The organism is Teichococcus aerofrigidensis (assembly GCF_054073225.1).
On sequence record NZ_JBSXMU010000001.1, the window covers coordinates 54,973 to 108,886 of the forward strand.

Below are 53,914 nucleotides of genomic sequence, written 5' to 3' on the forward strand. Positions count from 1 at the left end.
CCGCAGCAGTTCCTTGTCGCGTTCTGCTATCGGTGGCGTGCCCATGCAGCGCCCAATCCTTGTTTCTCGGCGGACCTCGACGGTGCCAAGGGGCAACGCGAATACCGTGGAACTCCACGGCCAGCAAGCGCCGCCCCACAGGGCGTGGAGCTCCACGGTAAATGCGCAGGGTCAATCGGCCACCGGCGCCGCCGCGTCGGCGTCACTGCGTCCAGGGAAGCCATTCCGGCGCGATCCGTAGTGAAGTTCCGCGCGATCCGTAGGGGAAGAGCCCCGTAACCGACTGATTCCGCGAGCGGAATCGGCTCCGAATCTTGAATAGATTCCAGGGGGACCGCGCGCCGCCGGTTCGGCATGCCTTAGTCGGCCAGCGACGAGGTGCGGCGGCAGGCCGAGAAACAGGGTTGACCGCTCTGGGTTCCGCGCACGTCGTTGGCTGCGCGGAGGCTCCCATCCGGCTTCCGCCAGGCGCGGGCAGGACGGCTGGCAGCCCGCCAGGGCTTCGCTGATGCGCCGTACGCCCGCCATCAACTGGCATCAAATGCCCCTCCCCCGACGGGGAGAGTTCACGGAACTGAAACAGACAGCTTCTTGGCGAGATGATACGACGTTTCCACAAATATCGAACCGACGTTCGATATGCGCGAAGCAGGAGTTCACGGCGATGTCGTCGAAGCCGACGTCCGGCGCCACAGCGGCCGGGACCACGAAGCCAAACCGGGCAGGGGCCTTGGTGCCGCGGGCGGGTAGGCTGCTCGCGCTGGCGGGGACCGCGGCGGCTTTCCTCGGGGTGGCCGCGCCCGCGCAGGCCGAGACCCGAGAGGTCACCCAGGTCACCGGCAGCTCCACGGTGGCCCCGTTCAGCCGGGCCGTCGCCGAGGCGGTCGGTAAGGCAGCGGGCGGGGAGCGGGTCCGGGTGGCCAGCACCGGCACGGTGCACGGCTTCGCCCAGTTCTGCCGCAGCAACGGCCTCGGCAACCCGGACGTGCAGGACGCCTCGCGCCGCATCAACGCGGGCGAGTTCGCCCTGTGCGTGCGGAACGGCGTCAACGAGATCATGGAGATCCCCATCGGCTACGACGGCATCGTCGTCGCCCACCGGAAGGGCCTCGCCTCGCCGAACTTCACGCTGGCTCAGCTCTGGCTCGGCGTTGCCAAGCAGGTGCCGCGGGACGGGCGGCTCGTGCCGAACCCCTACACCTCGTGGCGCCAGATCTCGCCGGAGCTGCCGGACTGGCCGATCCGCGTCATCGGCCCGCCGCCGACCTCGGGCACGCGCGACAGCTTCACCGAACTGGCGATGATCCCCGCGTGCCGCACGGCACCGGAGGTCCAGGCCATCGAGGAAGCCGCCGAGCGGACCCGGGTCTGCTCCACGGTGCGCGAGGACGGCCGCTGGACCGACGCCGGTGAGGACGATCATGCCATCGTGGCCAAAATCGCGAACGGCGCCGACGGCACCCTGGGCATCTTCGGGTTCAGCTTCCTGGAGGCCGCCCGCGACCGCATCGAGGGTTCGATGGTCGGCGGGGTCGACGACACGGTGGAGACCATCGCCTCTGGCCAGTACCCGCTCTCCCGCCCGCTGTTCCTGTACGTGAAGCGGCCGAACATCGACCGCGTGCCCGGCCTCAAGGAATTCCTCGCCGAGTACGCCTCTGATCACGCCCTGGGCCGGGAAGGCTACCTGGCCCGCATCGGGCTCGTGCCGTTACCGGCGGAGCGGCTCCGCGCCATCCAGGACGCGGTGCGCAACCGCGTCATCATGGACCGGCGCCCGGCGGGCTAAGGGCGATGCGCGGCCGTGACCCCCGAGACCTCGACCCCCCTGCCGCTGGTCGGCGCCCGTCGGCCGCCGGTGGCGGTGGCTGCGCCGGGCCGCGGCCCGCGGGGGACACGGCCGCGCCGTTCGACTATGGCGACAGCATGGAAGCCACCGAAGCCGCGTCCGTGTTCTCCGCCCTCGGCCAGGGTTCCCGCCTCGACCTGCTCCGCACCCTGCTGGACGCCGGGCCGGACGGGTTGCCAGCGGGCGTCCTGGCGGAGCGGCTCGGCATCGTCCCGTCCACGCTGTCCTTCCACCTCAGGGGCCTGGAGCAGGTCGGGCTGATCCGCTCCACGCGGCAGGGGCGCAGCCTCATCTACGCCGCCCAGATCGACCGGCTGCGGCACGTCGTCACCTTCCTGACCGAGACCTGCTGCGGTGGCCGCCCGGAACTGTGCGGCAGCCTGACTCCGGCACCGGCGGCAGCACCCCTGCGGGACGGCCCCATGGTCGCCGCCTTCAACGTGCTGTTCCTGTGCACCCGGAACTCGGCCCGCTCGGTCATGGCCGAGGCCATCCTGAACAAGCTCGGCGGCGGCCGCTTCCGCGCCTACTCGGCGGGCTCCGATCCGGCGGCGCGGCCAATGGCGGAAGTCCTGCGCAAGCTGGAGAGCCTCGGCCACGACGTCTCCGCGGTGCGCAGCAAGTCCTACCGCGAGTTCCAGGGGCCGGACGCGCCGAGGATGGATTTCGTCATCACCCTCTGCGACGAGCTCCAGGGCCAGCACTGCCCCGACTTCGGCGGGCAGGCCATCACGGCGTCATGGCCGCTGCCCGGCCCCGGCCGCTACGAGGCCGGGTCTCCGGACCGCCAGCTGATGGTCAACGAGCTCTACGCCAGCCTGCACCGTCGCCTCGGCATCCTCACCAATCTCAAGGTGGACGCGCTCGACCGGCTGTCCCTGCGCCACCGCGTGGACGACCTCGGCGAATCCCCTCTCACCGTCGCAAGGGAGCGCTGACATGCGCGTCGGAATCAACGGCATGGGCCGCATCGGCCGCCTGGCCCTGCGCGCCGCCATGGGTGGCGTCCTCCGCGAGGTGGACGACCCGCGCGCGGGCAACCGTTTGGACGTGGTCCACGTCAACGAGCTCAAGGGTGGCGTCGAGGCCACGGCGCACCTGCTGGAGTTCGACACCATCCACGGGCGGTGGCGCGAGCGGATCGCGGCGGACGGCGGCGACGCGCTGCGCCTTGGCGACCGGCGCGTCGGCTTCAGCGCCGCCACGGCACCGGGCGGCGTCGCCTGGGGCGACCTTGGCTGCGATGTCGTCCTGGAATGCACGGGCAAGTTCCTCAAGCAGGAGCAGCTCCAGGCGTACTTCGACCGCGGTGTGAAGCGCGTCATCGTGGCGGCGCCGGTGAAGGATCCGGCGGCGGCCGCCCTGAACATCGTGGTGGGCGTCAACGACCACGAGTACGACCCGGCGCGGCACCGCCTGCTGACGGCGGCCTCCTGCACGACGAACTGCCTGGCGCCGGTGGTGAAGGTGGTCCACGAGGCCATCGGCATCCGGCACGGCCAGATCACCACCATCCACGACCCGACTAACACCAACGTCGTGGTGGACGCCCCGCACAAGGACCTGCGGCGCGCCCGGTCGGCCATGCTGTCCCTGCAGCCGACCACCACCGGCAGCGCCACGGCGATCGCGCTCATCTACCCGGAACTCAAGGGGCGGCTGAACGGCCACGCCGTCCGGGCGCCGGTGCTGAACGCCTCGCTGACGGACGCCGTCTTCGAGCTGCGGCGCGAGACCACGGCGGAGGAGGTGAACGCCCTGTTCCGCGACGCCGCCGCCGGGCCGCTGGCGGGCATCCTCGGCTACGAGGAGCGCCCGCTGGTCTCCGCCGACTACGCCAACGACACCCGCAGCGCCATCGTCGACGCGCCCAGCACGCTGGTGACCGACGGCACCATGCTCAAGGTCTACGCCTGGTACGACAACGAGATGGGCTACGCCTGCCGGATGGTCGACCTCGCCTGCATCGTCGGGGAGCGCGGCGTCTGATGTCGGCCGTCCGCAACTACATCATCGTGACCGGCGCCTACTGGGGCTTCACGCTCACCGATGGGGCGTTGCGGATGCTGGTGCTGCTGCACTTCTACCAGCTCGGCTACACCCCCTTCACACTGGCCTTCCTGTTCCTGCTCTACGAGGCGGCGGGCATCTTCGCCAACCTCGGGGGCGGGTGGCTGGCCGCGAAGTTCGGCATCCCGCGGATGCTGGCCATTGGCCTGACGCTGCAGATCGGCGGCCTGCTGATGCTGTCGGCGCTCGACCCGGCCTGGAGCGCCGCGGCATCTGTGGCTTGGGTCGTTTGCGCCCAGGGCATCTCCGGCGTGGCCAAGGACCTGACCAAGACGGCCTCGAAGTCGGCCATCAAGGCGTCCTCGCAGCAGGGCGCCGGTCAGTTGTTCCGCTGGGTCGCCTGGTTCACCGGCTCCAAGAACGCCATGAAGGGCTTCGGCTTCTTCCTTGGGGGCTTCCTGCTCCAGGCCGCGGGCTTCCGTCCGGCGCTCTGGGCGCTGGTGGCGTTGCTGGTGGTGGCCCTGGTGGGCGTGCTGCTGTCGCTCCCCCGGGAGCTGGGCAGGGCCAAGGCGTCCAGGAGCTTCAGGGAACTCTTCGCCAAGAACCGCGGCGTCAACCTGCTCGCGGCTGCCCGCGTCTTCATGTTCGGCTCCCGCGACGTCTGGTTCGTCGTGGGCCTGCCGGTGTTCCTGTATGGCCAGGGCTGGAACTACGTCGGCGTCTCGACCTTCCTGGCCGCCTGGACGATCGGCTACGGCGGCGTGCAGGGCCTGGCGCCGCAGGTGGTCCGCCGCAGCCCGGACGGGCTATCCCGCGAGGTGCCGGAGGCGCGGCTCTGGGGGACGGCGCTCGCGGCCATCCCCGTCGTGCTCGGCATCGTGCTGGCGACGGGCGCGGTCGGGCGCCCCGACCTCGTGGTGGTCGCCGGATTGGCCATCTTCGGCTTCGCCTTCGCTGTGAATTCCTCACTGCACTCCTACCTGATCCTGGCTTACGCCGGGTCCGAGAAGGCCGCCGAGGACGTCGGCTTCTACTACGCTGCCAACGCGGCCGGACGGCTGGGCGGGATCCTGCTGTCGGGCGTGCTGACGCAGTACGCCGGTCTGGAAGGATGCCTCTGGGGGTCGGCCGCGATGCTCGCCGCCTGCGCCCTCCTGACCTTCCTGCTCCCCAAGAGCCTCGTGGCACGTCACGCCCCCGTCTGACGCCCCGCTCGCAAAGCACGTGACAATCCGGCGAAAGGAGCGCCGAATGCAGGGCTGCAGGTAGAACCCGTAAGTGGGTCGCCTGGGGGTGGAACGAATGGCTCCAGCGTGCCCCGCAGGCCGAAGGGCCGTCCTGGCCGCCGTGGCCCTGGCCGGGCCGCGCAGGGCCCGTGCGACCTCTCTGGCCCCGGTCCGCTTCGGCCTCACCCCAGTCTTCCTCGAATCCGACCTTGCCCTGCTGCGGGCGCTGTCCAGCCAGATGGCGGCGGCGCTCGGTACCCCTGTTGAGCTCGTGAAGCGCCGGACCTACCAGGAGGTTGTCGCGCTCCTTCTCACGGGGCAGCTCGACGCCGCCTGGATCTGCGGCTTCCCCTACGTGCGGCACGCCGACAGGCTGTCGGTTCTCGCCGTGCCGGTGCACCGCGGGCGCCCACTCTACCAGTCCTACCTCATCGCGGACCCCAGCCTGCGGGCGAGGTCGCTCGCGGACCTCCGGGGCCGCAGCCACGCCTTCTCCGACCCGGACAGCAACTCCGGGTGCCTGACAACCCGTTGGCTCCTCGCGGGCGAGCACCAGTCCCCGGCGACGTTTTTTGGCGCCACCTTCTTCGCCTACGGCCACCGGAACGTGGTCCGGGCCGTGAGCAGCGGCCTGGCGGAAAGCGGGTCCATCGACGGCTACGTCTGGGAGACCATGGCCGAGACGGAGCCTGGGCTCACCTCGACGACTGACGTTGTCGCCCGCTCCGCATGGCAGGGCTTCCCGCCGGTCTGCTGCCTCACCGTGTCGCGGCAGGGCGCCGCGGCTCGCGGCATCGAGGCGGCCCTGCTGGCGATGGCGGGTTCCCCGGCGGGCACCGAGATCCTCCGCGCGCTCCGCCTGGACGGCTTCATGCCCGGGAGCCCCGGCCTCTACGACGGCATCCGCGCGATGTCCCAAGACCTGGAGAGCCGGGCATGAGGCGTGCGGGACCGCGGCGGCTCCGGGCTCAGCTGGACCCACGACGTTGGCCGCTGCTGCTCACCGTTCCCTTGACGGTGGCGGCATTGGTGGCTGGCGTGGCCACCGTCACCGGGCAGGCGGTGCTGGCGCGTATGGAGGCGGACCAGGGGCGCCACCTGGCGGCCCTGGGGGCGGCCTTCCTCGACGGGCTGGCGACAGCTGTCCAGCCAGCCGCCGTGCGGGCCGACGTCTGGGAGGCGTTCGACGCCCTGGACCGTGCCAGCGGGCAGTACGAAGCCCTCCGGCCCACCCTGTCGGTTGTGGTCCTGCCAGACGGCTCGGTCCTGGCATCCTCGAGCCCGCGGGTGCTGCGTACCGGCGCCGCGCTGCCGCGGTCTCTGTCTGGCCCGGCTGACCAGGCCATCGCCTCGGGGTCGCCCGCCATCGACGAGCGGGCCGGGCGGGCTGTCGTGGCGCGGGTCCTGCTGGAAGGTGGCGTGCCGGTCGGTCGGCTGGTGGCCAAGGCCGACATCGGTGCGCTGCTGGCGGAGCGGGACGCGGTGGTCAGGACGCTGGTCCTGGCGAACATCGGCATCGCGGCGCTTTTCGCCGCCGCGGGCGCGCTGCTGGTCCGGCGCATCCTGCTGCCGACCGAGCGGCTCCGCCAACGGCTCCTCGAGGCCACCCAGGGGCGGCTCCCCGAGCCCTTGGATGCGCAGGCGGGATCCGGCCCTGAGCATCTGGCCCTGGTGAACGCCTGGAACGGCGCCGTGGCCGCCATAGCGGAGCGGGACCTCATGGCCGGGCGGCTGGCCCGGGAGGAGGGCCGCGCCCAGCTTGGGCGCCTGACGGCGGCCATGGCCCACGAGGTGAACAACCCGCTCGGCGGCCTGATGACGGCGGTGGACACCCTCTCCGAGTACGGCGACAGGCGCGACATCCGCGAGGAGGCCGTCGGCCTGCTCAGGCGGGGCCTGGACGACATACGCAAGGTGGTCCGCGCAGGGCTGTCATCCTGGAAGACGGGGCCGGGCGAGGCACCACTCGCGGCTCAGGACTTCGAGGACCTGCGGCTGCTCATCCGCCACGAGGTGTCACGCCGTGGCCTGACCCTCGACTGGCGCAACGACCTGCCGGACGGCGTGCGCGTCGACCGGACGCTGGCCCGGCAGATCGCGCTGAACCTGCTCCTCAACGCGGCCGCCGCCTCGCCGCCGCAAGGCGTCCTCGGCTTCCGCGCGCAGGGACTCAGCCAGGGCGGCGCGGTCATCGAGGTGAGCGATGTCGGCACCGGCCTACCCGCCGAAGCCGAAAGCCTCCTCGCGGACCCGGACGGCCCACCACCTTCTGGTGGCGGGCTCGGCCTCTGGACCGCCGCCCGGCTGGCGCGCAGCCAGGGGGGACGGATCACGCGCGAGCCGACACCGCGGGGAACGCGGCTGGTCGCCGAGCTGCCGGTCCCCTCCCACGCCAAGGAGGTCGCCCATGCCAGCTGAACGAGGCCAGATCCTCCTCGTCGAGGACGACCCGACGACGGCGGGCACCATGGCCCAGCGCCTGCGCATCGAGGGGTACGGCGTCGAGGTCGCGACCGGCGCCGTCGAGGCCGCTGCCTCGCTGGAGCGGCGGGTGCCCGACCTGCTGCTGTCCGACCTGCACCTGCCGGACGGCTCCGGGGAGGAGCTCTTCCTGTCCCAACGCAGCCGTCTCGCCGGGACGCCCGTGCTGGTGATGACGGCCTACGCTGGCGTCGACCAGGCCATCCGGCTCATGAAGGCGGGCGCCGACGACTTCCTGGTGAAGCCCGTCGAGATCCAGGACCTCCTCGGCCGCGTTGGTGCCCTGATGGCCCGGCGCGTGGTGCCCGCGGCAGACGCTACCCTGGGCGTCTCGGCCGCCATCCGCCGGATCGAGGCGACGGTGCGCCGGGCGGCGCCCAGCGACTGCCCGGTCCTGCTGCTCGGCGAGACCGGCACCGGCAAGGAGGTGGCGGCCAAGCTCCTGCACCGCCTGTCCCCACGTGCGGCGGCGCCCTTCGTCGCGGTGAACTGCGCGGCCATCCCGGCCGAGCTGGCGGAGAGCGAAGTCTTTGGCCACGAGCGCGGTGCCTTCACCGGCGCCGCCATGCGACGGATCGGCTGCGCCGAAAGGGCAGGGGCAGGCACGCTGTTCCTGGACGAGGTCGCCGAGCTGGCGCCCGGGCTGCAGGCCAAGCTCCTGCGGCTGCTCGAAGGGCGCGAGTACACCCGCGTGGGCGGCTCCGGCACGCTGGCGTTCCACGCGCGCGTCGTCGCGGCGACCAACGCCGACCTGGACCAGCGTGTGCGCGACGGCCGCTTCCGCGAGGACCTGCTCTACCGGCTCGACGTGATCCGCATCGAGATCCCGCCGCTCCGCATGCGCCGCGTCGACATCGTGCCGCTGGCGCGCCAATTCCTTGCCAACGCATCCCTGGCTTCGGCCCGCGGCATCCGGGGCTTGGACAGCCGGGCGGAGCGCGCCTTGGAGGAAGCCGACTGGCGCGGCAACGCCCGCGAGCTCCGCAACAGGGTCGAGCGGGCCGCCGCCCTGGCGGACGGACCCTGGGTCGGTGTCGACGACCTCCTGGGGGGCACCGCGTCCAACGGCGCCAGCCCCGCGGCGGCGGTCGGCACGCTGGCCGAGGCTGTCACGGACGCCGAGCGGCGGGCGGTCTCCGCCGCGCTTGCCGCCGCGTCCGGCGACGTGGAGGTCGCGGCGGGCATCCTCGGGGTCGGCCGCTCGACGCTGTTTGAGAAGATCCGGAAGCTGGGCCTGAGGCGATCAGATGAAGCCTAAGCGGAAAGGGTTCGCCCAGGCCGACGGGCTGCAGCGCTTACGCCGAACCCCGAAGTAGGCGCTCAGGACTAGTCACGGTCCATGGCTCGTCTGAACGCCCATTCGTAGTAGTCATCTTCGTCAAACTCGTCTTCGGTGTTCCTTTCCGGTTCGTCCGGAGGCTCAGGATCATCCGGATCCTCGAAGAAGGCTTCCAAGGCGAGGAACTGCTTCGCCGCCTCGTTAAGTTCCACCTGCACGATGTGGGTCTCGATTTCGTTGGACTGTTCTTCCGCAGGGATGAGCTTGGCGTATCGGTAGGTAAGCCACGGGAAGAAGTGGTTCATGACGCCGTGGGGCCTGTGAGTTGTACCCCAGACACCAATCTGGGCGTCCGGCTCGGCCTTCTCGTGGCTACCGTAATAAACGTCTATCTTTCGGAGACCCAACGTCTTGTTCACCCAGAAGTCGAAACTGAAGAAGACTTCCTTGTCCCGGTATTCCTCCATGCCCGCCTTGTCGGCCGCGAAGCGATAACGCCTTATCGACGCACGGTCCGTGCCGATCCCGCTGGCGAGTGATGGCTTTGCCTTCTCATCGAGCACGTTCTTCAAAGGGATGTGGATAGTCCAGCCCTTCTTTGTCTGCCTTGTCAGGTGGCGTTCAACACGTTGCCAGAGGGTGAGGCCGGTTTCCGGATTGTGGATGATCAGAAACACTGGGAGGGAGTGCCGCAGCCAGTACTCGAGGTGGCGAGGCTCACCGTAGAACGTGTACCCCTCTGCATCCTTGCGCTGGAAGAAGGAGGTGCCCGACTTGATCTGAAGCGCAATCAGCTGTCCCGTTGGCTCTCCCTCGTCGTCGACAATCTCGACTTCCGCATCGACACCAAAGTCGCTGATCGTCTGCTCGCGAAAGAACCACTTCAGGCGCTTGGTGAAGATGAGGTTCACCTCCTGGACGCCGACGCGCTCTGTCAGTGCTGTTGATGTTCTGGCCACGGGATGCATCGCTGATAGCAGAAGGGGCGCGATACTACACACGACGCGCGGTCTCGGGCGAGGCCCCGAGCACGATGTCACGTAGGCGCCGCAACGGTCCAGGATGCCTTTCGTTCTTGCCTTGCGAGCGGGGGCGCAAAGTCCAGCCTTCTGGACCCGGACGGCGCCAAGTCCAGCTTCCTGGACTCCGGTGACGGTCCGGTGACAGCAATCCTCCGTCAACATCCTGATTTCCAAGGCACCGTAAGCCACCGCCGTCACGGGCGCCGTTGGCACGCCCGCTGCAATGCTGTCGTCGCCTGAGAGCGGGGAGACGGAAATGTCGGGTTGCAACAAGCTTACGGAGAGCGGCCGCCGCTTCTTCCTGGGACGGGAGGCGCTGGCGGTGGCTGGCGCGGCGGCGGCCTCCACGGTGCCGCAGGCGCCCGCCAAGGCGACACCGGCCCTGGCGCGCGTGGCGTACCCGGTCAGCAGGCTGGGCAACATGCGCGACCTGAAGGTCAACGAGCCCATGGACATCAGCTACCCGGACGCCGACAGCACGGGCGTGCTCATCAAGCTCGGCACGCGGGTCGAAGGTGGCGTCGGCCCGGACGGCGACGTCGTCGCCTTCTCGAACCTCTGCCCACACAAGGGCTACCCCATGTTCTACCAGGCCGACGACCGCACCCTGAACTGCCCCGGCCACTACAGCCGCTTCGACTGCGAGAAGGGCGGCCTGCAGGTCTGGGGCCACGCGACCCAGAACCTGGCCCAGTTCCGCCTGCGCGTCGACGCGGGCGGCGACATCCATGCCGAGGGCGTGGACGAGCTGCTGTACGGCCGCCACTCCAACGTGCTGGCCTGAGGAGGGCGGGAACATGGCCTACAAGCGCAACATCGACCGCCTGCCGATCCCGCCCCGGGACGCCAAGGTCAACAACGTTGTCTGCCACTACTGCATCGTGGGCTGCGGCTACAATGCCTACTCCTGGCCCGTGAACCGCCAGGGCGGCCCGGCGCCGGGCGATAACGCCTACGGCGAGGACATGCACGGCCAGCTCGGTGCCGACAGCGCCGCCTGGGTGGCGCCGTCCATGTACAACGTGGTCCGGCAAAACGGGCAGGACGTCCACATCGTCATCAAGCCTGACCACGACTGCGTGGTGAACTCTGGCCTCGGCTCCATCCGCGGCGCCCGCATGGCCGAGATGTCCTACTCCACCGTCACCGGGACGCAGCAGGCGCGCCTGGACGCGCTCGTCGGCTACCTCAAGGAAAACGCGGGCTCGTGACGGTCGGCATCGTCCCCCCGGCCTGCTGACTTCGACTGCGATGAGCAGGCGGGCCTCGTCGACGTCGAGACAGCGCGCGCCCGCCTCCTCGCGAAGTCCCGCCGATGCGGGAGGTCAAGTGCGTTTCCTTGTTCGCGGCGGCCGGGCGCGTGCTGGCGAATCCTGTGCTGGCAACGCCGGGCATGCCGCGGTTCGACCGCGCTGCCGTCGATGGTTACGGCGTCGGCGGGCCGGTGCCGGGTCCTTCCGGATCGTCTGGTACCTTCCGGCTGGTGCAGGCAGCCATCCCGCCGTCAGCATCGGTGAGGCGGTTCGCCTGCTGACCGGCACCGCTGTCCCCAAGGAGGTCTGGGCGGTCGCGATGCAGGAGCGGTGCCGGGTCGACCCGCACTCCGGCGTCGTTTCGCCGACGCTCATGCAGGGCGCCAACATCCGCCGACGGGGCGAGGATTTCCAGGTGAACGAGGCGGTGCTGGAAGCGGGCACCAAGCTCGACCCGCGCCACCTCGCGCTGCTGGGCGCGGCCGGGGTCGGCACCGTCGCAGTCCGGCGCAGGCCGCGGGTCGCGCTGTTCTCCGCCGATGACGAGCTACTCGAGCCGGGCCGGTCGCACGCGCCGGGCGCCATCCACAACAGCAATCGCCCCAGGCTGGCGGCGCTGCTGCAGGGCATGGGCGCGGAAATCCTTGACCTGGGCCTGCTGCCCGACCGGCGCTCGGACATCGCGGAGGCCTGGCGAAGGCCATCCGGATACGATGCCATCATCGCCTCTGGCGGTGTGTTCGGAAGGGAGGCCGACCACCTGCTGGGCTCCCTGCGCGACGCAGGTGGCCTCGGCTCCTGGTGCGCATTGGCCCTGAAGCCCGGAAAGCCGCTGGTGTTCGGCGGCATCGGCATGGCGCGTTGCCTGTTCCTGCCCGGCAACCCGGTGGCCGCGCTGGTCGGCGGGATCCTGTTCGCGCGTCCCCTGGTGGCGCGGCTCGCCGGTGCCACTGACGGTGCCCTGCATTCTTTGCCCGCGCCCCTGGCATCCGGCTGGGACCGGAAGCCGGGGAGGGAAGAGTTCGCCCCGCGATGGTCGGGCCGGACCTCGTGGTCGAGCGCATCAGCAAGCCAGGGTCGGCGCGACACATGCCGCTGGTGGCGTCCGATGGCTAGGCTCAGGACTCATTAATTTGGCTTGGCCATTGAGCGGATTGGCTGATTCCATGGTGGCGGGAGGTGCTGCTATGGCTGACCTGTTCTGGCTGACGAAGGCGCAGATCCGCAGGATCGCGCCCTACTTCCCGCTCTCGCACGGGGTGCCGCGGGTGGACGACCAGCGGGTCGTCAGCGGCATCCTGCACGTCATCCGCAACGGGCTGCGCTGGCGCGATGCGCCCTGCATTCCGTCAAGCCGCAGCCGCAAGCTGCCAATCCCCTACGACAAGGCGCTTTACCGGCAGCGCCATCGCATCGAGAACATGTTCGGCAGGCTCGAAGACTGGCGTCGCATCGCCATGCGTTACGACCGATGCGCCCACACCTTCATGTCCGCCATCTGCCTCGCAGCCACGACCCTCTTCTGGATTAACGAGGCCTGAGCCTCGGTCAGGTAGGTCGAGATGCGGGCCGGGGACGCGGTCGCGTTTCTATCCTTCGCGGGAGTCCTAAACGGGTAGGATGGCGCCCGTGCTCCATCGTTGCCGCGGCGGTTTCGCCAGGTTTCGGAGGGCAGGGACTTCGATGTTGCGTTCGGGTGTCTGGCAGCCTGGTCGATAGCCGCCTATCCGCTTCGGAAGGTGAGGCAGGGCAAAGCGGACCCTCTCTATGAGGGCGCGCGATGAATGCCCTGCCAGTGGCGCGTCCCGATGGGCCCGCAGGCGTCATGCGGCAGCAATCAGCGCGCGGGCTGGAGCACCGGCGCAGAGGATGCCGGAGGGTTGGCCTCCAGTTCGGCAATCAACTGCTTCATCTCGCCGATCTCCCGCACCTGGGCCTCTATGATGCTGTCGGCGAGTTGCCGAACGCGCGCATCCCGAATGTGCGCCCGCTCGCTCGTCATGATGGCGATGGAATGGTGCGGGATCATCGCCTTCATGTATGCCACATCGTCCACCGTCTGCTGGCTCCTGACCAGCCACAGCGCCCCAGAGAACACCAGGACACTGCTAACGACGATTGCGACATTGGCGGTCCGGTTCCGGTACATGCCGAGCATGAACAGCAGCATGATGACGGCCATGGTCGCCCCCATGACGAGGGCCATCCAGGTCCGGGTCTGGCTGTAGAAGACGTGCTCCAGGGCATAGGTGTTCAGGTACATCACCCCGAGCATGACCACGGTTGACACTAGGATCATCAAGCCGAAACGCGTGTAGCTCATGTCGAAAGCCTTTCTGGCCGCGGGCCGGATGGTCCGGCTTCAGCGACGGGTCTCGATTGGCAGGAACGCGGCCGGTGCCCGCAGACACCGGCCGCATGTGGGGGAGCGAGCCTAAACTATCAGTCCCCGCCCGGGTTCAGGCGATCGGGCCGCTCTCCGGGAAGACGTACCAAGAGCCGAAGTCGCCAATGCCCTCCACGAAGCCCGGCGCCTCGGCGAACATGAAGTCGCTCTGCCGCAGGTCGTCCTTGGCGACGCCCTCCAGGAGGATAGAACCCATGAAGGTGCCATCCTCACCCATGCCCCAGCCGACCAGGGCGCCCTCGGCCGTGTCTTGGATCACGACATCCGCGGGCCGGATGCCCTCCATGAAGGCGATGTGATCGAAGGCGCCCTGGGCCTCGCCGGTCGCCTCGAAGTCCAGGACCACGTCGTGGCCGCTGTCCATCGACACCATGAAGGCGTCGGCGCCGGTGCCGCCAACCAGGGTGTCGTCGCCCATGCCGCCGTTCAGCATCCCATGCGCCGCGCCCTCGTCGAGGTAGTCGTTCCCGGCGCCGCCCATGAGTTCGTCGGACTCCGCCCCGCCGAAGAGCCTGTCGTCGCCAGCCTCACCCATCAGGCGGTCCATGCCGTCGCCGCCCGCCATGGTGTCACGGCCGTCATCACCCTGGAGATGGTCGTCCCCGGCCAGGCCCGAGATGGTGTCGTCTCCCGCCAGCCCGAAGATCGTGTCCGATTCCGACGGCCCCGTCAGGGTATCGGCACCGGCGCGCCCGCGGAGCACGGCATTCTCCTCGATGTCGAAGCTCAGGGTGCGGTTGCCGAAGACGTGGTCGGCCAGAAGGTCGAAGATGGCACCGGCCTGCGGCTCACCGGATACCTCGGGGCCCGCAACGCTGGGCGTCGGTGCCTCGTCGGCTGGGCCGTCAGGCACCCGCAGGCCGGGAGGCAGGTCGGCCGCGTCGCCGAACATGAAGTCGTCCTGCGCCAAGTCCGCCTTGAAGACGCCTTCCAGCAGGACTGAACCCCCGTCCCAGCTGACCTGGACCCCAACTGCGGTGTCGGCAAAGGCAAGGTCTGTCCACTGGAGGCCGTCCATGACCGCCAGGTGGTCGAACATGCCGGGACCGGCGGTGAAGTCCTTGATGACGTCGTGGCCGCTCATCCGGCCGATCATGAAGGCGTCCGGGCCGCCTCCGCCAACCAGGGTGTCGTCACCCATGCCGCCGTCGACAGTGCTGTGTCCCTCGCCCTCGTCCAGGTGGTCATTCCCGGCGCCGCCGCGCACCGTGTCGGCGCCCGCGCCACCATAGAGGGTGTCGTCGCCGTCACCGCCCTCTACCTCGTCGTCTCCCATGTTGCCGGAAACGATGTCAGCGCCCGCACCGCCGTGGAGGACATCGTCCATGCCGCCCCCGCCAATGCGGTCGTCGCCTTCAAGGCCCCAGGTGAACTCGGCGCCGTCGGTGCCGCCCAAGGTGTCGGCGTTCTCACCGCCGAAGGTGACATTGTGGACGTGGCCACCGGCGTCGAAATCGAAGTGAAGCCCGCCCAGCGCGCCGTGCAGGGTGTCAGCCAGCCGGTCCGTGAGGTTCGTGCGCAGGCTGCTGAGATGTTGGTTCTGGCTCATGCCGAAGCTCCTTCAGAACGTTTTGATCTGCGCAGGAAGCGTTTGCTTCCGTTGGAGGTGACAAGGACCAGATCCGCTGTCAGGTCCTTGTCCCGGCGTCAGGCGCTCATCTCGCGGCAGGACGCGGCGCACTTGCGGCACTGCTCGACGCAGTCCTCCATGCCACCCACGGCCTCGCAGCTTTTGGCGCACTCCTCGCAGATCTCGGCGCACTCGGCGCAGGTGTGCTTGTGGTGGGGCGTGCCGATCAGCATCATGTCGGCAGACGTCTGGCAGATGGTGGCGCAGGCCATCATCTGCCTGAAGTGTTGCGGTTCCACATGCTTGCCGCCCACCTCCAGGCAGTGGTTCATGGCCATGCCTAAGCAGGTGGAGTGACAGCGCAGGCATTCCTCGATGCAGGCCTGCATGGCGGGGGTCATCTGATGCATCTTTCTTCTCCGTTGGGATGTCCGTGAGGCGGGTTCGCCAGCCTGCTCGGCAGGTCGGCTGCCCGGTTGAGGTGACGAGCGTGGGTGCGGGCGCCCCGTTGGACGGAGGGCTCGGCCATGCTCCGCCTTCCGCAGGCCCTGGGGCTCTGCGGAGACGCTCAGGACGCCTTATCGGGGTGGTGGAGAAGGAAGGTCGGAGAAGACGCCCGCGATCAAAGGTGGCGGCATGGCAAAGAAATCGCTGCCGCTGACCAGGAGCGTGACCTGCGGGCTGACCGGCGGCAGGAGGGCAGCGCCGCTCCCACAGTGCCCGATGGCGCAGCAGCCTGGCCGGACGGCATCGCCGTCGCAGTTCGGGCAGCACTTCTTGCCTGCCGTCCTTGCCTTCGCAGCCGGACCAGACATCCGGGCATGGTGGGGAGCGGGCGTGGCGTGACCAGCGTACGCGGACGCCTGGGTGAGGGCCGCAGGGGGGGACGTCGGGGACATGGCGTTATGTGCCACCGCAGGCACAGCAAGGATGGACACGCATATGGCGAGCACCAAAGCAGTCACAGCCTGGATCGCGCTTTCCGTCCAGCGCATCGGTTTATCCGCCCTACGAGCCTTCGCCAGTAAGCGTCCGTCTGCCGGATGGTTTCCTATTCGGCTTGCGAAGAACGCGGCACATCGGAGATTTCCGCACCTGCGCTGCCTCGCTTAACCTCGCTTCGAATGCGACCACGACGCCTGGAGCTGCGGGGCATCGCAGGCCGGATGTCATTGCTGTCGCCTTGCAGCACCGGCGTGCTCGCCCTGGCGGCCGGGGGCGAGCACGCCGATGCCTTCACAGGACCAGGCGGGCCTAATCCTGCAAGCGGACGGCCCGCAGGCGCAGCGCGTTGCCGATGACCGAGACAGAGCTCAGCGCCATGGCCAGGGCCGCCACGATCGGGCTGAGCAGCAGGCCCAGGACCGGGTACAGCACGCCCGCCGCCAGGGGCACCCCGGCCGCGTTGTAGACGAAGGCGAAGAACAGGTTCTGCCGGATGTTGCGCATCACCGCGCGCGACAGGAGCCGCGCCCGCGCGATGCCCGCGAGGTCGCCCTTCACCAGGGTCACGCCCGCGCTCTGCATGGCGACGTCCGTCCCGGTGCCCATGGCGATGCCGACGTCGGCCTCCGCCAGCGCCGGGGCGTCGTTCACGCCGTCGCCCGCCATGGCGACGACCTTCCCCTTGGCGCGGAGCTCCCGGACGATGCGGTGCTTGTCCTCGGGCAGGACGTCGCCCTGGAAGTCCTCGATGCCGAGCCTGCGGGCCACCGCCTCCGCCGTCGTGCGGTTGTCGCCCGTCAGCATGACGATGTGGATGCCGCTGGCGCGCAGGCTCTCCAGCGCGGCGGGCGTGCTCTGCTTGACAGGGTCGGCCACCGCGATGACGCCGCCCGGCCTGCCGTCCACGGCCAGGAAGAGCGCCGTGCCGCCCTCACGCCGGAGCTCGTCGGCCCGGGTGGCGAGACCACCCAGGTCGACACCAAGCTCCTGCATCAGCCGCGCGTTGCCCAGCGCGACTTGGCGCCCCCCCACCGTGCCGGTCACGCCCTTGCCCGTGACGGACGCGAAGTCGGCAGGCTCGCGGAAGGCCATGCCGCGTTCCTTGGCGGCGGCCACGACCGCGGCCGCCAGCGGGTGCTCGCTGGACCGCTCCAGGCTGGCGGCCAGCGGCAGCACCTCGGCCTCGGTCAGGCCGGGTGCCGGGACCACGGCCACGACCTTGGGCTTGCCCTCCGTCAGCGTGCCGGTCTTGTCCACGACCAGGGTGTCGACCTTCTCCATGTGCTCGAGCGCCTCGGCGCTCTTGATGAGCACGCCCGCGGACGCGCCCTTGCCGACGCCGACCATTATGCTCATGGGCGTTGCCAGGCCGAGCGCACAGGGGCAGGCGATGATGAGCACCGAGACGGCCGCGATCAGCCCGTAGGAGAGCGCGGGACTCGGGCCCCAGAATGCCCAGGCGACGAAGGCCAGCGCCGCCACGGCGATGACCGCCGGGACGAAGTAACCGGAGACCGTGTCGGCCATGCGCTGGATGGGCGCCCGGCTGCGCTGCGCCTCGGCGACCATGGCGACGATGCGGGAGAGCATGGTGTCGGAGCCGACCTTGTCCGCACGCATGACCAGCGCGCCGGTGCCGTTCACGGTGCCACCGATGACCTTGGACCCCGGCGCCTTCTCGACCGGCAGGGATTCGCCGGTGACCAGGGACTCGTCCACGGCGCCGCTCCCTTCCAGCACCGCGCCGTCCACCGGCACGCTCTCGCCCGGGCGCACCCGCAGCCGGTCACCGACGCTCACCTCGGCCAGCGGGATCTCCTCGTCCTCGCCGTTTTCCTTGAGGCGCCGCGCCGTCTTGGGCGCCATGTTCAGCAGGGCGCGGATGGCGCCGCCAGTCTGCTCGCGGGCGCGCAACTCCAGCACCTGGCCGAGCAGGACGAGCACCGTGATAACGGCGGCCGCCTCGAAGTAGACGGCGACGGTGCCGTCCATGCCGCGGAAGCCCTCGGGGAAGACGCCGGGCGCGAAGGTCGCGACCAGGCTGTAGAGGTAGGCGGCGCCGGTCCCGAGGGCGATCAGGCTGAACATGTTCAGGCTGCGGTTCCTGAACGACTGCCAGCCGCGCACGAAGAAGGGCCAGCCCGCCCAGAGCACGACAGGCGTCCCGAGCAGGAACTGGACCCAAACGGAGACCCTGGGCGGCACCAGGTGGTGCAAGTCGAGGCCAGGAATGTGCGAGCCCATCTCCAGGACGAGGACGGGCAGGGTCAGCACCAGGCCGATCCAGAACCGCCGCGTCATGTCGGCGAGTTCCTCGTTGGGCGCGGCCTCGGCAGTAATCTCCAGCGGCTCCAGGGCCATGCCGCAGATGGGGCAGTTGCCCGGGCCCTGCTGCCGGATCTCCGGGTGCATGGGGCAGGTGTAGATGGCGGCCTTCTGCGCAGCCGTCGGCGCGACAGCCTTCTCCGGCTTCAGGTACCTGTCCGGGTCAGCCTCGAACTTCGATTTGCAGCCTGCCGAGCAGAAGTGGAAGGCAGTGCCGTGATGTTGGGCGTGGTGCGGCGTCTTGGCAGGGTCAACCGTCATCCCGCAGACCGGGTCGCGCACCAGAGTCTGGTCGTCGTTAGCTGGCGTATGAGCGCCGTGACCATGGTGATGGTGGTGATGCTCTCCCATCTGCGGGACTCCTCCAAGACTGCTGTGCTCGACGTTCGGTGCTCTAGGAGGTGGGGTTTCCCATTGTGGGAAGGTCAAGGGCGCCGATCGGACACCCTGCTGGCCTTGACCTTCCCATAGTGGAAAGCCCCACCTGTTGGACGGTCATTGAGGAGGAGAGCACGATGTACCGCTTCGACGTTCCCGGCATGAAGTGCAGTGGCTGCGCCAAGAAGGTAGAGGGCGCCATCAAGGCCAAGGACACCGCTGCCGAGTTCAGCGCTGACGTGGAGAACAGGCGGGTGACCGTGATCTCCTCGGTATCCCAGACGGAGCTCGCCGCGGCCATCCAGGAAGCGGGCTACGCCAACCAGCCCGTGCCCGCCTGAGCTTCCCGGCAACGAGCTGCGCCGGACACCGTAGCCGGAGCAGGCTGCTCCGGCGACTGTGATGCCGTCCTGCGCCAGCGTCGGCCGGTGCTACATGTGATGCCGGACGTGCGGGTTGCTCATCACCTCGGCCGTCTTCGCACCGTAGTGGTGGTCGGGCTGGATGTAGGCGACGCCGCTCGATTCTCCGCCAGTCGGAACCGGAACGCCGGGGACCGGGTGCGCGGCGCCGGGATCGAGGTAGCGAATCCTCAGGTTTTCCCCGCCCCCGGCAACGGCGACACGCCCGCCACCCACGACGTTCTCGTCATGGCCGGGCGGGTAGACCACGGCAAAGTTCTCGCCCTGCCCAACAACCTCGATGGGTCCGTTGGCGTGCGCTACCGCGGCGGAAGTGCCGATCGCCGCAAACAGGGAGAGGGCGAAAAGCGCGGATTGGAAGCGGGGTGTCATAGCGAGATCCTCAATCAGGTTTGCCGTTTCTCGTCCGGCACCTGGAGAGGATGGGCCGCCACTGTGTCAGCCCGCTTACGCCATCTTATCAATTGGTGTCAGCGGAACTGCACCCCGGCTTCCGTGCGGGGCGGGGCACCCCCGGGGACGCCCCGCCTCCATCTCGTCAGTGGTTCATCATCTGACAGTGCTGCATCATCTGCTGCATCTGCGGCGACAGCGAGCCCTGCTGGGCCTGCGCCCGCATCTGCTGACAGTGCTGCATCATCTGCTGCATGTTCATGCCCCCCATGTTGTGACCCTGCATGGAGCCCATGCTGCCCTGGGCGGCGGACGAGCCCGGCGGCGTCGTGGATGTCGGAGGCAAGGACATCTGAGACGAAGTCGGGGTCGCCGCAGGCGGGCCGCCGGGCTGCGCGCAGGCGGCCACGCCGAGCAGCAGCGTTGCAGCCAATGCGACCTTCCCGATCGCCTTTGAAGTCATTTGGACCATGTGTCCTCCTTGAGATGGCAGGGGTTCGGCAGGCGCCCCGGTCCGCCGCGGCGGGCTGGAGCGACGACGTTGCACGGCGAGCAGGCGTTCACAGGGGGTGACCGGCGCGCCTTGCATGACGTGGAACGGCAGCATGCTTCGAGGCAGCATGTTGCAGTGGAGATGGCGGAAGGTGTGCTCATACGACCTCCAGTCCTCGGAAGCGCATCCAGGGCCGCCAGGCGCCGTCACGTGTGAAGGCGACGACGTCGTAGGTGGATGGCTGCTCTCCCGGTACTTCCATACCCGGAACACCGATCGGCATGGCGGGCACGGAAAGCCCAGCAACGGCTTCGGGCCTTTCCTTGAGCAGGCGCCGAATTGCCGCGGCGGGGACATGCCCTTCCATGGCGTAACGACCAATCTTCCCGGCATGGCAGGAGAGCAGATCCGAGGGTGTGCCGAGCGCCTGCCGGTATGGCCCGACCGCATCCACGACCTTGTCGTCGACCTCGAAGCCCTCGGCCCGCAGGTGCTCGACCCAGCCGCCACAGCAGCCGCATGTGCGGTCCCGCCAGGCTTCCACCTTGGGCGGGCCGCCGCAGGCCGCTGGCAGCAGGGCTGCCGACATCGAGACGAGCATCAGTCCGCGACGGGTGGTGAGAGTGTGCATGCTCGCGCTCCTAGGCTGGCCTGGGCAGGCGGATGCTGGCCCGCAGGCCTCCGCCCGCGAGGTTCTCGAGGGTCACCGACCCGCCATGGCGGCTGACCGCCTGCCGGGCGATGGCCAAGCCGAGGCCCGAGCCGCCGGTCCCACGGTTGCGGGACTGCTCCAGCCGGTAGAACGGCTGGAAGACGCTCTCCAACTGCTCCTCGGGTACCCCGGGCCCCGCATCGTCGACGTGGACCACGAGTTCCCGTCCCAGGTCGGTGAGTGCCACCCGGACTGAGGTGCCGTACTTGACGGCGTTGTCGATGATGTTGGCGAATGCGCGCTTGAGCGCGATAGCCCGGCAGGGCAGGCGCGCCTGGGACGGCCCCTCGTAGCTCGCCGTCTTGCCCATGTCCTCGGCGTCGCCGCAAAGCGTCTGGAGCATCGCCGCGATATCGGCGGAACGGACCTCCTCCTGCTCCTCGTCGCCCCGCAGGTAGGCCAGCGTGGAGGCAATCATGGCATCCATCTCGTCGAGGTCGGCGTCGATCTGCCGTTGCGCCTCGGCGTCGTCCAGGAAGCCCGCGCGCAGGCGCAGCCGTGCCAATGGGGTCCGGAGGTCATGACTGACGGCCGCGAGCGCCTGTGTCCGGTCGGCAATGAGGCGGTCGATGCGCGCCTGCATGCGGTTGAAGGCCTGCGCCGCCTGCCGGACCTCGCGAGGTCCCTCCTCGGGCACGGTGACCGTCTGCCCGGGCCTGCCGATGCGGTCGGCCGCATTTGAAAGTTCCCGCAACGGCCGCGCGATGAGGCGCACCACCAGCAGCCCCAACACCAGGATGCCCAGGGCCATGGCAGTGGTGGAGAGCAGCGTCGCATGCTCCGGCTGCGCTTGCAGCGGGTCGGCGTGGTACCAGAGATGGCTGCCGTCCGGCAGGCTGACCGCGCCTTCAGCCTCCAGATGGCCCGTATGGGGGAGGTCCTGGATGCCAATGGCCCCTGTGGCGGGGCCTGCCTGCCAGCGCACCTGGAACCCCGGTGAAGACAAGGCCTGCGCCACGGCACCGCGGGCATGCGGCGGCACCATGCCGACAGCGCGGGCGGCGGCGCCGACCCGCTCGCTGGTCACCTTCTGCTGCGTGCTGCCAAGGAGGATGTCGCTGCCAGTCTGGTGCAGCCACAAGCTGCCGACATGGAAGGCCATCAGGCCGACCAGCAGCACCAGGATGATGCGGCCAGCCAAAGTGCTGGGCAGCAGCCGCCTCATTGGCGCGTCACCGCTGGCACGAACATGTACCCGGCGCCCCGGACCGTCTTGATGATGGCGGGGCTGTCCGGCAGCGGTTCCAGCTTGCGGCGGAGGCGGCTGACCATCACGTCCACCGAACGGTCGATGCTGTCCGAGATGCGGTTGCGGGCGAGGTCCAGCAACTGGTCCCGCGACAGGACGCGCTGCGGGTGCTCACAGAAGGCCAGCAGCAGGTCGTACTCGCCGCTGGACAGGTCGACCGCCGAGCCGTCGGGCGCCGCCAGTTCGCGCCTTCGCGTATCCAGCACCCAGTCGGAGAACACCATGCGGTCGCCGGTGACCATTCCCGTGCGGGCTGGACCGCCCTGGGCACGTCGCAGGACGGCCCGGATGCGGGCCAGGAGTTCCGGACGGCTGAATGGCTTGGGGAGGTAGTCATCGGCGCCGAGCTCGAGGCCCACGACCCGGTCGGTTTCCTCGCCGCGGGCGGTCACCATGATGATCGGGACCTCCGATTTGGCGCGGAGCATCCGGCACAGGTCGAGTCCCGATTGACCCGGCAGCATCACGTCCAGCAGCACGAGGTCCACTGGGGACAGCGACATGGTGTCCCACATCTCCGCGCCGTTCCGCGCGCCCGTCACCCGGAAGCCGTTCTGGCGCAGGAGCTTGGCGATGAGCGTGCGCATCTCCCCGTCATCCTCGACGACGAGGATGTGGGCCTCGAGGGGGAGCGTACTGCCCCGGCCCTCCCGCTCGCTGTCAGGACTGACCGGCGGCACCGGCGAGGACACCCAGCTTCGCCCGCGCCCTCGGCGCCAGGCCAGGGGCCGATGCAGCTTTCGCTGCGAACTCGGTCATGTCAGCGTCTCCCACCACAATCAGGGCCACCATGCCCAACCCAGTGTGGGGTGTGCATTGCACGGGGTAAACGCCGGGCCGCTCGAAGGTCACCGTTGCCTCGCTGTTGAACGGCACGGTGAGCGGCGGCGCGCCCGCAGGCCAAAGCGACTGAATGGCGGCGACGTTGTGACCCTTGTCGGTGGGCTCGAAGCGGACGGAGCCGCCCACCGGGACCCGCACCAGGGCGGGGTCGTAGGCGAAGGTGTCGCCTGCCGCGGGTCCCCGGTTCAGCTCCCGGACTGTCACGGCGGGATCCGCGGCGGCGGCCGTCCCGGTCATCATCAGCAGCGCGGCGAGGGTCGTGCGGATCATCATGGTTGGCCTCAGAAGAACAGACGGATGCCGGTCATGAAGGTCCAGCCGCCGACATCCTCGCCTTCGTTGCGCGCGTACCGAGCCGTGTCGCCGAGCTTCCGCTCGTAGCCGACGCCGATATACGGTGAGATCTCACGGGTGACCTCGTAGCGCAGGCGCAGCCCGGCCTCGACGTCGTTGATGCCGCTGCCGACGTGAAGTTCGGGCACCTTCTGGAGCGCGAAATTGGCCTCGATGTTGGGCTGGAGCACCAGGCGCTGCGTGATGTAGGCGTCGTAGGACACCTCCGCGCGTGCCGACAGGTCGCCGCGCTCGCTGACAAAACCCTGGAGGTCGACCTCGAACATGCCGGGCGCCAGCCCTTGCAGGCCGATGACGCCGTAGAAGCGGTCCGGCTGGGGACGTATGTCGTAGCGGACACCGGCCTGGAAGTCCCAGTAGTAGCCGACCAGGCGCGAGTAGAGCAGTTGGATCTCGGCACTCTCGACCCGGCCGTTCCGCGCCATCTCGCCCTCGGTCTTCAGCCAAACCCGGTTGACGTCGCCGCCATACCAAGCCTGCCCGTCCCAGCGGCCGATGTTGGGGCCGTCCAGCCCCCAGCCGTACTCCAGCTTCTCGAACAGCACGGCGCCGGTGAACACCTCGTGGCTGAACGGGGGCTCCGTGCTGTGCTGCATCGCCTGCGCGTACGCCGGTGCGGCCTGGAGGGCGGCCAAGCTCAGGACGGCCAGGGCGGCGGCGGTCTGGATGCTCTTGGTCTTCATGGCCATCACCGCGCCGAGACCGACTGCCGCGCCGCGACGACCGACACCTTGCGCATCATCCCGGTCTCCATGTGGTAGAGCATGTGGCAGTGGAAGGCCCAGCCGCCGGGCGCATCCGCTTCGATGTCGACATCGACCGTCGAGCCGGGCTTGATGTTGACCGTGTGCAGCAAGGGGTTCTCGGCCCCGTTGCCGACCTGCGGGATCATCCACATGCCGTGCAGGTGCATCGGGTGGTTCATCATGGTCTCGTTGACGAAGCGGAAGCGGGCCCGCTCGCCGAGATGGAGTTGGATGGGCTGCGCCTGGCTGAAGCTGTTGCCGTTGATGGACCAGAAGTACCGTTCCATGTTGCCGGTCAGCCGGATCTCGATGACGCGGGTGGGCTCGCGCACCGGGTAGAGCGGCTTGGCGGCCCGCAGGTCGCGGTAGGACAGCACGCGGGCGCCCGGCAGGGCGCCGACGTCGTTCACCAGGGGGTCCGGCATCGCCATGCCGCCATGGCCCATGGCACCGTGGTCCATGCCGCCCGTCGCACCGGCGCCCGTCGAACCATGGTTCCTGCCGGGCATGCTGCTGTGGTCCATGCCCGGCATGCCGCCCATGGCGCCATGGTTCATGTCAGCCATCCCGGCATGGTTCATCCCGGCCATGCTCGAGTGTTCCATCCCCGCCATGCTTCCATGGTTCATGCCGCCCATGGAACCTTGCTGCATGCCCGCGGAGCCCCCGGCGGGCACCTGCATGGAGGAGTGGTCCATGCCACCCATGTCCATCGGCGCGACATGGCCAGGCGCGTCCACCTCCGGCAGCGGCGTGCCGCGGTCGAGGCCGCTGGGCCCGTAGTTCATGCCCATGTCGGCCATGGTCAGGACAGGGCGCGGGCGGTGCGGCGGCAGCGGCAGGGCGGGCAGGCCTTCCCGCGTGGCCAGGCTGAACTGCGCGAAGCCCTGGCGGCCCATGGATTCCGCCAGCACTTGGTACTGGCGCCCGTCGCGGGGACGCACCAGCACGTCGAAGGTCTCGGCCGGGGCGATGCGGAACTCGTCCACAGCGACGGGGCGGACGTTGTTGCCGTGCGCCTGGACCACGGTCATCTCGAGCCCGGGGATGCGCACGTCGAAATGCGTCATGGCGCCGCTGTTGATGAAGCGCAGGCGGACCGTCTCGCCCGGCCGGAACAGTGAGGTGAAGTTCTGTGCCGGGGTGTGGCCGTTGACCAGATAGGTGTAGCCGCCGACATCCTCGATGTCGGTCGGGTCCATCCGCATGTCGCCCCACATGATGCGGTCGGAGACGATGGCCGAGCGCGCGGCGCCGTCCGGCGCGCGGCGGAGCTCGCCGACCAGGCTGGCCAGGGTGCGCTTGTTGTAGTTGTAGTAGCCGGGATCGCGCTTGAGGTTGGCGATGACGTGGCTCGGCGTCTCGTCCGTCCAGTCCGACAACTGGACGATGTAGTCGCGGTCGTAGCCGAAGGGTTCCGGCGTCGCGGGGTCGATGACGATGGAGCCGTAGATGCCGGACTGCTCCTGCACGCCCGAATGGCTGTGGTACCAGTAGGTGCCAGCCTGGACGAGCGGGAAGCGGTACTGGTGCGTCCCGCCCGCGTCGATGCCCTGGAAGCCGTCGCTGATGCCCGGCACGCCGTCCTGGCCGCTCGGCAGGATCAGGCCGTGCCAGTGGATCGAGGTGTGCTCGCGCAGCCGGTTGGTGACGTTGATCACCACCTCCTCGCCCTCGCGGAAGCGCAGGACGGGACCCGGGATCTGCCCGTTGATGGACATTGCCGGGCGGCGGCGCCCGGTGATGTTGGCCGTCACGTGCGACAGGGTCAGGTTGAACTCGCGCGGCATCGCCCGGCCGACGGCGGGCTGCGCCAAGGCGCCGGGCGCGGCCGGGAACGCCAGGGCGGCGACCCCGAGGCCCAGGGCCCGCCGCCTGCTCAGCTTGTCATTGGTCATCGTTCGGTCCCCTTGGCCACGTCCACTGCGGGCTGGTCTTGCCGGTCAGCGCGAGAAGGTGACGTTGCCCACCATTCCGGACTCGTAGTGGCCCGGGATGTTGCAGGCGAACTCCAGGCTGGTGGCCCTGGTGAACTTGAAGACCATCTCCCCCGTCTTGCCGGGGTCGACCAGAACGGCGTTCGGGTCATCGTGGCGCATCGCGCCGTGATCCATGCCGCCGTGTCCCATGGCGCCATGGTTCATGCCCGGCATCCTGGAGTGGTCCATGCCAGCCATGGCATCCTTGCTGGTCGCCGACATCATGCCGCTGTCGAACATGGCCCGCATCTCGCGCTGGTGCTGCTGGTGCATGACGGCGGTGCCGATGTTGAACTCGTGCAGGAGCTCGCCAGCGTTGCGCACCCGGAAGCGGACGGTCTCCCCGGCCCGGACCTGGATGCGCTGCGGCTGGTAGCTGTTGTCCCGCATGACGATGTCGATCGTCCGCCTGACGTCCTGGGCACGGCCACGGGTGCCGAATGCCTGGTAGGCCGAGTCCGCAGAGGCAGGCTGAATCTGGGCCGCAGCGATGGCGGCCAGGATGGCGGCCGCGATGGAGGTGGCAAGGCGCATCGGTGAGCTTCCCCGGTCTGTGCAAGCAGGGGCAGGTCGGTGGCCTGCCGCGTGAACTCGATGCGGCCAAGATGGCCTCCGAGTGCGAGCCCGAGATTGCCCAAGTGTGACAAGATATTTCAGGTGAGGGAGCGCAGCGCGGTTCGTGACATGGGCCTGCCCACAGCGGCACGGTGTCCAGCCTGCCACTCAAACCTTCACCGTGAGGGGGACAGATCGCGCTACAGGTGACCGGGCTAAGGCGGGGTTGATCCAGGAAGCGACCTGCCCACCCAATCCCTGAACCTCGACAATCTGGGTGCAGCCAGCCTGGCGGTAGGCTCTGTTCAGGCACCCCCCCTGAAAGTGGAGGAGGCTCAGATATCAACTTGTAGTGACGATTCCGTCGTGTATTTTCCGCGGCCAAGTTCGTCTTCCGACCAAGGTGCAAGGCCGCTGGCTTTGCTGATAACGGCTGAGTCCCTGCTGTCAGGCGCCGTTTGCCCGAGGGTTTAGGGAAACGTCGTCGACGGAGCGCACCTTGTCGCAGCCTATGCCTTATTGGCAGAGCCAGCCGAGATACGATGGAGGGGTCTACGACCTGACCCATCTCCAGCCATGGAACACCACCATCTTGGCGCCCGGCTCACCCGGCCCTGAAGGTTCGGCGGGCAGTGAGAAGGTTCGGATGCCCATTTGCTTCAAGTTCAGCTATCACTGCTGCACGGACAAGGATTCGACAAGGCTTGGCTTGGGAGACCTTGTGGTTGAAAGCGAGCGGCCGGAAGAGAGGCGGCGCCTGTGTCCAGTTCGCTGGTTTGCCAGCCGGAACCTGAAGGAAACGTTGAGAAGCGCCATGAGCGGGCGCTTGGCGCCCATCAACAACTATCAGTGGGTACTCCACACAAAGCTGCCTGGCATTTCGCACACTTGGATCGTTTTCCTGAAGTTCATGCCTGGCCCGCCCAACGGCTGCGCTATCGCTAGCGTGGAAACGTCTTACCTCACCGGCGACCCGATAAAGGGCGGGAGAGAGGAGAACTTCGCGTACATTGCTCATAGGACGCGTCAGACGGGACAGCTCTACGGCGTCAGATAGCCCGAAAAAGCTTTGGGGCCAGACCCGTCGGCCTGACCCCTCCGCAACACTTCCGTGTAAATAGATACCCAATTTGATCCGCGATAGTGCCGCAGATACCTGCTTCCACAGGCTGGGGCACCCGTTAGGATTGAACCAAGTGGCTCAAACCAGCGTTCCAAGTGCAGTCTGAAGGTATGTTCAGTTAGCCTCAGCGTCAAGAGGTGAGGCCCCCAAGCGCAAGTAATCCCCCTTAAACCCGTATGAACGCGGGTACCTGTGGTCCTTGCTTGAACTGCGTCTGCCTCCCCAGGAGAACCACGCGAGCACCATGGCTCCGTTGGGCCTGGGGCGTGGCGCTCGGTGGCTCCGGCGTGGCGACATGCTTGAGTGGCGGCACTTCCCGCTCATCGTCCTGGAGCGCCGTCCCTCCGCCCCGAAGGCGTTCGTGCCGGTCAGGGTGAGCCATGTCGGTTTCTGGGAAGTGGCTTGCACTGAAGGTCCGGCTGCTGTGGGCGCACAGCCGTCATGGCCGGGTCTGGCCGGGCACGGACAGGCCGCTTCCGGGGTAGGCTCGCCTGGGAAGCAGACACCTGCTTCATGCGGCGAAGCACTCCGCATGAGCTTGACTGCGCCAACATATCGGCGATACTCGATATATGGAATCGGAAGACGCCCTCGCGTGCCTTGGCGCCCTGTCACAGTCGACCCGGCTGGAGACCTTCCGGTTGCTGGTGCGCCATGAGCCCGAGGGCCTGCCTGCGGGCGAGGTCGCCCGACAGCTCGAGGTTCCCCAAAACACGATGTCCACGCACCTGGCGGTGCTGACGCGCGCTGGCCTGCTTCGTTCCGAGCGCCACAGCCGGTCCATCGTCTACCGGGCCGATGCCGAGCGCCTGCGGGAGATGATGCTGTTCCTCGTCAAGGACTGCTGCGGCGGACGCGCCGACCTGTGCCAGCCCCTGGTCGCCGACCTGCTTCCCTGCTGCCCGCCCGAGAAGGCCACCCCATGAGCGACGTCACCATCTACCACAACCCGGCTTGCGGGACGTCCCGCAATACGCTGGCCCTCATCCGCAACAGCGGCGAGGAGCCGAAGGTTATCGAGTACCTGAAGACGCCGCCGACGCGGGAGGTGCTGGCCGACCTCATCCGGCGCATGGGCGTCCCGGTGCGCGACGTCCTGCGCCAGAAGGGCACGCCCTACGAAGAGCTTGGCCTTGGTGATCCGTCCCTGACCGATGACCAGTTGCTCGACGCCATGGTGGCGCACCCCATCCTCATCAACCGTCCCATCGTGGTGACACCGCTCGGCGCGAAGCTGTGCAGGCCGTCCGAGGCGGTGCTCGACATCCTGCCGAACCCGCAGCAGGGCGCCTTCACCAAGGAGGACGGCGAGAAGGTCGTCGGTGAACCGGGCCACCGCCTGATCTGAGTCGGGCGCCCGCGCCCTCCCATTCCGGGGACCGACGAGCCAAGCCGCTGACCATCGCTGACAGCGGATGGTCCGGCGCGCCCTGACGCCCGAGAGAACACGCCCTTCATGCTGGCCCTGGCCATCTTCGTCCTCACTCTCGTCCTGGTCATCTGGCAGCCACGCGGTATCGGCATCGGCTGGAGCGCCATGGGCGGCGCCGTGCTGGCGCTCCTGACGGGCGTCATCGGCTGGGCCGATGTCCCTGTGGTCTGGGACATCGTCTGGGACGCCACCTTCACCTTCGTGGCGCTGATCATCATCTCGCTTCTGCTGGACGAGGCCGGGTTCTTCCAGTGGGCCGCGCTGCACGTGGCGCGCTGGGGCGGCGGAAACGGGCGGCGGCTGTTTCCGCTTGTCGTGGTGCTGGGCGCGCTCATCGCTGCCTTCTTCGCCAATGACGGCGCCGCCCTGCTGCTGACGCCCATCGTCATGGCCATCCTGCTGCGGCTGAACTTCTCCGCAGGCGCCACGCTCGCCTTTATCGTCGCCTGCGGCTTCGTGGCCGACACCACCAGCCTGCCGCTGGTGATCTCCAACCTCGTCAACATCGTCTCGGCCAACTATTTCGGCATCGGCTTCGACCGCTATGCGGCGGTGATGGTGCCGGTGAACCTGGTGGCGCTGGTGGCAACACTCGGCGTGCTCTGGGCCTACTATGGCCGCCAGGTGCCCGCGAGCTATGCGTTGGACCGACTGGAGCGGCCCGGCGCCGCCATCCGCGACCACCTCGTCTTCCGGGCGGCCTTTCCGCTGCTTGCGGTGCTGCTGCTGGCCTATTTCGTCCTGGCACCGCTCGGCGTGCCGGTGGCGGCCGTGACCGGCGCCGCAGCGCTCCTCCTGCTGGTGCTGGCCGGGCGCTGGCACCGGGGAGGGCAGGGCGCCCTTGTCTCCATCCGCAAGGTACTAGGCGAGGCTCCCTGGCAGATCGTCGTGTTTTCGCTCGGCATGTACCTGGTGGTCTATGGCCTGCGGAACGCCGGGCTGACGGACCATCTGGCTGGCGCACTGGAATGGCTGGCCGGGCATGGCCTCTGGGCCGCCACCATCGGCACGGGCGTCGGCGCCGCGCTGATCTCCTCCGTGATGAACAACATGCCGAGCGTGCTGGTGGGCGCCCTGGCTATCGAGCAGGCGCGGGGCATCCCGCTCGCCATCCGCGAGGCGATGGTCTACGCCAACGTCATCGGCTGCGACCTGGGGCCCAAATTCACCCCCATCGGCAGCCTGGCGACGTTGCTCTGGCTGCATGTGCTGTCGCGCAAGGGCACTACCATCACCTGGGGGCAATACATGAAGGTCGGCCTCGTCATCACGCCTCCGGTGCTTCTGGCCGTGCTGGCCGCCCTGGCGCTTTGGCTGCCCGTGGTGGGTACGCCGTGAGCAACACGACCAAGCGCGCCATCCGTCCGTTCCTGACGACGGGGAGACCCTAATGCCATCCGACCTCGACCTCACGCTGCCCAACGTTGCCGACGACCATCTGCAGATGCCGAATCTCACCCGGCTCGGCATTCCCGGCGCCAGCACGCACCCACCGCGCATCCTGCTGCTCTACGGCTCGCTGCGGGAGCGGTCCTACAGCCGGTTCCTGACGCTGGAGGCCGTGCGCATCCTCCGCCGCCTCGGCGCCGAGACGCGGGTCTTCGACCCCCGCGACCTGCCGGTGGTCGACAGCGTACCCGCCGACCACCCCAAGGTGGCGGAACTCCGAGAGTTGTCCCTGTGGTCCGAGGGCCAGGTTTGGTGCAGCCCGGAGCGGCACGGCGCCGTCACCGGCATCCTGAAGAACCAGATCGACTGGCTGCCGCTGGAGAGCCGCGGCGTCCGTCCGACCCAGGGGCGCATGCTGGCGGTGATGCAGGTCTCCGGCGGCAGCCAGAGCTTCAACAGCGTCAACACCCTGCGCCTGCTCGGGCGCTGGATGCGGATGATCACCATCCCCAACCAATCCTCCGTGCCCAAAGCGCATGAGCAGTTCGACGAGGCGGGACGCATGCTGCCGGGGCCGCTCTATGACCGCGTCGTCGACGTCATGGAGGAACTGGTGAAGTTCACCCTGCTGACTCGTGACATTTCGAGCCACCTGACCGACCGCTACAGCGAGCGCAAGGAGCGGGCGGAGAAGCAGGCCAAGGCGGACTTGGCTAAGCTCTCGGGCGCCGTCGGATAGGCGCTGGAGCTCTCGTGCGGACAGTAGGCAAGAGAGGACAACCTCTGCTCGTGAACGGATAAAGACGTTTCCACTGACACCAAGCCCACGAGAAGGCCGGGCTCAGGTAGCTGACAGGATTGTTGGTGCGGCGCGTTATTGTTAACGAGAGTTAATCTCAGCTACCCGTCCACCGGGAAAGGCCCGCCATGACAAACACGAACTCCGTCACCTATCCCGCCATGCCCACGCTTCGCCGCCGCCACGCGCTCGCGCTGCTCGGCGCGGCTGGCTTTGCCCTGCGGACTGCACCGGCGCGTGCCGCCGCGGTGGAGAAGAGCGTGAAGCTGGCGCCCGGCCTCTGCGAACTGGTTGTCAGCACCACCACAGGCCTTGTGCATGTGGCGAGCACCGGCCCGCGCGGCGCCGACGACGCCAAGATCCTTGGCCTGGATCCGCGTACCCTGGAGGTCCGCTCCACCATCGAGCTCGGCGCGAACACAGCTTTCGGCCTCGGCGTGAACGACAGCACCGGCATGCTGTTCGGCACCGGCACGCGCAAAGGCAGGGTGCTCGCCATTGACCTCCGCACCGGCAAGGTCAAGACGGAGATCGGCGAGGGCGAGAACAACCATCCGCGGCAGGTCGTCGTGGACGAGGCGCGCAACCGCGCCTTCGTCTCCAACTTCGGCTTCCGGGAGAAGCCGAGCGCCGTGTGGGTGGTGGACACGGCTGCCAACACCCTCGCCAGCGTCATCACGGAAGGGCTGGAAGGGGGTATCTCGGGCCTTACCCATGACCCTGCGGGAGACCGGGTCTTCGTGGCCGCCTTGCAGACGAACGAGGTGGTGGAAGTGAGCCTTGCCCGCCGCGCCGGGGTGCGCCGCTTCGCCTCCGGCGGGGACGGGCCAATCAACTTGGCCTTCCACGCCGCCAGCGGGCGCCTGTTCTGCACCAACCAGAAGAGCGGCCAACTGGCCGTGCTGGATGCCGCGTCCGGCCAGCCGGTCAAGGTGCTGGAGACAGGTGCGGGCGCGCTGGCCGTCACCTTCTCGACCGACGGTGCGCTGGCCTATGTCACCAACCGTGGGGCTGGCACGGTCAGCCTGGTGGACACGCGCGCGCTGACCGTGCTGGCGAGCCTGCAGACCGGCACGCACCCGAACACCGTGGCCGTGGATCGGCGCACGGGGCTCGCCTATGTCAGCAACAAAGCCCGCTCGGCGCCGCGTCCTGCCCAGGGCCAGCCTCCGGCCCCGGCGCCCGAGGACCCGAACGGTGACACGGTGAGCCTGATCCGCGCCTAAGATCATGGCCGTTCCGGCGGGCAACCGCTGAAACGGCCCGGAGTGGACACGGCTGGGAAGAGCCGTGTGAACGGTCAGGCGCCAGTGCTGGGACCGAGGGCTTCGATGATGCGGCACTCCGCCACCTTGCCGTGGCGGCACTGTCCGATGAGGGAATCCAGTTCGCGGCGCAGTGCCTGGAGGTCGGCAATCTTCCGGTCCACATCCTCCAGGTGCTCGCTGGCGATGACGTCCACCGCGTCGCAGGAGCGCTCGCGGTCCTCGGCCAAGTCGAGCAGTGTGCGGATCTGATCCAGCGAGAAGCCGAGGTCCCGCGCACGCCGGATGAAGCTCAGGCGGCCAAGGTGGGCCTCGCCGTAGGTCCGGTAGTTCCCGGCGCTGCGGGCCGGGGCCGGGAGCAGCCCCACACGCTCATACCAGCGAATGGTTTCCACCTTCGTCCCGGTCGCCCTGGCGAGAGCGCCGATGTTCAGCAAGTTCTCCAAAGACATCACCTTGACCCTGTAGCGACTACAGGGTCTATATAAGACGTCATCAGTTCCCCGCAACCAGCGGGGACCCACCTGCGAAGGAGGCAAGCGATGGCGAATGGTGACACGGCAGCAGGAACATCGGTCGACCTGCGTTACCGGGTGGAGGGCATGGATTGCTCCGGCTGCGCCCTGAAGATCGAGGGTGCGGTCGAGCAGATCGGCGGCGCCGAGGACATCCAGGTCAACTACAAGACGCAGACCCTGGAGTTCCGCCTGAATGAGGCGACCACGCCACGCTCGGCCGTCGAGGAGAAGATCCGCGGTCTGGGCTACGGTGTCGCGGCCCTGGCGTAACCAACAGGAACAGGATGACAGCCATGGCTGACGGCGGAACGGCTCAACTAGCCCCCAAGTCCAGGGCGGCCCTGCGATACCACGTGGAGGGCATGGACTGCCCGTCCTGCGCCTCGAAGATCGAAACTGCCGTTGGCCGCTTCGGCGGGGCCGAGGACATCCGGGTCAACTACCACAGCCAGGTCCTGGCCTTCCGGCTGGACGAGGCGGCGACCCCGCGTTCGTCCGTCGAGGAGGGGATCCGCAAGCTCGGCTACGGCGTCGCCCCGGTCGAGGCGCCGCGGGTGGTCGCGGGCGAGCCTGGCGCGGTCGCCGCCGACGTACCGCTCGTTCGCCCACGCCAGCCCTGGTGGAAGGGGAAGAAGGCGCGGCTTGCCGCGGCGATCGGCGCCCTCATGGTGGCCGGGTTCGCCGCTTCGCTCGCCGTCCCGTCGCTGGACCACTGGGCCTACGTACCCGCCGCCCTGATCGGGCTCGTCTTTTTCGGCAGGAAGGCCATCGCCGCGGCGCGCGCCGGTTCGCCCTTCAGCATCGAGATGCTGATGTCGATCGCCACTGTCGGCGCCATCGCCATCGGAGCAACCTCCGAGGCGGCCGTGGTGGTGTTCCTGTTCACTGTCGGCGAACTCCTGGAGGGCATCGCGGCCGGGCGCGCCCGCGCGGGGATCGAGGCGCTCGGCGCCCTGGTGCCGAGGACCGCGCTGCGCATCGAAGACGGCACGGCACGGGAGGTGCCCGCCGCCAGCCTCAAGGTCGGCGACCTCGTCCTGGTCCGCCCGGGTGACCGCGTCTCCGCCGACGGCGATGTGGCCGAGGGCGAATCCGAGGTCGACGAGAGCCCGGTGACCGGTGAGTCTATCCCCGTTCCCAAGGCGGAGGGCGCCCCTGTCTTCGCGGGCAGCATCAATGCCTCCGGTGCGCTCCAGGTCCGGGTGACGAAGCCTGCCTCCGACAACACAATCGCCCGCATCATCCGCCTGGTGGAGGAGGCGCAGGACGCCAAGGCGCCGACCGCCCGCTTCATCGAGCGGTTCTCGGCCATCTACACGCCGATCGCAGTTGCCGTGGCGGCCCTGGTTGTCGTCGCGCCGCCGCTTATCGTCGGCGCGGACTGGGACACCTGGATCTACCGCGGCCTGGCGCTGCTGCTGGTCGCCTGCCCCTGCGCCCTCGTCCTCTCGACGCCCGCGGCCATCGCCTCCGGCCTCGCCGTCGGCACCCGGCGGGGCCTGCTGGTGAAAGGCGGCGGCGCCCTGGAGACCATCGGCCGGATCCGCGCCGTCGCCTTCGACAAGACCGGCACCCTGACCGAGGGACGCCCGCGCGTGACCGACCTCCTCGCCCTGTCTGGCTCGGAACGCACGATGCTTGGCCTCGCCGCCGCGGTGGAGAACGGCTCCAGCCATCCGCTCGGCCGCGCCATCCTGGAGCGGGCGGACGCGGACGGCATCCCGCTCCGCCCGGCCAAGGAGTCCCGCGCCATCCCCGGCAAGGCCGTCGAAGCCGTCGTGACCGGCAAGCGCGTGACGGTCGGCTCACCCACCCACGCTGCCGCTCAGGCGCCGCTCACGGCTGACGCAACGCGGACGGTCGCCGAGTGGGAGAATCAAGGAAAGACCGTGGTCGTCGTCTCTGTGGACGGCGCGCCCACTGGCCTGGTCGCGGTGCGCGACGAGCCCCGGCCGGACGCGGCCGCGGGCATCCGGGCGCTCGACGCCCTCGGCGTCGAGGCCGTCATGCTGACCGGCGACAACGTCCGCACGGGTCAGGCCATCGCCGGAGCGCTCGGCCTCAAGGTGAAGGCGGGGCTGCTGCCGGAGGACAAGCTGCGCGAGATCGGCGCCCTCAAGGCAAAGGCGCCCGTGGCCATGGTCGGCGACGGCATCAACGACGCGCCCGCGCTCGCCGCCGCCTCGGTCGGCATCGCCATGGGTGGCGGGACCGACGTGGCCTTGGAGACCGCCGACGCGGCGCTGCTGAACAGCCGTGTCGTGGACGTGGCCGCCCTGGTCGGGCTGTCGCGCGCGACTCTGGCCAACATCCACCAGAACGTGGCCATCGCCCTCGGCCTCAAGGCGGTCTTCCTGGTGACGACGGTGGTCGGCATCACCGGCCTCTGGCCCGCCGTGCTGGCCGACACCGGCGCCACGGTGCTGGTGACCCTCAACGCCATGCGCCTGCTCGGGTACCGCTTCAAGGGCATGGCGCATGGCTGAGGGCCTGCTTAGGGCGCGGCTCGCCTGGACCTGGGGCGCGGGGACGGCCGCGCTGGCCTTCGCGCTGGACCAGGCGACGAAGTGGTGGGTGCTGGCCCATCTCATGGATCCGCCCCGCGTCATCCCCGTCACCCCGTTCTTCAACCTGGTGCTGGCATGGAACCGGGGCGTCAGCTTCGGCCTGCTGTCGGCGGACCACCCCGCGACGCCCTGGCTCCTGTCCTCCCTCGCGCTCGCCGTCATCGCAGGCCTCGTCGTCTGGACGACGCGCGACCGGCGCCCCGGGATGGCGGCTTCGATCGGGTTCATCGTCGGTGGCGCCCTGGGAAACGTCGTCGACCGGCTGCGGCACGGCGCCGTGACGGACTTCCTGGACTTCCACGTGGCTGGCTACCACTGGCCCGCCTTCAACCTCGCCGACAGCGCGATCTTCGTCGGCGTTGCGCTCCTGCTCCTCGTCAGCGGGCGGCGCGAACCGGCGGGCGCGCCGACCTCCGTGGCGCGACCCTGAGGGCGGGACCGGCGTGAACCCGCTCCTCCAGATGTCCGGCCTCCTGACCGCTTTCCTGGCGGGGATGGTTTCCTTCCTCTCGCCCTGCGTGCTGCCGCTGGTGCCCGGCTACGTCTCTTATGTCGCCGGGCGCTCGGTCGCCGCCGAGCGCACCGCGCCGGATCGCCTCGCCACGGTCGGCCTCGGCCTCTGCTTCGTCCTGGGCTTCGCGACCGTCTTCGTGGCGATGGGCGCGGGCGCCTCGGCGCTGAGCCAAGCCCTGCTGCGCTACCGCTACGAGGCTGGGATCGTGGGCGGGGTGGTCGTTATCCTGTTCGGCCTGATGACTGCGGGTGTTCTGCGATTGATGCCGTTACAACGCGACCTCCGCTTCATGCCGACTCTCAGCGGCGGCACGCCGCTCTCCGCCTACGTGCTCGGGCTGGCCTTTGCCTTCGGCTGGACGCCCTGCATCGGTCCGGTGCTGGGCGCCATCCTGGCGCTGACCGCCACCAGCGAAATCAGCCACCTCGGCATCATGCTCCTGGCCGCCTATGCGGCCGGGCTGGGCGTGCCCTTCCTGCTGGTGGCCGCCTTCGCCGACGCCTTTCTACGCGGCCCGTTCCGCAGCCTGCGACGCGTCGGGCGCGTTCTTCAGATCGTGGCGGGTGGCATCATGGTGGCGATGGGGGTGGCAATGATTACCGGCCACCTGACTGACTTCGCCATCCTGATGCTCCAACTCTTCCCCTGGCTCGGGAGCATCGGATGAGCGGCGCCGCGGATTCTAAGAAGCGCGCCTAATACGCCGTCAGCCACACCGCGAAGCATGCAACTCCGCCCGGCTGGGTTTAGCGCTCCTCGGCCCTCGCCGGGTGCGCCCTTGCCGAAAGACATCGTGCTCGGTGTCCCAAGGTGGCCACCATCGCGGCTTCCGCGACACCGCGCAAAAACAGGGAGAACAGAATGCCGTCTCAGCCGATCGTACGGGGCTTTTACGATGATCAGACCGGAAGCGTCTCCTACGTCGTGGCGGATCCGCAAACAAAGAAATGCGCGGTTATCGATCCCTTGTTAAGCTTCGACCGCAATTCATGCAGCCTTGCGACCCAGCCAGCCGACGAGATTGCCACCCATATCCGGGAGCGCGGACTGATCCCGGAATGGGTGCTCGACACCCACCCGCATGCTGACCACCTTTCTGCCGTCGCCTACCTGGGCGAGCGCCTTGGCGTGCCAACAGGCATTGGCGAACAGACCCTCGCAGTTCAGGCGATCTGGTCGGACATCTATAACATCCCCGATCTCGAGGTCGGTGGCCGCGACTATTGGGACCACATGTTTGCAGATGGTCACTGCTTCAATCTTGGCGCCTCGGAAGTGAGGGTGATTTTTTCCCCAGGCCACACCGCGGCCTCGGTCACCTACGTCGTTGGCGACGCCGCGTTCGTGCATGACACCCTCTTCATGCCGGATGCGGGCACGGCACGAGCCGACTTCCCTGGTGGTAACGCGCGGGCCTTGTACCGCAGCATCCAGAGCATCCTCGCGTTGCCACCGACGACACGCCTCTTCACCGGCCACGATTACCGTCCGGGCGGGCGCGAACCGCGTTGGGAGTCCACCGTAGCGGAGCAGCGGGCAACCAACATTCACCTACGGGACAGCGGCGGAGAGGACGGGTTCGTTCGGCTGCGGGAGGAACGTGATCGAACGCTTCCTCTGCCAGCGATGATGCTCTTTGCATTGCAAGTGAACCTCCGCGGCGGACGTCTGCCGAAGCCGGAAGCGAATGGCACCTCATACCTGAAGCTGCCGATTGACCGCTTTCGAACGAGCGCTGCCAGGGCGATGGACGCAGAATGATCGGCCGGTTTTGGACGGCCTCTCCGAAGCGGCCAGCGATCCCAGCATTGAGCTCACGGTCATCTTGGGCCGTGCATCTGGGTGGCGGTGCTGAGGTCTTTCCAATGTACGAAAGGCGCCCGTCACCTCGTAGCACGCGACATCTTGATGGCCATGGGCGCCGCGCCGGTCCGCTATTTCAGATCCGGCACCCCCTGAACGTATCGGTACGGTCTTGGCTCGGGAGCATCGGATGAGCGACGACGACGACCTGCCCAAGGACCTCGCCCACATCACGCCCGCCTACCGCCGGGCGCTCTGGATCGTGGTCGGCCTCAATGTCGGTTATGGCCTGGTGGAGATGGTCGGCGGCTTCATCTCCGGCAGCCAGGCGCTCAAGGCGGACGCCCTCGACTTCCTCGGCGATGGCCTAATCAGCTTCCTTGGCCTGCTGGCGATCGGCTGGAGCCTCGCCTGGCGTGCCCGCTCCGCCCTCATTCAGGGCCTGTTTCTTGCCGTGCTTGGCGTGGGCGTGCTCGCCACCACCGGCTATCGGGTGCTGGTGCTGAACCAGCCCGAGGCCGAGCTCATGGGCCTCTTCGGCGCCGTCGCGCTGGTGGTGAACGTGGCCTCCGCAGCGGTCCTCATGCCGCACCGCGAGGGCGACGCCAACGTCCGGGCCGTCTGGCTGTTCAGTCGCAACGATGCCATCGGCAACCTGGCCGTGGTGGTCGCGGCGGGCCTGGTCTGGTGGACCGAAACTGCGTGGCCAGACCTCGCCGTGGCGTTCGTCATCGCCGGGCTGTTCCTGCAATCCGCCTGGGCAATCATCCGTGATGCTCGTAGCGACCTTGATAAGGCAGGCCAGGGAGAACAGCAGTCCGACCGATAGCCGCCATCAACTTATCAGCTTGCCTGCTTGGTGGTGCATGCAACAGGCATGATGATAACGGCGCTGCCCATCGTTGCTGCCCTTGGCAGGAGCAGCAGGTGGGCAGGCGCCACAGCGAGGGCGCGGCTTCCTGGGGTATGGCACGGCGGCTTGCGCCGGGGCCCGGCCAGCCGGTGCACCTTCCTGGAAGACCTTTCCGTTCCGGTCCTTGCAAAGCGGGCTGCCTGCTGCGGCTGGCGAGCCTAACCACGTCACCACACCCGCGGCGTGACATCGGTTGCCCGCTCACCACGGAGGAGCCGACAACTTGGCCATCACCCGCACCGGCCTGGAAGAGAACCAAGTCGCCATCTACTTCGCCGCCGTCGTGGCGGGCGCGATCGCGGCCGTCGCCGCGCCCGGCGCGGCGTGGGGGGCGGTCATCAACCCCGCCCTCGCGGCCCTGCTGTACGTGACCTTCCTCCAGGTGCCGCTGGCGGACCTGCGAAGGAGCCTGGCCAACGGGCGCTTCCTGCTGACGCTGCTGGCGGTGAACTTCGTTGCCGCGCCCCTGGTGGCGTTCGCCCTGGCTTCCATGCTGCCCGGCGAGCAATGGGTGCTGCGCCTGGGTGTCCTGATGGTGCTGCTGGCGCCCTGCATCGACTACGTGGTCGTGTTCACCCACCTCGGCCGCGGGGACGCCCGCCTCATCCTGGCGGCGACGCCGGTGCTGCTGGTGGCGCAGATGCTGCTGCTCCCCGTCTACCTCGGCCTGTTCATCGGCGAGCGGGCCATGGCGATGATGCAGCCCGGTCCCTTCATCGAAGCCTTCGTCTGGCTGATCGCCGTGCCCCTGGCTCTCGCCGCGGCCACTCAGGCGTGGGCGGCGCGCTTCGGCGCCGGGAAGGCGGTCGCGGACGCCATGGGATGGCTGCCCGTTCCCCTGATGGCCGTGGTGCTGTTGGTGGTCATCGCGGCCGTTGCCCCGAACGTGGCGGCCCAGGCAGGCTCCGTCGCCATGCTGGTGCCGGTCTACGTCGCTTTCGCCGCGCTGATGCCGGTCGTAGGTAGCGTCATCTCCAGGTATGCGGGCCTGGAGGCGGGCGCGGCGAGGGCGGTCACCTTCAGCGGCGGCACCCGGAACTCCCTGGTCGTCCTGCCGCTGGCCTTCGCTATCCCGGAAGCCGGTGCGCTGCTGCCTGCCGCGGTGGTGACGCAGACGCTCGTCGAACTCGTCGCCATGCTGGTCTACATCCGCTGGGTGCCGAGGCTGGTGCCCGCCAACCCCGGCCTTGCTGCGGAGTGACGGTCATCCCGCCGTTGCCGACCACGCGGGGAAAGGGTCAGCCAGCCGCTGGCGGCGGATCTTCCGCGTGGCAACAACCCTTCCCGTCCACCTGGACAGGCGGGCACGGCACCGTGCCGTAGGAGCAGAACACACAGCAGTCGCCCTGCTTGGGCCGGAGCAGCGTTCCGCAGCCGGTGCAGTCATAGAAGTACTGGCAGGCATCGGTCGGCATTGTCTCGGTTCTCGCCGTGCCGCAGTGCGGGCAGGTGATTGTCGACTCCAGGATCATCGGGTCCTCACACGTACGCATAACCGAGCACCAACAGGATGATCCCGACCGCCAAACCTGCCGGAACGACAAGCCGGAGGGCTGGGTTGGGGGAGCAGGCGGAGCCCGGCTCGCAGGCAACCGCTGCCCGCTGGCGCCAGAGCAGGACCGCTCCGCCAGCCAGGCACGCGGCTGCGGCGGCGAGCAGGATCGTGCGGTACGGCCCCAGAAGGACCGCCAGCCCGAAGAGCCAAGCGCTTCCCAGCCCGAGGGAGCCAAGAAGCATCGGCAGCGCACAGCAGGAGGCCGCACCGAAGGCTGCGGCGATGCCCGTCGTCGTCAGCACCATCGCACCGGCTTCCTGGACCGCCCCATGTGCCGGGGTAGCATTCACTTGGGTGTCGGACACGGTCGGCCTCCTTGTCTCAGCTATGCAGCCTACCTACCGTCTGTAGCGACTACAGACTCAAGTCCTTTCTGAGGAGGCGCATGGGATGGGGCAGAGCGGCGTTGCCATCGGTGAACTCTCGCGGCGGACGGGCTGCAACATCGAGACGATCCGCTATTACGAGCGGATTGGCTTGCTTCCAATACCGGCCCGCCGGGGGCGCTACCGCCTCTTCGGTGAGGAGGACATCAGGCGGCTGAGGTTCGTGCGGCGCGCGCGGGAGCTTGGCTTCACCCTGAACGAGGTGGGCGCGCTCCTCGAACTTGGTGCAGGCGCCTGCACCGAGGTCCATGGCATCGCCGCAGCACACCTCGCGGATGTCCGCTCCCGAATTGCCGACCTCCAGGCGATGGAGCGTGTACTGGATGGTGCCGTGCAGCAATGTCAATCCGGGGAGCAGGCCACATGCCCACTGATTGAGACCTTGTCGGGAACAGCGGCCACTACCTAGGCGCAGCGCAAGGAGGGCCATGGGCTAGCAGTCGATTGCTGTGAGTGGTCGTGGCGGCCATTGCGTCGGGCATAGCGGCCAAATCGGCAGCGTCGCCAAGCTGATCTGCATTTGCTGATGCGGAGGCTGGTTCCCACCATGCCGAGTACCGCCTTCGCCAGTTTGCTGGCGAAGGATGTCAGGGGGAAGGCCCTTACTCCACCTCGGGTGCCGTCTCGTCACCGTCCCCCAAAGCCAACTGCATCAGCACAGTATCCAGCCATCGCCCGTGCTTGCGGCCAACCGAGCGCAAGGTGCCGATCGGCTGAAATCCGAACGCCTTGTGCAGGCGGATGGACGCCTCGTTCGCGCTGTCGCCGATGACGGCCACCATCTGCCGGTAGCCGAGTGCGGCGCACTCCTGGATGAGGGCCTCGAGCAGGCGGCGGCCGATGCCGCGCCCTCGGGCCTCCTCGCTGATGTAGACCGAGTTCTCGAGTGTATTCCGGTAGGCAGGCCTGGGCCGATAAGCGCCCGCGTAGGCGTAGCCGAGCACGCGACAATCGGTGTCCTCGGCCACCAGGTAGGGCAGCCCGCGTTCGGTGATGGCGATGCGTCGCTGCCGCATATCTTCGGCCGTCGGTGCCTCTGTCTCGAAGGTGGCGGTGCCATGGAGCACGTGGTGCCGATAGATGGTGGCAACAGCGTCCATGTCGGCCTCTCTGGCAGGCCGGATGGTCACCTCGGCGGGCTGATTGGTGAGGGCGGTTGTGATCAGTTCAGGCACGGGAACCTCGTTTTCTTGGATGGAGGATGACTGTCAGGAACGCCGGAGCGCATTGGGCACGAGTGCCAGCACCATCAGGATGTTCAGCATCGCTGCCCCGCACAGGATAGCCAGCGTCGCCTGCGTGCCGAAGCTGTCCAGCAGCCAGGCGCCGAGAAAGGGCGAGGCTGCCTGCGCGATGAGGGTCGGCATGGCGATGCGGCCCATCAGCACGGCGTAGCCCTCCTTGCCGAACAGGGCCAAGGGCACCGTGTCGCGGGCGATGGAGCGGACGCCACTGCCCATGCCGTACATGACGATGCCTGCGGCCACGACGCCGGGCGCACCCACCAGCATGCCCAGGCCGACCGCCACCAGCACCGCGGACGCGACCAGGCTCCAGATGGGATGCGCCTTCTTGCCGAACAGCATCTCCAGCACGCGGGCGCCGACCTGCGCCGGGCCGATCAGCGTGCCCAAGGCGACGGCCGCCGCCAGCGCCAGCCCTTGCGACTGCAGCAGTGTCAGCAGGTGGACGGAGATGACGGTCATGATGACCGCCGCCAGGGTGAACCCCGCTGCCAGCACGACGAAGGCGTAGCGCTGGCCCGCCTGCACATGGCCTGGCGCCACGGCAGCCTTGGCGGCCGTGGGTGCCGCAGCGGGCTTGGCCAACTCGCGCGGCACGCCGAACAGGTAGAGCGGCAGCACCACGGCGAGGTGGATGGCGGCGTAGGTCAGGCAGGCGCCGCGCCAGCCCAGGTGGTCAACCAGGAAGGCACTGAGCGGCCAGCAGACCGTGCTGGCGAAGCCGCCGAACAGGGTGACGTGGGTGATGGCCGAGCGCGCCTGCTCGCCACAGAGACGCCCCAGCGTCGAGAATGCCGGGTCGTAGAGCCCGGCCCCCATGGCCAGCCCGAGCACCACCCAGGCGACTACGAACACCGGCAGGCTCGGCGCCAGCCCGAGCAGCAGCAGGCCCGCGGAGAGCAGGACGGCGCTGGCGGCGAGCACGGGGCGGCCGCCGTGCCGGTGAATCAGGTGGCCGATGCGCGGCGAAGCCAAGCCGGACACCAGCATGCCAATAGACAGGGCGCCCATGATCCAGGTGAGCGGCCAGCCGGTGTCCGCGGCAATCGGTCCGGCCAGGACGGCTAGCAGGTAGTAGGAGGAACCCCAGGCAAGGATTTGGCCGACGCCGATGGCCGAGACGACCGTCAGCCGGTTGCGGCCTGCTGCCGCACCGGCAAGGGCGCTTCCCGGTGTCGTGGCCTGGCTCATTCGGCGGGCTCGGACGGTACGGTCGCCCGCGCGGTGTTGGTCCCGCAGCACGTCGTTTCCTTGACCAGCTCCTGCTCCGGCCGCGAGGAGCAGCAGGCGACCGGGGGTGCCGCGGGAGCGCAGCAAGAGGACACCACGTCGGCGGCGCCGGGCAGCACGCGGCTCGAGCTGCAGACGCCGGTCTCCGGCAGATCGAGCTCGACACGGCGCGCGGCCTCGAGGTCGCCCGCGAGGAAGGCGGCGATGGAGCGCACCTGCTCGTGGCCGGTGGCCAGCAGGAAGGTGGGCGCCCGCCCGTAGCTGGCCATCCCGGCAAGGAAAAGCCCGCTGTCCGGCTGCTGGAGCTCGAAGGCGCCGTGCGGCCGGACGGTGCCGCAGGAGTGCAGGTTGGGATCGATCAGCGGCGCCAGCACGCGCGGGCACTCCAGCGCCGGGTCCAGGTCCAGGCGGACCTCGCCAAGGATTCCGAGGTCGGGCCGTAGGCCGGTGGCGACCACCATCTCGTCCGCCGCCACCGTCCTGCCTTCGAGACCCTTGACCTGCAGGGAACCACCGGTGCCCCGGCGAACCTCATCCACCGCGAAGGGCGCGAGCAGCTCGACGGCACCGGCCTCCACGAGGCGCCGCAGCCGTTGGCCGAGGGCGCCGCGCTCCGGCAGCTGGTCGGCGGCGCCACCGCCGTAGGCCCGCGTCAGGTCGGCGCCGCGGGCCGCCCACAGGACAGCCGTGCCCGGCGCCTGTTCGGCCAGGCGGGCGAGGTCGATGAGGGTGCCAACGGCCGAGTGGCCCGACCCGACGACGAGGACGCGCTTGCCCGCGTAGCGGCCGTGGTCGGCGCCCAGCACGTCCGGCATGCCGTGGCGGATTCGCTCGGCGGCCTCGCGTTCGCCCACGGCGGGCATACCGGAGGCACCGGCCGGGCTGGGACTGCCCCAGGTGCCGGTGGCCACTATGACGGCGCGAGCGAGGAGGCGGCCCTCGCGTCCGTCGGCCTGGAACCTGACCTCGAAGGGCTGGTCCTCGCGCCCGGCGTCGCGGACCTTGCCCACGCGTTGCCGGACGACGCCGGTCACCCGCGTGTTCAGGCGCAGGCGGCCAGCGATCTCCGGCAGCGCGGCGAGCGGCGCCAGGTAGTCGTCGGCGAGTTCGCGTCCGGTCGGGAAGCCATCGGCGTCAGGCGCCATCCAGCAGTGCCGCTCCAGCAGGGCTTGGGCCGCCCGGTCGATGTTGTAGCGCCAGGGGGAGAACATGGGGACGTGGCCCCAGGCAAGCGGCGCCGTGCCGACCGAGGGACCGGCTTCCAGGATGACCGGCTCGAGGCCACGCTCCAGCAGATGCGCTGCGGCGGCGAGGCCGACCGGACCGCCGCCGATGATGGCGACAGGTAGCGATCCGAGGGCGGCGTGGCCCTCAGAGGCCCTGTTCTGAGGGCGCGGCGTGGCGGAGCAGCAAGACGTCATTTGACGTTCCCCTTGGGTATGCCTCGGTGGGCGATGTATGTGGGCAAGCCAACGGTCAGCATCGGCAGGCACCCTTGGCCTGGTCGCGGGCAGCAGCGGCGCGGTCGGTCTCGGTCAGGGCCGCCGTGGCGTCCATCCATGCCTCCAGGCCGACCTTGAAGGCGTCGCGGCCCCTGTCGGTCAGCGTGTAGACCTTGCGCTCGCGACCGGAGACGATTTCCGAAGCGGATGTCAGGTAGCCGCCCTGCTCGAACTCGCGCAGCGTCGGGTAGAGGGCACCCTCGGAGGGCGAGCAGCAGCCGTTGGTGGTCCGCTCGACGGCACGGGCGATGTCGTAGCCGTGCGCCGGGCCGTCGTGCAGCACCTGGAGGACGAAGAAACGGCTGAGCGCCATCTTGATGGTCCCGGCCCAGTAGGCCCGGTCCGTGAAGTCCGGGGAAGGTCGGGCGACGGCGCGGAGGGTGGGTTCCTTCGACATGTCGGAACCCTATGCCTTGGAGGGCGAGGTATCAAGGCTACATTGGACAGTGATGGGCGACTCTGGCGCCTGGGATGGCGCGAGACACCGCTGAATCAGTCCTATACCTTGCACGCCCGTTACCGCCTGCGCCCGGAGTGGGGCTGCGGGGGAAGCCTCGCGGATGTCGTTTCAAGCCTTGGGGCGCACTAGGTTATCCGGCAACAGGAGCGGTAGATGACGGAAGCCCAGCGCAAGACCTTCGAGATCATGGCGAGGCGGTACACCGAGGTGAACACGACCACCCGTGCCGTTGCCCGTGAAGCGCTGGTCCGCGAGGGCATCCGGACGGCCGATGGTCGTCTTGCCCCCGAATACGGTGGCCCGGCGCCGAAGAAGCCGTCGAAGAAGCCAACCGCAGCTCGTAGTTGAGTCGCTACGCCACTTCCTTCGTATTGGGCTACCACGACTGCGATGAGAAGGTGGGCAGGAAGGCCCTTGCAGGTGAGGTGAACCTGCTGCGGAGTGAGAAAGATTATGATTGGCTCGGCCCCGGTGTTTACTTCTGGGAGGGCGATCCCGGACGCGCACTGGAGTGGGCCGAGGACAAGGTCGCCCGTGGCGATTACAAGAAGCCCTTTGTTCTGGGTGCCGTCATCGACCTGGGCAACTGCTTGGACCTTCTGGTCCGCGAGAACCTCAATCTCCTGAGAAACGCCTATGACAGTCTGGTGGCCACGCGGGAGAAGAGCGGGCAGGCGCTGCCTCGTAATAGGGATGTCAGGGGCAGCACGACCAACGACAAGCTGCTCCGCAACCTGGACTGCGCCGTGATCCGCCGCCTCCATGCCATCTTGGAGGAGGATTACGATCTGCCTGCCGGAAGCGAGAAGCCGGGCCCGTTCGACACCGTCCGCGGTCTCCTCACCGAAGGCGAGCCCGTCTACCCGGACGGAGGCTTTTACTTGAAGACCCATACCCAGATTGCCGTCTGCAATTCCGCCTGCATCAAGGGCCTGTTCCTGCCGCGTTGACTGCTACCTTCAAGGTGCGTTCGCCTGAGAGCCGGGCCGAATCGGAATCCGTGGATGACCGAGGGGTGGTGTGGAGGTGCAGTCGCCGCTTGCCAGCCAGACGACCCGCCAATCAGGTCGCGCCAGGCTAGGCCGGATCCTTGCGGTTACCCTTGCTCACGATGAGCATGTCGTTGTCCGGCAATGGTCGCTGCAGCTCGCGGGCGATCCCCCACGGCGCCTGCAGCCAAGTGTCTATCTCGTCCGGTGTCGTCAGCATCACCGGCATCGCCTTGAGGTGGATGGCGCCCTGGGATGTCGCCCAGCAACTCCAGAGGCCACTGCCGGATGCCGACATGCTCATTGTGTCGAGGGGGAACCGGGCGGATCCGGCGCCCGGATAGGCCGCACCGCACGCATCGGTCACCGATGCCTGGGTTCACTGCCCCACGCTGTTGAAGAGGCGCGAGCGAGGAGCACGAGCCGAGTACGAGGTCGTACCCTCCGGAAGCAGAAGGTGGCCCAGACTGGACCATGTGAAGACTTGCCCGTCGCGCACGTGTTCATTGAAAGCGCCAAAGCTGCCCCCCATCTCCATTGCTTGGGCTGAGCCGTTGGAAGGTGTAGATGCTGGACGTGATTGGGTCCCTCATGAAGGGCGAGGACAAGTATCCTCGGGCCTTCGCCGCTGCGAACGAGTTTTGGAGCGAGATCTTCGTGGTGCAGCGGGATGGTGACGACGCCACTTTGCAGGCGGCGATAGACGGCTCGCAGACAAGCTTTGAATGGCGCATGTCAGACGTCGGCGTCTCCCGCCCCTCTGCGAAGTCCATCATGGCCGTGACCGCGATTGGCGCGCTCTATCGGGACGGCTTCGAGGATGAGGAGTTTGCCAAGCGGGTCATTCGTTCCTTCGTGGCGAGCTCGAGGTTAAGCTTGGAGGTGAAGGCGTCCGCTAGGGATACGATGACGATGTACTCGCTTGATTGAGGGTGTGACCCTCGTCATCGGAGCCGAAGGCGCAAGCGTCTCGACTCGTTAGCGGCGGTGAACTTCCACAGCGGCAAAGCGTCCGCTGTCCCGTAGCAAGCTGGCGCCCGGGAAGCCTACCTCGAACGGCGCCATAACGGGGTTGGAGCGGTGCAGCCGGGCCAGATCGCCTCCGGCAACCGCAGCAACTGCGTGAGACCGCTACAGTCCTTCGCCGCCACGCCGAGTGGCACGGCGCCAAACTCGTCCTTTGGCCTCGCCACCCACCGACGGCTCGCCGTGAGGTGGCTCGCCACCATCCACACCGCGGCGGCGAGGGTGGCCGGGACCTCCCGGAGCTCGGCCTGCTTCGTACCTGGCAGGCGGACCAGTCGACCGGCGACGAGATCGTGCAGGACGGGATGGTCACGCCGCCAGACAAGGGCCTCGTCGGAGGTCAGGAAATCAGCGCTCGGGCGAGGCTGCCTTCTGAAGGAAGGCATCCGCACCACCCGCGACGAACCCCTGGCCATGCTGGGCAAGCCAGCGGTTGAAGTCGGCACCTGCCTCGGCCCTGAGCGCCCGCTGTCGGTCCTCGCGCCTATGGACGAGTTCCTCGTCGAGCAAGTTGGCCACGGTGCGTGCGGCGTATGGCCTGCCATCGGGACCATGATGGCCACGCTCGGCCAGCATCTCGGCGACGGCGCCAAGGTCACGGTCCAGGTCTTCGGAGGCGAGGCGCCGGGCCTCGGCTTGGATGGCTGGGTCACTTGGGTAGGGCGGCATGGGCGGTCCTCCTGCGGACCGAGCCTAGCCCCGGTGCCATGAGCCCTGGCAAGCGGCAATGAACCTCCTATGCTGCCCGGACGTTTCGATGCCAGGGGCAAGGGAGCGACCGATGGGGCTGGCAACCTACACACTGAAGATGGCGGCTGTGTCAGCGCTAGCCGCTGCGATTCTGGTCTTCGGCGGTGAGCCAATGCCTGCTGGCTGGCTGGACGGCATCGTGGATCCGGGCGCCACCGTGGGGCAGGCCGCGACCGTGGTGGTGTTCACGGTGGCCGGGTCGGCGGCGACGGCGGGCGGAATAGCCGGGCTGTTGTGGCTCGCCTGGGCGTACTGGCGCGAGTAGCGGGCCGGGCTGCGGCAGCGAAGATGGGACGAGGTGCAGTCACCACATGATTGAGGTGGCGCGTCAGGTTGTCCGGAGAACCTCAGGAACCGGGTTGCCGGTGCCATCTGTGCAACCCAAGGGATCCTGGCCACGTTCTGATGACGGTGCGACTAGGCGCTAAGACAAGAGGTGCCCCTACCTGGATGGTCAGATCCAGGTAGGGGTGCCTTCTTGCGTTCAGTCTGCGGCTACAGTCTGGATTTCAGGCGGGAAGGCCCGCCTTAGGTATTATAAACGGCGCACGCGCTCGCATGGCCATCATCTCCTTGCTCCGGTTGCGACGTGGGAAACGCCGGGCGGCGTCCCGCTGACAGACCGGTACGACTAGGCGACCGGGTCTGTTCCTCGGGCTCGGGGCTCAACAGGAAGTATGTCCCCCTGGAGTCGGAGCCGAATAGGTGGCCATTGCTGGCCAGAATTGATGCCAGTCGATTCATGGGGCGTTGCTCCGCACCCAGGAGACCGTCCGCCAGTACGACCTTGAGGAGCTCCGTCCGGTGTGTCGGGCCGCCTTCTGCAAGGATGGCGGCGACCCGATCTCGCACGCGGCTGTTCTTGCTGTCAGGCTTGCTCTTGGGCGACACCGACGATGGCGGCACAATGTGGTCGCGCCTGCGCTCGAGGTACGCTTGCAGCCGCAATAGGGTGCGGAGCCCCTCCATAACTCGTGCCTGTCGGGCATCCAGGACCGCAATCGCCGCAATGCATGCCACATCGTTACCGTCGTTGCGGATACGTGCCTTCTCAAGCCACGCCGTCGCCTTCGCCCGCGCTGCAGCCAGTTGCTCCATCTCGAGCTCGACCACTTCATAAGCAAACGTCGAGATGCCCTCGGCGAACAGCGGGGGGACGCTGGCGAGCAGGGCGTCGAGTTCATTGGCGATCACGGCGCCGGGTTCAGAGCTGCTTCCCATAACGCAAGGTAAACGGGAGACTCTGGCGCCGGTTGCAGCACGCGCAGGGTGAAACCTGTCGTTTTCCTTGGGCGGAAGGCCAGCGCCGGGTGACTCTGCTTGCGCAGGGTCTCGCCGCGTTTCGGCAAGCAAAAAGGGCGCGAGGATTCCGCGCCCTTTGTCAATGAAAGCAACGGGTTAGGAGAGCGCCAGTCTACTGAATGGCGCCGGAGTCTCCCGTTTGGTGCGCGCTTATAATCAGGCGTCCACCGCCTCCAGGTCCAGGCGCGCGGCATTCTCCTGGATGAAGCGGAAGCGCAGCTCGGGCCTGCGGCCCATCAGGGCCTCGATCAGCTCGGAGGTGGCGGCCCGCTCCTCCGACGGCAGCACCACCCGCAGAAGGGTCCGCTTGCGCGGATCCATGGTGGTCTCCTTCAGGGAGGCGGGCGGCATCTCGCCCAGGCCCTTGAAGCGGCTTACCTCGACCTTCTGGTTCGGCTTGAACGCCTTCCTGAGCAGCTTCTCGCGCTCCGCGTCATCCATGGCGTAGAGGGTCTTGCCGGCAGTGGCGAGGCGGTAGAGCGGCGGCTGCGCCAGATAGACCCGGCCCTGGCGCACCAGCTCGGGCAGTTCCTTGTAGAAGAAGGTCATCAGCAGGGCGGCGATGTGCGCGCCGTCCACATCGGCGTCGGTCATGATGACGACACGGCCGTAGCGCAGGCGGGCGAGGTCGAAGCGCTCGCCGGCGCCACAGCCCAGCGCCTCGATCAGGTCCTTCAGCTCCTGGTTCTGCCGCAGCTTGTCGGCGCTGGCCGAGGCGACGTTCAGAATCTTGCCGCGCAGGGGCAGCACCGCCTGGGTCTCGCGGTCGCGCGCCTGCTTGGCCGAGCCACCGGCCGAATCGCCCTCGACCAGGAAAAGCTCCGTGCCGTCCGCCGACTCGCGCGAGCAGTCGGCGAGCTTGCCGGGCAGGCGCAGGCGGCGGGTCGCGGTCTTGCGGGGCGTGTCCTTCTGCTCGCGACGACGGATGCGCTCCTCGGCCCGCTCGATGGCGAAGGCGAGGAGATTGCCGGCGGTGGCCGGATCGCCCGCCAGCCAGTGGTCGAAGTGGTCGCGCAGGCCGGCCTCGACCAGCTTCGCCGCCTCGGGCGAGGTCAGCTTGTCCTTGGTCTGGCCCTGGAACTGCGGCTCGCGGATGAAGACGGACAGCATGCCGGCCAGGCCGCCCAGGATATCCTCGGCGGTGACGCTGGCGGCGCGCCGCTCCTTCTTCAGCTCGCCATAGGCGCGGAGCCCCTTCACCAGTGCCGCGCGCAGGCCGGCCTCGTGCGTGCCGCCCTGCGGCGTCGGGATGGTGTTGGCGTAGGTGTGGAGGAAGCCCTCGCCCCGTTCCAGCCAGGTCACCGCCCATTCGGCCCGCCCGGCGCCGCCCGGAAAGCTCGTCTCGCCGGCCCAGGGGGTGGGGATGACGGTGCCGGCGGCCTCGACCGCGGCCGCCAGGAAGTCCGAGAGGCCGCCCGGGAAGTGCAGGATCGCCTGTGACGGGGTGTCGTCCTTCACCAGGGCCGGATCGCAGGACCAGCGGATCTCGACGCCGCGGAAGAGATAGGCCTTCGAGCGGCAGAGGCGGAACAGGCGCGTCGCCGAGAACTGCTGCGCGCCGAAGATCTCCGGATCGGGCCGGAAGCGGATGGTGGTGCCCCGCCGGTTGTGCACCGGCCCGGCGTTCTTCAACGGCCCCAGCGGCTTGCCGCGCGCATAGGCCTGGGTGAAGAGGGTGCGGTCGCGCGCCACCTCCACCTCCAGCCGCTCCGACAGGGCATTGACCACAGAGCTGCCGACGCCGTGCAGCCCGCCGGAGGTGTCATAGGCCTTGCCGGAGAACTTGCCGCCCGAATGCAGGGTGGTGAGAATCACCTCCAGGGCGGAGAGCTTTGGGAACTTCGGATGCGGGTCGGTCGGGATGCCGCGCCCGTTGTCGCGCACGGTGAACAGATTGCCAGCCTCGAGCGTGACCTCGATGCGGTCGGCGTGGCCCGCCACAGCCTCGTCCATGGCGTTGTCGAGCACCTCGGCGGCGAGGTGGTGCAGCGCATTCTCGTCCGTGCCGCCGATATACATGCCCGGCCGGCGCCGCACGGGCTCCAGCCCCTCCAGAACCTCGATGTCCTTGGCCGAGTAGGATGTGCCTGGCTGGGACTTGGCGCCGCGGCCGCCGAAGAGATCGTTCATGTCTTGTTCACACCTTCGCCGGGCAAACTAGCGAAGGGAGGCCGGACCCCGCAACCCCGGCAGGAAAAAGGGGCCGGGGAAATCCCCGGCCCCTCGACGCGTCCGCCCGCGGCGGGGTGCCGCCTTACTTCTCCAGATGCGCTTCCAGCATCCAGAGCTTCTTGTCGATGTCGCGCGACAGGGCGGTCAGGAGATCGGCGGTGTCGGCGTCGCCCGCCTCATCGGTGCTGTCGATTCCCTCGCGGACGGACTTGGCGAAGGCGGCGAAACGGTCGGCCAGCTCCTTCACATGGTCCATCGTGTAGGTGGTCGCCTGCGAATAGGGCTTGAGCCGGCTCTTGTCGCTGATCAGCTGGCTGGTGCCGTCGGGCGTGCCGCCCAGCTGGACGATCCGTTCCGCCACGTCGTCGGCGCCGGCGAAGAGCTCGTTGTAGAAGCCCTCCAGCATGGTGTGCAGACCGATGAAGTTCGGACCCTTCATCGTCCAGTGCGCCATGCGGACGCAGTTGGTCAGGTCGTTCATGTCGACCAGGGTGCCATTCAGGACATTGACGGCGACCTTCTTGGCATTCTCGCCGAGGTCGTTGCGGGTGGCATGCAGGGCCATGAGCGATACTCCTCTTTGAACAATGTAACGCTGAAGCTCAGATGGAGTTGCCTTGCGGCGATGCCAGGGGGGCCATGGCGGGAGGCGCGTGATGATTCGCGGTCAGCGTTCCATCAGGACGCGCACGCAGGCCTCGAAGGCCTCCAGATCGTGCCAGCGGCGCTCCGGCGGCACCGCCCGGGCGAACAGCGCGCCGCCCGCCGCGCGGATGCCGCCATCGATCATCAGATTGTCGTGGCAGCCGAAGTCTTCCAGATGGAGCCCTTCCTCATCGACCCAGCGGCCCGTGGCATCCTGCCGCGCCAGAGGGCCGAGGAAGGCGCGCGTGCGGCACGTGAAGTCCTGCGCGACATTGGCATAGCCATGGACCGGCCGACCGAGGGCGCGCATGAAGCCGAGTTCATAGATCGTCCCGGCATCGGCCGAGGGCCCGCGGAAGGGGGTCAGGTTGGCGATCAGCGCATCGCAAGCACGGATATGCGCCTCGTTGCGCAGATAGATCTCGAGAAACCGCTCGGTCGCGGCATCGGCGGCGGCGTCCTCGACCGGGTCGGTCGGGAAGACGCCCGTCGCGCCATGCTCCGCGCAGATACGCTTCTTCTGCGCCGCCACCAGGGCGGCATCGGGCAGGAAAACGTCGGGGCCGGCGAGATAGATGCGCATGCCGGCACTTTGCCCCGGCCTTCGCCGGCCGGCCAGGGGAGGGATCAAAAAAAGAACATGGCGCCCGCCGGATGGCGGTTTCAGGCGGCCCGGGCCGCTGTGGGAAGGCCCCGGAGATCGGCTACGAAACGGTCGCGCCAGCGCTCCAGGCTGTTCCGCCGCATCACCGCCAGCAGATCGGCATGCCGCTCCCGCCGCTCCGCCAGCGGCATGGCGAGCGCCTGCTCCAGAGCGGCGGCGACGCCCGCCTCGTCATGCGGATTGACCAGCAGGGCCGAGGCCATCTCGCAGGCCGCGCCGGCGAATTGCGAGAGGACCAGCACGCCGGGGTCCTCCGGGTCCTGCGCCGCGACATACTCCTTGGCCACGAGGTTCATGCCATCGCGCAGCGGCGTCACCAGTCCGACCCGCGCGGCGGCGTAGAGCGGCATCAGCGCGTTGCGCGGAAAGCTCCGGTTCAGGTAGCGCAGCGGCGTCCAGTCCAGCTCGGCGAAGCGCCCGTTGATGCGCCCGGCCTCGCCCTCCAGCTCGCGGCGGATCACCTGGTAGGCCTCGACATCGGCGCGCGAGGGCGGGGCGATCTGCAGGAACTCGACGCGGCGGTGCCAATCCGGGTGCTCGGCGAGGAAGCGCTCATAGGCACGGAAGCGCTGCCGCAGCCCCTTCGAGTAATCCAGGCGGTCGACGCTCATCACCAGGGAGCGCCCGGCCAGGCTGGCGCGCAGCGCCGGCAGCCGTTCCGCCCCGGCGGTGCGCGCCTCGGCGCGCAGCGCCTCCACCTGCACGCCGATCGGATAGACGCCGGTCCGCAGGCTCCGCTCCCGGACGCGGAACACCCCGCCCGGCAGCTCCTCTCCCCCCATCTCCCGGCGGACGTAATCGCCGAAGGCCTGGCGGTCGCGCTCCGTCTGGAAACCGATCAGGTCATAATGCGTCATGGCGCGGAGCAGCTCGGCATGGGCCGGCACCGCCATCAGCACGGAGGGAGCCGGCCAGGGCGTGTGCAGGAACAGGCCGATGCGGTTCGTGACGCCCAGCGCGCGCAGCGCCTCGGCCAGGCCGAGCAGGTGGTAGTCATGCGCCCAGATCACGTCCTCCGGGCCGATGAGATCGGCGAGATGGCGGGCGAAATGCGCGTTGACCCGGCGATAGCCGGCGAACTCCCCGCGATCGAAGCGGGACAGCGCCGTCTGGTCGTGCAGGATCGGCCAGAGCGTGCCATTGGCGAAGCCGCGATAGTAGTCATCGTAGTCGCG

General features: G+C 68.5%; 59 protein-coding genes (2 of these 59 running past the window's edge). 30 read left to right on the plus strand and 29 right to left on the minus strand.

Annotation, left to right across the window (positions count from 1 at the left end):
- Window positions 1-45 carry the beginning of a hypothetical protein gene (locus ACVMLK_RS00265; protein WP_099095876.1) on the minus strand. The gene continues 489 nt to the left of window position 1, outside the view, so only the first 45 of its 534 coding nucleotides appear in the window; the start codon lies at window positions 43-45; its stop codon lies beyond the left edge, outside the window.
- A 619-nt stretch (window positions 46-664) separates the two neighbouring features.
- Here ACVMLK_RS00265 and ACVMLK_RS00270 point away from each other — a divergent pair.
- The 7 genes from ACVMLK_RS00270 (at window position 665) to ACVMLK_RS00300 (ending at window position 8,824) form a co-directional block, all read left to right on the plus strand.
- Window positions 665-1,789, plus strand: coding sequence for a substrate-binding domain-containing protein (locus ACVMLK_RS00270; protein ID WP_109517859.1), 1,125 nt, complete (start codon window positions 665-667; stop codon window positions 1,787-1,789).
- Window positions 1,790-1,926: 137 nt separating this feature from the next.
- The gene (locus ACVMLK_RS00275; RefSeq protein ID WP_099095878.1) at window positions 1,927-2,787 is read left to right on the plus strand and encodes a metalloregulator ArsR/SmtB family transcription factor; all 861 of its coding nucleotides are present in this window, start codon (window positions 1,927-1,929) and stop codon (window positions 2,785-2,787) included.
- A gap of 1 nt (window position 2,788) precedes the next feature.
- Window positions 2,789-3,838, plus strand: coding sequence for an ArsJ-associated glyceraldehyde-3-phosphate dehydrogenase (locus ACVMLK_RS00280; protein WP_099095879.1), 1,050 nt, complete (start codon window positions 2,789-2,791; stop codon window positions 3,836-3,838).
- Window positions 3,838-5,064 carry an organoarsenical effux MFS transporter ArsJ gene (gene arsJ, locus ACVMLK_RS00285; RefSeq protein ID WP_099095880.1) on the plus strand — a complete coding sequence of 409 codons (1,227 nt, stop codon included), beginning with the start codon at window positions 3,838-3,840 and terminating at the stop codon, window positions 5,062-5,064. Before ACVMLK_RS00280 ends, arsJ begins: the two co-directional genes overlap by 1 nt.
- A 142-nt stretch (window positions 5,065-5,206) precedes the next feature.
- A complete protein-coding gene (locus tag ACVMLK_RS00290) occupies window positions 5,207-6,025 on the plus strand; it encodes a substrate-binding domain-containing protein (RefSeq protein WP_457485288.1) in 819 nt (272 codons plus the stop codon).
- Window positions 6,026-6,114: 89 nt separating this feature from the next.
- Window positions 6,115-7,503, plus strand: a complete 1,389-nt coding sequence (locus ACVMLK_RS00295; protein WP_457485289.1) for an ATP-binding protein — start codon at window positions 6,115-6,117, stop codon at window positions 7,501-7,503.
- Window positions 7,493-8,824 carry a sigma-54-dependent transcriptional regulator gene (locus ACVMLK_RS00300; protein ID WP_457485290.1) on the plus strand — a complete coding sequence of 444 codons (1,332 nt, stop codon included), beginning with the start codon at window positions 7,493-7,495 and terminating at the stop codon, window positions 8,822-8,824. Before ACVMLK_RS00295 ends, ACVMLK_RS00300 begins: the two co-directional genes overlap by 11 nt.
- Window positions 8,825-8,892: 68 nt before the next feature.
- On the opposite strand, the gene ACVMLK_RS00305 is transcribed toward ACVMLK_RS00300, so the two are convergent.
- A complete protein-coding gene (locus tag ACVMLK_RS00305; RefSeq protein WP_457485291.1) occupies window positions 8,893-9,813 on the minus strand; it encodes a DUF4365 domain-containing protein in 921 nt (306 codons plus the stop codon).
- Window positions 9,814-10,123: 310 nt separating this feature from the next.
- Between ACVMLK_RS00305 and ACVMLK_RS00310 the strand changes: the two genes are divergently transcribed.
- The 5 genes from ACVMLK_RS00310 (at window position 10,124) to ACVMLK_RS00330 (ending at window position 12,661) form a co-directional block, all read left to right on the plus strand.
- A complete protein-coding gene (locus ACVMLK_RS00310) occupies window positions 10,124-10,651 on the plus strand; it encodes an arsenate reductase (azurin) small subunit (protein WP_457485292.1) in 528 nt (175 codons plus the stop codon).
- Window positions 10,652-10,664: 13 nt separating this feature from the next.
- Complete coding sequence (locus ACVMLK_RS00315) at window positions 10,665-11,078, plus strand: hypothetical protein (protein ID WP_457485293.1); 414 nt, start codon at window positions 10,665-10,667, stop codon at window positions 11,076-11,078.
- A gap of 104 nt (window positions 11,079-11,182) precedes the next feature.
- Entirely contained in the window at window positions 11,183-11,401 is a 219-nt protein-coding gene (locus tag ACVMLK_RS00320) for a hypothetical protein (protein ID WP_457485294.1), read from the plus strand.
- A complete protein-coding gene (locus ACVMLK_RS00325; protein WP_457485333.1) occupies window positions 11,329-12,252 on the plus strand; it encodes a molybdopterin molybdotransferase MoeA in 924 nt (307 codons plus the stop codon). The genes ACVMLK_RS00320 and ACVMLK_RS00325 overlap by 73 nt, the downstream gene beginning before the upstream one ends.
- A 55-nt stretch (window positions 12,253-12,307) precedes the next feature.
- Window positions 12,308-12,661 carry a transposase gene (locus ACVMLK_RS00330; RefSeq protein WP_457485295.1) on the plus strand — a complete coding sequence of 118 codons (354 nt, stop codon included), beginning with the start codon at window positions 12,308-12,310 and terminating at the stop codon, window positions 12,659-12,661.
- 296 nt (window positions 12,662-12,957) lie between these two features.
- On the opposite strand, the gene ACVMLK_RS00335 is transcribed toward ACVMLK_RS00330, so the two are convergent.
- From ACVMLK_RS00335 to ACVMLK_RS00350, 4 genes are all read right to left on the minus strand, one after another.
- Window positions 12,958-13,443 (minus strand): DUF305 domain-containing protein, encoded by a 486-nt coding sequence (locus tag ACVMLK_RS00335; RefSeq protein ID WP_457485296.1) that lies wholly within the window; start codon window positions 13,441-13,443, stop codon window positions 12,958-12,960.
- A 136-nt stretch (window positions 13,444-13,579) separates the two neighbouring features.
- Entirely contained in the window at window positions 13,580-15,076 is a 1,497-nt protein-coding gene (locus tag ACVMLK_RS00340) for a calcium-binding protein (RefSeq protein WP_457485297.1), read from the minus strand.
- 98 nt (window positions 15,077-15,174) lie between these two features.
- Complete coding sequence (locus ACVMLK_RS00345) at window positions 15,175-15,507, minus strand: four-helix bundle copper-binding protein (protein WP_457485298.1); 333 nt, start codon at window positions 15,505-15,507, stop codon at window positions 15,175-15,177.
- Window positions 15,508-16,351: 844 nt separating this feature from the next.
- Window positions 16,352-18,718 carry a heavy metal translocating P-type ATPase gene (locus tag ACVMLK_RS00350; protein ID WP_099095895.1) on the minus strand — a complete coding sequence of 789 codons (2,367 nt, stop codon included), beginning with the start codon at window positions 18,716-18,718 and terminating at the stop codon, window positions 16,352-16,354.
- Between the two features lie 164 nt (window positions 18,719-18,882).
- On the opposite strand from ACVMLK_RS00350, the gene ACVMLK_RS00355 reads away from it, so the two are divergent.
- Window positions 18,883-19,086 carry a heavy-metal-associated domain-containing protein gene (locus ACVMLK_RS00355; RefSeq protein WP_099095896.1) on the plus strand — a complete coding sequence of 68 codons (204 nt, stop codon included), beginning with the start codon at window positions 18,883-18,885 and terminating at the stop codon, window positions 19,084-19,086.
- A 90-nt stretch (window positions 19,087-19,176) separates the two neighbouring features.
- Here ACVMLK_RS00355 and ACVMLK_RS00360 read toward each other — a convergent pair whose 3' ends face one another.
- The 9 genes from ACVMLK_RS00360 to ACVMLK_RS00400 form a co-directional block, all read right to left on the minus strand.
- Window positions 19,177-19,539 carry a hypothetical protein gene (locus ACVMLK_RS00360; RefSeq protein ID WP_099095897.1) on the minus strand — a complete coding sequence of 121 codons (363 nt, stop codon included), beginning with the start codon at window positions 19,537-19,539 and terminating at the stop codon, window positions 19,177-19,179.
- Between the two features lie 166 nt (window positions 19,540-19,705).
- Window positions 19,706-20,032, minus strand: coding sequence for a hypothetical protein (locus ACVMLK_RS00365; protein ID WP_099095898.1), 327 nt, complete (start codon window positions 20,030-20,032; stop codon window positions 19,706-19,708).
- Window positions 20,033-20,210: 178 nt separating this feature from the next.
- On the minus strand, window positions 20,211-20,684 hold the full coding sequence (locus ACVMLK_RS00370) for a DUF411 domain-containing protein (RefSeq protein ID WP_099095899.1): 474 nt from the start codon (window positions 20,682-20,684) through the stop codon (window positions 20,211-20,213).
- Window positions 20,685-20,694: 10 nt separating this feature from the next.
- Complete coding sequence (locus ACVMLK_RS00375; RefSeq protein WP_099095900.1) at window positions 20,695-21,930, minus strand: ATP-binding protein; 1,236 nt, start codon at window positions 21,928-21,930, stop codon at window positions 20,695-20,697.
- Window positions 21,927-22,694, minus strand: coding sequence for a response regulator (locus tag ACVMLK_RS00380; protein WP_099095901.1), 768 nt, complete (start codon window positions 22,692-22,694; stop codon window positions 21,927-21,929). Before ACVMLK_RS00380 ends, ACVMLK_RS00375 begins: the two co-directional genes overlap by 4 nt.
- Entirely contained in the window at window positions 22,675-23,130 is a 456-nt protein-coding gene (locus ACVMLK_RS00385) for a plastocyanin/azurin family copper-binding protein (protein ID WP_099095902.1), read from the minus strand. Before ACVMLK_RS00385 ends, ACVMLK_RS00380 begins: the two co-directional genes overlap by 20 nt.
- An 8-nt stretch (window positions 23,131-23,138) precedes the next feature.
- Window positions 23,139-23,894, minus strand: a complete 756-nt coding sequence (locus ACVMLK_RS00390; protein ID WP_099095959.1) for a copper resistance protein B — start codon at window positions 23,892-23,894, stop codon at window positions 23,139-23,141.
- Between the two features lie 5 nt (window positions 23,895-23,899).
- Window positions 23,900-25,855 (minus strand): copper resistance system multicopper oxidase, encoded by a 1,956-nt coding sequence (locus ACVMLK_RS00395; RefSeq protein ID WP_457485299.1) that lies wholly within the window; start codon window positions 25,853-25,855, stop codon window positions 23,900-23,902.
- A gap of 45 nt (window positions 25,856-25,900) precedes the next feature.
- Window positions 25,901-26,470 (minus strand): cupredoxin domain-containing protein, encoded by a 570-nt coding sequence (locus ACVMLK_RS00400; RefSeq protein ID WP_099095904.1) that lies wholly within the window; start codon window positions 26,468-26,470, stop codon window positions 25,901-25,903.
- Between the two features lie 1,716 nt (window positions 26,471-28,186).
- Here ACVMLK_RS00400 and ACVMLK_RS00405 point away from each other — a divergent pair.
- The 5 genes from ACVMLK_RS00405 (at window position 28,187) to ACVMLK_RS00425 (ending at window position 32,460) form a co-directional block, all read left to right on the plus strand.
- Window positions 28,187-28,540: an ArsR/SmtB family transcription factor gene (locus ACVMLK_RS00405; RefSeq protein WP_099095906.1), complete on the plus strand. Its 354-nt coding sequence runs from the start codon at window positions 28,187-28,189 to the stop codon at window positions 28,538-28,540.
- Entirely contained in the window at window positions 28,537-28,962 is a 426-nt protein-coding gene (arsC, locus tag ACVMLK_RS00410) for an arsenate reductase (glutaredoxin) (RefSeq protein WP_099095907.1), read from the plus strand. The genes ACVMLK_RS00405 and arsC overlap by 4 nt, the downstream gene beginning before the upstream one ends.
- A 108-nt stretch (window positions 28,963-29,070) precedes the next feature.
- Entirely contained in the window at window positions 29,071-30,384 is a 1,314-nt protein-coding gene (locus tag ACVMLK_RS00415; RefSeq protein WP_099095908.1) for an arsenic transporter, read from the plus strand.
- 52 nt (window positions 30,385-30,436) lie between these two features.
- A complete protein-coding gene (gene arsH, locus ACVMLK_RS00420; RefSeq protein WP_099095909.1) occupies window positions 30,437-31,174 on the plus strand; it encodes an arsenical resistance protein ArsH in 738 nt (245 codons plus the stop codon).
- Between the two features lie 188 nt (window positions 31,175-31,362).
- A complete protein-coding gene (locus ACVMLK_RS00425) occupies window positions 31,363-32,460 on the plus strand; it encodes a YncE family protein (RefSeq protein WP_007002456.1) in 1,098 nt (365 codons plus the stop codon).
- A gap of 74 nt (window positions 32,461-32,534) precedes the next feature.
- Here ACVMLK_RS00425 and ACVMLK_RS00430 read toward each other — a convergent pair whose 3' ends face one another.
- Window positions 32,535-32,936 carry a MerR family transcriptional regulator gene (locus tag ACVMLK_RS00430; protein WP_198368137.1) on the minus strand — a complete coding sequence of 134 codons (402 nt, stop codon included), beginning with the start codon at window positions 32,934-32,936 and terminating at the stop codon, window positions 32,535-32,537.
- A gap of 105 nt (window positions 32,937-33,041) precedes the next feature.
- Here ACVMLK_RS00430 and ACVMLK_RS00435 point away from each other — a divergent pair, with 105 nt between their 5' ends.
- From ACVMLK_RS00435 to ACVMLK_RS00465, 7 genes are all read left to right on the plus strand, one after another.
- Window positions 33,042-33,287: a heavy-metal-associated domain-containing protein gene (locus tag ACVMLK_RS00435; protein WP_007002454.1), complete on the plus strand. Its 246-nt coding sequence runs from the start codon at window positions 33,042-33,044 to the stop codon at window positions 33,285-33,287.
- Window positions 33,288-33,310: 23 nt separating this feature from the next.
- Window positions 33,311-35,503 (plus strand): heavy metal translocating P-type ATPase, encoded by a 2,193-nt coding sequence (locus ACVMLK_RS00440; RefSeq protein ID WP_457485300.1) that lies wholly within the window; start codon window positions 33,311-33,313, stop codon window positions 35,501-35,503.
- Window positions 35,496-36,014, plus strand: coding sequence for a signal peptidase II (lspA, locus tag ACVMLK_RS00445; protein ID WP_007002452.1), 519 nt, complete (start codon window positions 35,496-35,498; stop codon window positions 36,012-36,014). Before ACVMLK_RS00440 ends, lspA begins: the two co-directional genes overlap by 8 nt.
- Before the next feature lie 13 nt (window positions 36,015-36,027).
- Window positions 36,028-36,765, plus strand: coding sequence for a cytochrome c biogenesis CcdA family protein (locus ACVMLK_RS00450; protein WP_007002451.1), 738 nt, complete (start codon window positions 36,028-36,030; stop codon window positions 36,763-36,765).
- Between the two features lie 143 nt (window positions 36,766-36,908).
- The gene (locus ACVMLK_RS00455; RefSeq protein ID WP_306302903.1) at window positions 36,909-37,859 is read left to right on the plus strand and encodes an MBL fold metallo-hydrolase; all 951 of its coding nucleotides are present in this window, start codon (window positions 36,909-36,911) and stop codon (window positions 37,857-37,859) included.
- A gap of 232 nt (window positions 37,860-38,091) precedes the next feature.
- Complete coding sequence (locus ACVMLK_RS00460) at window positions 38,092-38,730, plus strand: cation diffusion facilitator family transporter (protein WP_007002449.1); 639 nt, start codon at window positions 38,092-38,094, stop codon at window positions 38,728-38,730.
- A gap of 307 nt (window positions 38,731-39,037) precedes the next feature.
- Window positions 39,038-40,015 carry an arsenic resistance protein gene (locus tag ACVMLK_RS00465; RefSeq protein ID WP_007002448.1) on the plus strand — a complete coding sequence of 326 codons (978 nt, stop codon included), beginning with the start codon at window positions 39,038-39,040 and terminating at the stop codon, window positions 40,013-40,015.
- A gap of 37 nt (window positions 40,016-40,052) precedes the next feature.
- On the opposite strand, the gene ACVMLK_RS00470 is transcribed toward ACVMLK_RS00465, so the two are convergent.
- Together ACVMLK_RS00470 and ACVMLK_RS00475 are read right to left on the minus strand one after the other, a co-directional pair.
- A complete protein-coding gene (locus ACVMLK_RS00470) occupies window positions 40,053-40,286 on the minus strand; it encodes a GDCCVxC domain-containing (seleno)protein (protein WP_081798710.1) in 234 nt (77 codons plus the stop codon).
- 7 nt (window positions 40,287-40,293) lie between these two features.
- Window positions 40,294-40,674: a mercuric transporter MerT family protein gene (locus ACVMLK_RS00475; RefSeq protein ID WP_245538228.1), complete on the minus strand. Its 381-nt coding sequence runs from the start codon at window positions 40,672-40,674 to the stop codon at window positions 40,294-40,296.
- Window positions 40,675-40,759: 85 nt separating this feature from the next.
- Between ACVMLK_RS00475 and ACVMLK_RS00480 the strand changes: the two genes are divergently transcribed.
- On the plus strand, window positions 40,760-41,164 hold the full coding sequence (locus ACVMLK_RS00480) for a MerR family transcriptional regulator (RefSeq protein ID WP_007002445.1): 405 nt from the start codon (window positions 40,760-40,762) through the stop codon (window positions 41,162-41,164).
- A gap of 193 nt (window positions 41,165-41,357) precedes the next feature.
- Here the strand turns inward: ACVMLK_RS00480 and ACVMLK_RS00485 are convergent, their stop codons facing one another.
- The 4 genes from ACVMLK_RS00485 to ACVMLK_RS00500 are packed head-to-tail and all read right to left on the minus strand — an operon-like array spanning window position 41,358 to window position 45,128.
- Window positions 41,358-41,930: a GNAT family N-acetyltransferase gene (locus tag ACVMLK_RS00485; protein WP_007002444.1), complete on the minus strand. Its 573-nt coding sequence runs from the start codon at window positions 41,928-41,930 to the stop codon at window positions 41,358-41,360.
- Window positions 41,931-41,963: 33 nt separating this feature from the next.
- Entirely contained in the window at window positions 41,964-43,190 is a 1,227-nt protein-coding gene (locus ACVMLK_RS00490; protein ID WP_176559832.1) for an MFS transporter, read from the minus strand.
- A complete protein-coding gene (locus ACVMLK_RS00495) occupies window positions 43,187-44,650 on the minus strand; it encodes an FAD-dependent oxidoreductase (RefSeq protein ID WP_404700455.1) in 1,464 nt (487 codons plus the stop codon). Before ACVMLK_RS00495 ends, ACVMLK_RS00490 begins: the two co-directional genes overlap by 4 nt.
- Before the next feature lie 55 nt (window positions 44,651-44,705).
- The gene (locus ACVMLK_RS00500; protein WP_099095912.1) at window positions 44,706-45,128 is read right to left on the minus strand and encodes a PadR family transcriptional regulator; all 423 of its coding nucleotides are present in this window, start codon (window positions 45,126-45,128) and stop codon (window positions 44,706-44,708) included.
- 216 nt (window positions 45,129-45,344) lie between these two features.
- Between ACVMLK_RS00500 and ACVMLK_RS00505 the strand changes: the two genes are divergently transcribed.
- A complete protein-coding gene (locus tag ACVMLK_RS00505; RefSeq protein WP_141563147.1) occupies window positions 45,345-45,539 on the plus strand; it encodes a hypothetical protein in 195 nt (64 codons plus the stop codon).
- Window positions 45,536-46,141 carry a hypothetical protein gene (locus ACVMLK_RS00510; RefSeq protein WP_099095913.1) on the plus strand — a complete coding sequence of 202 codons (606 nt, stop codon included), beginning with the start codon at window positions 45,536-45,538 and terminating at the stop codon, window positions 46,139-46,141. The genes ACVMLK_RS00505 and ACVMLK_RS00510 overlap by 4 nt, the downstream gene beginning before the upstream one ends.
- 127 nt (window positions 46,142-46,268) lie before the next feature.
- Here ACVMLK_RS00510 and ACVMLK_RS00515 read toward each other — a convergent pair whose 3' ends face one another.
- Window positions 46,269-46,478: a hypothetical protein gene (locus ACVMLK_RS00515; RefSeq protein WP_457485301.1), complete on the minus strand. Its 210-nt coding sequence runs from the start codon at window positions 46,476-46,478 to the stop codon at window positions 46,269-46,271.
- Between the two features lie 269 nt (window positions 46,479-46,747).
- On the opposite strand from ACVMLK_RS00515, the gene ACVMLK_RS00520 reads away from it, so the two are divergent.
- Window positions 46,748-47,110 (plus strand): hypothetical protein, encoded by a 363-nt coding sequence (locus ACVMLK_RS00520; protein WP_099095914.1) that lies wholly within the window; start codon window positions 46,748-46,750, stop codon window positions 47,108-47,110.
- 444 nt (window positions 47,111-47,554) lie between these two features.
- Here ACVMLK_RS00520 and ACVMLK_RS00525 read toward each other — a convergent pair whose 3' ends face one another.
- Window positions 47,555-47,875, minus strand: coding sequence for a hypothetical protein (locus tag ACVMLK_RS00525; RefSeq protein WP_141563148.1), 321 nt, complete (start codon window positions 47,873-47,875; stop codon window positions 47,555-47,557).
- A 112-nt stretch (window positions 47,876-47,987) separates the two neighbouring features.
- On the opposite strand from ACVMLK_RS00525, the gene ACVMLK_RS00530 reads away from it, so the two are divergent.
- Window positions 47,988-48,221, plus strand: coding sequence for a hypothetical protein (locus ACVMLK_RS00530; RefSeq protein ID WP_099095917.1), 234 nt, complete (start codon window positions 47,988-47,990; stop codon window positions 48,219-48,221).
- A gap of 263 nt (window positions 48,222-48,484) precedes the next feature.
- On the opposite strand, the gene ACVMLK_RS00535 is transcribed toward ACVMLK_RS00530, so the two are convergent.
- The 5 genes from ACVMLK_RS00535 to ACVMLK_RS00555 form a co-directional block, all read right to left on the minus strand.
- Entirely contained in the window at window positions 48,485-49,150 is a 666-nt protein-coding gene (locus tag ACVMLK_RS00535; protein ID WP_099095918.1) for a hypothetical protein, read from the minus strand.
- A gap of 264 nt (window positions 49,151-49,414) precedes the next feature.
- Entirely contained in the window at window positions 49,415-51,388 is a 1,974-nt protein-coding gene (gene parE / locus ACVMLK_RS00540) for a DNA topoisomerase IV subunit B (protein WP_457485302.1), read from the minus strand.
- 124 nt (window positions 51,389-51,512) lie between these two features.
- Window positions 51,513-51,995, minus strand: a complete 483-nt coding sequence (dps, locus tag ACVMLK_RS00545) for a DNA starvation/stationary phase protection protein Dps (RefSeq protein ID WP_198368005.1) — start codon at window positions 51,993-51,995, stop codon at window positions 51,513-51,515.
- Window positions 51,996-52,097: 102 nt separating this feature from the next.
- Window positions 52,098-52,658, minus strand: coding sequence for a nucleoside 2-deoxyribosyltransferase (locus ACVMLK_RS00550; RefSeq protein ID WP_422923767.1), 561 nt, complete (start codon window positions 52,656-52,658; stop codon window positions 52,098-52,100).
- Between the two features lie 80 nt (window positions 52,659-52,738).
- Window positions 52,739-53,914, minus strand: partial view of an alpha,alpha-trehalose-phosphate synthase (UDP-forming) gene (locus tag ACVMLK_RS00555; RefSeq protein WP_457485303.1) — the 3' portion only. Its footprint extends 237 nt past the window's final position; 1,176 of the gene's 1,413 nt are visible here — the last part of the coding sequence; its start codon lies beyond the right edge, outside the window; it ends in the stop codon at window positions 52,739-52,741.

What these genes read in the sequence shown, in the direction of transcription:
- ACVMLK_RS00270 (WP_109517859.1), top strand. Translation starts at nt 665, where the DNA reads ATGTCGTCGAAGCCGACGTCCGGCGCCACAGCGGCCGGGACCACGAAG.
- ACVMLK_RS00275 (WP_099095878.1), top strand. Translation starts at nt 1,927, where the DNA reads ATGGAAGCCACCGAAGCCGCGTCCGTGTTCTCCGCCCTCGGCCAGGGT.
- ACVMLK_RS00280 (WP_099095879.1), top strand. Translation starts at nt 2,789, where the DNA reads ATGCGCGTCGGAATCAACGGCATGGGCCGCATCGGCCGCCTGGCCCTG.
- arsJ (WP_099095880.1), top strand. Translation starts at nt 3,838, where the DNA reads ATGTCGGCCGTCCGCAACTACATCATCGTGACCGGCGCCTACTGGGGC.
- ACVMLK_RS00300 (WP_457485290.1), top strand. Translation starts at nt 7,493, where the DNA reads ATGCCAGCTGAACGAGGCCAGATCCTCCTCGTCGAGGACGACCCGACG.
- ACVMLK_RS00305 (WP_457485291.1), bottom strand. Translation starts at nt 9,813, where the DNA reads ATGCATCCCGTGGCCAGAACATCAACAGCACTGACAGAGCGCGTCGGC.
- ACVMLK_RS00310 (WP_457485292.1), top strand. Translation starts at nt 10,124, where the DNA reads ATGTCGGGTTGCAACAAGCTTACGGAGAGCGGCCGCCGCTTCTTCCTG.
- ACVMLK_RS00315 (WP_457485293.1), top strand. Translation starts at nt 10,665, where the DNA reads ATGGCCTACAAGCGCAACATCGACCGCCTGCCGATCCCGCCCCGGGAC.
- ACVMLK_RS00320 (WP_457485294.1), top strand. Translation starts at nt 11,183, where the DNA reads ATGCGGGAGGTCAAGTGCGTTTCCTTGTTCGCGGCGGCCGGGCGCGTG.
- ACVMLK_RS00330 (WP_457485295.1), top strand. Translation starts at nt 12,308, where the DNA reads ATGGCTGACCTGTTCTGGCTGACGAAGGCGCAGATCCGCAGGATCGCG.
- ACVMLK_RS00335 (WP_457485296.1), bottom strand. Translation starts at nt 13,443, where the DNA reads ATGAGCTACACGCGTTTCGGCTTGATGATCCTAGTGTCAACCGTGGTC.
- ACVMLK_RS00340 (WP_457485297.1), bottom strand. Translation starts at nt 15,076, where the DNA reads ATGAGCCAGAACCAACATCTCAGCAGCCTGCGCACGAACCTCACGGAC.
- ACVMLK_RS00345 (WP_457485298.1), bottom strand. Translation starts at nt 15,507, where the DNA reads ATGCATCAGATGACCCCCGCCATGCAGGCCTGCATCGAGGAATGCCTG.
- ACVMLK_RS00350 (WP_099095895.1), bottom strand. Translation starts at nt 18,718, where the DNA reads ATGGGAGAGCATCACCACCATCACCATGGTCACGGCGCTCATACGCCA.
- ACVMLK_RS00355 (WP_099095896.1), top strand. Translation starts at nt 18,883, where the DNA reads ATGTACCGCTTCGACGTTCCCGGCATGAAGTGCAGTGGCTGCGCCAAG.
- ACVMLK_RS00360 (WP_099095897.1), bottom strand. Translation starts at nt 19,539, where the DNA reads ATGACACCCCGCTTCCAATCCGCGCTTTTCGCCCTCTCCCTGTTTGCG.
- ACVMLK_RS00365 (WP_099095898.1), bottom strand. Translation starts at nt 20,032, where the DNA reads ATGGTCCAAATGACTTCAAAGGCGATCGGGAAGGTCGCATTGGCTGCA.
- ACVMLK_RS00370 (WP_099095899.1), bottom strand. Translation starts at nt 20,684, where the DNA reads ATGCACACTCTCACCACCCGTCGCGGACTGATGCTCGTCTCGATGTCG.
- ACVMLK_RS00375 (WP_099095900.1), bottom strand. Translation starts at nt 21,930, where the DNA reads ATGAGGCGGCTGCTGCCCAGCACTTTGGCTGGCCGCATCATCCTGGTG.
- ACVMLK_RS00385 (WP_099095902.1), bottom strand. Translation starts at nt 23,130, where the DNA reads ATGATGATCCGCACGACCCTCGCCGCGCTGCTGATGATGACCGGGACG.
- ACVMLK_RS00390 (WP_099095959.1), bottom strand. Translation starts at nt 23,894, where the DNA reads ATGAAGACCAAGAGCATCCAGACCGCCGCCGCCCTGGCCGTCCTGAGC.
- ACVMLK_RS00395 (WP_457485299.1), bottom strand. Translation starts at nt 25,855, where the DNA reads ATGACCAATGACAAGCTGAGCAGGCGGCGGGCCCTGGGCCTCGGGGTC.
- ACVMLK_RS00400 (WP_099095904.1), bottom strand. Translation starts at nt 26,470, where the DNA reads ATGCGCCTTGCCACCTCCATCGCGGCCGCCATCCTGGCCGCCATCGCT.
- ACVMLK_RS00405 (WP_099095906.1), top strand. Translation starts at nt 28,187, where the DNA reads ATGGAATCGGAAGACGCCCTCGCGTGCCTTGGCGCCCTGTCACAGTCG.
- arsC (WP_099095907.1), top strand. Translation starts at nt 28,537, where the DNA reads ATGAGCGACGTCACCATCTACCACAACCCGGCTTGCGGGACGTCCCGC.
- ACVMLK_RS00415 (WP_099095908.1), top strand. Translation starts at nt 29,071, where the DNA reads ATGCTGGCCCTGGCCATCTTCGTCCTCACTCTCGTCCTGGTCATCTGG.
- arsH (WP_099095909.1), top strand. Translation starts at nt 30,437, where the DNA reads ATGCCATCCGACCTCGACCTCACGCTGCCCAACGTTGCCGACGACCAT.
- ACVMLK_RS00425 (WP_007002456.1), top strand. Translation starts at nt 31,363, where the DNA reads ATGACAAACACGAACTCCGTCACCTATCCCGCCATGCCCACGCTTCGC.
- ACVMLK_RS00435 (WP_007002454.1), top strand. Translation starts at nt 33,042, where the DNA reads ATGGCGAATGGTGACACGGCAGCAGGAACATCGGTCGACCTGCGTTAC.
- ACVMLK_RS00440 (WP_457485300.1), top strand. Translation starts at nt 33,311, where the DNA reads ATGGCTGACGGCGGAACGGCTCAACTAGCCCCCAAGTCCAGGGCGGCC.
- lspA (WP_007002452.1), top strand. Translation starts at nt 35,496, where the DNA reads ATGGCTGAGGGCCTGCTTAGGGCGCGGCTCGCCTGGACCTGGGGCGCG.
- ACVMLK_RS00460 (WP_007002449.1), top strand. Translation starts at nt 38,092, where the DNA reads ATGAGCGACGACGACGACCTGCCCAAGGACCTCGCCCACATCACGCCC.
- ACVMLK_RS00470 (WP_081798710.1), bottom strand. Translation starts at nt 40,286, where the DNA reads ATGATCCTGGAGTCGACAATCACCTGCCCGCACTGCGGCACGGCGAGA.
- ACVMLK_RS00480 (WP_007002445.1), top strand. Translation starts at nt 40,760, where the DNA reads ATGGGGCAGAGCGGCGTTGCCATCGGTGAACTCTCGCGGCGGACGGGC.
- ACVMLK_RS00490 (WP_176559832.1), bottom strand. Translation starts at nt 43,190, where the DNA reads ATGAGCCAGGCCACGACACCGGGAAGCGCCCTTGCCGGTGCGGCAGCA.
- ACVMLK_RS00495 (WP_404700455.1), bottom strand. Translation starts at nt 44,650, where the DNA reads ATGACGTCTTGCTGCTCCGCCACGCCGCGCCCTCAGAACAGGGCCTCT.
- ACVMLK_RS00500 (WP_099095912.1), bottom strand. Translation starts at nt 45,128, where the DNA reads ATGTCGAAGGAACCCACCCTCCGCGCCGTCGCCCGACCTTCCCCGGAC.
- ACVMLK_RS00505 (WP_141563147.1), top strand. Translation starts at nt 45,345, where the DNA reads ATGACGGAAGCCCAGCGCAAGACCTTCGAGATCATGGCGAGGCGGTAC.
- ACVMLK_RS00515 (WP_457485301.1), bottom strand. Translation starts at nt 46,478, where the DNA reads ATGTCGGCATCCGGCAGTGGCCTCTGGAGTTGCTGGGCGACATCCCAG.
- ACVMLK_RS00520 (WP_099095914.1), top strand. Translation starts at nt 46,748, where the DNA reads ATGCTGGACGTGATTGGGTCCCTCATGAAGGGCGAGGACAAGTATCCT.
- ACVMLK_RS00525 (WP_141563148.1), bottom strand. Translation starts at nt 47,875, where the DNA reads ATGCCGCCCTACCCAAGTGACCCAGCCATCCAAGCCGAGGCCCGGCGC.
- ACVMLK_RS00530 (WP_099095917.1), top strand. Translation starts at nt 47,988, where the DNA reads ATGGGGCTGGCAACCTACACACTGAAGATGGCGGCTGTGTCAGCGCTA.
- parE (WP_457485302.1), bottom strand. Translation starts at nt 51,388, where the DNA reads ATGAACGATCTCTTCGGCGGCCGCGGCGCCAAGTCCCAGCCAGGCACA.
- dps (WP_198368005.1), bottom strand. Translation starts at nt 51,995, where the DNA reads ATGGCCCTGCATGCCACCCGCAACGACCTCGGCGAGAATGCCAAGAAG.
- ACVMLK_RS00550 (WP_422923767.1), bottom strand. Translation starts at nt 52,658, where the DNA reads ATGCGCATCTATCTCGCCGGCCCCGACGTTTTCCTGCCCGATGCCGCC.